Annotated in this window: 55 protein-coding genes and 1 pseudogene (1 of these 56 only partly in view); 25 read left to right on the top strand and 31 right to left on the bottom strand. The window is 71.1% G+C overall.

All coding sequences use genetic code 11. From position 1 onward, the window contains the following. Nucleotides 1–1,534: the 3' portion of an MFS transporter gene (locus tag D0D28_RS17805; protein WP_116111338.1), read on the top strand. The gene continues 206 nt to the left of window position 1, outside the view; only the last 1,534 of its 1,740 coding nucleotides appear in the window; its start codon lies off the left edge, out of view; it ends in the stop codon at nucleotides 1,532–1,534. Between the two features lie 22 nt (nucleotides 1,535–1,556). Next, nucleotides 1,557–2,057, top strand: a complete 501-nt coding sequence (locus D0D28_RS17800) for a DUF2771 family protein (protein ID WP_094009207.1) — start codon at nucleotides 1,557–1,559, stop codon at nucleotides 2,055–2,057. A gap of 278 nt (nucleotides 2,058–2,335) precedes the next feature. Here D0D28_RS17800 and D0D28_RS17795 read toward each other — a convergent pair whose 3' ends face one another. Next, entirely contained in the window at nucleotides 2,336–2,722 is a 387-nt protein-coding gene (locus tag D0D28_RS17795; protein WP_017985244.1) for a cold-shock protein, read from the bottom strand. Nucleotides 2,723–2,884: 162 nt separating this feature from the next. On the opposite strand from D0D28_RS17795, the gene D0D28_RS17790 reads away from it, so the two are divergent. Then, a complete protein-coding gene (locus tag D0D28_RS17790; protein WP_017985245.1) occupies nucleotides 2,885–3,115 on the top strand; it encodes a hypothetical protein in 231 nt (76 codons plus the stop codon). On the opposite strand, the gene D0D28_RS17785 is transcribed toward D0D28_RS17790, so the two are convergent. Further along, entirely contained in the window at nucleotides 3,072–3,704 is a 633-nt protein-coding gene (locus D0D28_RS17785) for an HAD family hydrolase (protein WP_116111337.1), read from the bottom strand. The genes D0D28_RS17790 and D0D28_RS17785 overlap by 44 nt on opposite strands. 118 nt (nucleotides 3,705–3,822) lie before the next feature. Between D0D28_RS17785 and D0D28_RS17780 the strand changes: the two genes are divergently transcribed. Then, nucleotides 3,823–4,440: a TetR/AcrR family transcriptional regulator gene (locus tag D0D28_RS17780; protein WP_116111336.1), complete on the top strand. Its 618-nt coding sequence runs from the start codon at nucleotides 3,823–3,825 to the stop codon at nucleotides 4,438–4,440. Continuing rightward, entirely contained in the window at nucleotides 4,437–5,399 is a 963-nt protein-coding gene (locus D0D28_RS17775) for a R2-like ligand-binding oxidase (protein ID WP_116111335.1), read from the top strand. Before D0D28_RS17780 ends, D0D28_RS17775 begins: the two co-directional genes overlap by 4 nt. Nucleotides 5,400–6,464: 1,065 nt before the next feature. Here D0D28_RS17775 and D0D28_RS17770 read toward each other — a convergent pair. Next, the gene (locus D0D28_RS17770; protein ID WP_116111334.1) at nucleotides 6,465–8,075 is read right to left on the bottom strand and encodes an AMP-binding protein; all 1,611 of its coding nucleotides are present in this window, start codon (nucleotides 8,073–8,075) and stop codon (nucleotides 6,465–6,467) included. Between the two features lie 85 nt (nucleotides 8,076–8,160). Here D0D28_RS17770 and D0D28_RS17765 point away from each other — a divergent pair, with 85 nt between their 5' ends. Next, nucleotides 8,161–8,922 carry a PhzF family phenazine biosynthesis protein gene (locus D0D28_RS17765; protein WP_094005802.1) on the top strand — a complete coding sequence of 254 codons (762 nt, stop codon included), beginning with the start codon at nucleotides 8,161–8,163 and terminating at the stop codon, nucleotides 8,920–8,922. Continuing rightward, nucleotides 8,922–9,323, top strand: coding sequence for a YccF domain-containing protein (locus D0D28_RS17760; RefSeq protein WP_116111333.1), 402 nt, complete (start codon nucleotides 8,922–8,924; stop codon nucleotides 9,321–9,323). Before D0D28_RS17765 ends, D0D28_RS17760 begins: the two co-directional genes overlap by 1 nt. Here D0D28_RS17760 and D0D28_RS17755 read toward each other — a convergent pair. Next, nucleotides 9,311–10,747, bottom strand: a complete 1,437-nt coding sequence (locus D0D28_RS17755) for an FAD-dependent monooxygenase (protein ID WP_116111332.1) — start codon at nucleotides 10,745–10,747, stop codon at nucleotides 9,311–9,313. The two genes, D0D28_RS17760 and D0D28_RS17755, sit on opposite strands and share 13 nt — an antisense overlap. Before the next feature lie 58 nt (nucleotides 10,748–10,805). Between D0D28_RS17755 and D0D28_RS17750 the strand changes: the two genes are divergently transcribed. Continuing rightward, nucleotides 10,806–11,453, top strand: coding sequence for a TetR/AcrR family transcriptional regulator C-terminal domain-containing protein (locus tag D0D28_RS17750; RefSeq protein ID WP_094005799.1), 648 nt, complete (start codon nucleotides 10,806–10,808; stop codon nucleotides 11,451–11,453). Here the strand turns inward: D0D28_RS17750 and D0D28_RS17745 are convergent, their stop codons facing one another. Beyond that, entirely contained in the window at nucleotides 11,454–11,864 is a 411-nt protein-coding gene (locus D0D28_RS17745) for a MarR family winged helix-turn-helix transcriptional regulator (protein ID WP_094005798.1), read from the bottom strand. Nucleotides 11,865–11,946: 82 nt separating this feature from the next. Between D0D28_RS17745 and D0D28_RS17740 the strand changes: the two genes are divergently transcribed. Then, nucleotides 11,947–13,122, top strand: a complete 1,176-nt coding sequence (locus D0D28_RS17740) for an MFS transporter (RefSeq protein WP_233157289.1) — start codon at nucleotides 11,947–11,949, stop codon at nucleotides 13,120–13,122. On the opposite strand, the gene D0D28_RS17735 is transcribed toward D0D28_RS17740, so the two are convergent. From D0D28_RS17735 to D0D28_RS17705, 7 genes are read right to left on the bottom strand one after another with little or no spacing between them, the layout of a single operon-like run. Then, entirely contained in the window at nucleotides 13,088–13,906 is an 819-nt protein-coding gene (locus D0D28_RS17735; protein ID WP_116111331.1) for a metallophosphoesterase family protein, read from the bottom strand. The two genes, D0D28_RS17740 and D0D28_RS17735, sit on opposite strands and share 35 nt — an antisense overlap. A 27-nt stretch (nucleotides 13,907–13,933) precedes the next feature. Further along, nucleotides 13,934–14,734, bottom strand: a complete 801-nt coding sequence (locus D0D28_RS17730) for an HAD-IIA family hydrolase (RefSeq protein WP_116111330.1) — start codon at nucleotides 14,732–14,734, stop codon at nucleotides 13,934–13,936. Further along, nucleotides 14,731–15,807 carry a sulfate/molybdate ABC transporter ATP-binding protein gene (locus D0D28_RS17725; protein WP_116111329.1) on the bottom strand — a complete coding sequence of 359 codons (1,077 nt, stop codon included), beginning with the start codon at nucleotides 15,805–15,807 and terminating at the stop codon, nucleotides 14,731–14,733. Before D0D28_RS17725 ends, D0D28_RS17730 begins: the two co-directional genes overlap by 4 nt. Next, nucleotides 15,804–16,580, bottom strand: coding sequence for an ABC transporter permease (locus D0D28_RS17720; protein WP_094005794.1), 777 nt, complete (start codon nucleotides 16,578–16,580; stop codon nucleotides 15,804–15,806). Before D0D28_RS17720 ends, D0D28_RS17725 begins: the two co-directional genes overlap by 4 nt. Before the next feature lie 10 nt (nucleotides 16,581–16,590). After that, nucleotides 16,591–17,337 carry a molybdate ABC transporter substrate-binding protein gene (modA, locus tag D0D28_RS17715; protein ID WP_116111328.1) on the bottom strand — a complete coding sequence of 249 codons (747 nt, stop codon included), beginning with the start codon at nucleotides 17,335–17,337 and terminating at the stop codon, nucleotides 16,591–16,593. Next, complete coding sequence (locus D0D28_RS17710; RefSeq protein ID WP_094005792.1) at nucleotides 17,334–17,738, bottom strand: TOBE domain-containing protein; 405 nt, start codon at nucleotides 17,736–17,738, stop codon at nucleotides 17,334–17,336. Before D0D28_RS17710 ends, modA begins: the two co-directional genes overlap by 4 nt. A 33-nt stretch (nucleotides 17,739–17,771) precedes the next feature. Next, entirely contained in the window at nucleotides 17,772–18,248 is a 477-nt protein-coding gene (locus tag D0D28_RS17705; protein WP_162830721.1) for a MarR family winged helix-turn-helix transcriptional regulator, read from the bottom strand. A gap of 102 nt (nucleotides 18,249–18,350) precedes the next feature. On the opposite strand from D0D28_RS17705, the gene moaA reads away from it, so the two are divergent. The 3 genes from moaA to D0D28_RS17690 all read left to right on the top strand — a co-directional run bounded on the left by moaA (nucleotide 18,351) and on the right by D0D28_RS17690 (nucleotide 20,774). Beyond that, entirely contained in the window at nucleotides 18,351–19,412 is a 1,062-nt protein-coding gene (gene moaA / locus D0D28_RS17700) for a GTP 3',8-cyclase MoaA (protein ID WP_116111327.1), read from the top strand. 3 nt (nucleotides 19,413–19,415) lie between these two features. Then, nucleotides 19,416–19,673, top strand: coding sequence for a MoaD/ThiS family protein (locus tag D0D28_RS17695; protein ID WP_094005789.1), 258 nt, complete (start codon nucleotides 19,416–19,418; stop codon nucleotides 19,671–19,673). A gap of 444 nt (nucleotides 19,674–20,117) precedes the next feature. Continuing rightward, nucleotides 20,118–20,774 carry a transglycosylase family protein gene (locus D0D28_RS17690; protein ID WP_094005788.1) on the top strand — a complete coding sequence of 219 codons (657 nt, stop codon included), beginning with the start codon at nucleotides 20,118–20,120 and terminating at the stop codon, nucleotides 20,772–20,774. Nucleotides 20,775–21,387: 613 nt separating this feature from the next. On the opposite strand, the gene D0D28_RS17685 is transcribed toward D0D28_RS17690, so the two are convergent. The 6 genes from D0D28_RS17685 to D0D28_RS17660 are packed head-to-tail and all read right to left on the bottom strand — an operon-like array spanning nucleotide 21,388 to nucleotide 25,525. Further along, nucleotides 21,388–22,572 (bottom strand): molybdenum cofactor biosynthesis protein MoaE, encoded by a 1,185-nt coding sequence (locus D0D28_RS17685; protein ID WP_094005778.1) that lies wholly within the window; start codon nucleotides 22,570–22,572, stop codon nucleotides 21,388–21,390. Next, a complete protein-coding gene (moaC, locus tag D0D28_RS17680; protein WP_116111326.1) occupies nucleotides 22,569–23,039 on the bottom strand; it encodes a cyclic pyranopterin monophosphate synthase MoaC in 471 nt (156 codons plus the stop codon). Before moaC ends, D0D28_RS17685 begins: the two co-directional genes overlap by 4 nt. A gap of 30 nt (nucleotides 23,040–23,069) precedes the next feature. After that, nucleotides 23,070–23,486: a VOC family protein gene (locus tag D0D28_RS17675; protein WP_094005776.1), complete on the bottom strand. Its 417-nt coding sequence runs from the start codon at nucleotides 23,484–23,486 to the stop codon at nucleotides 23,070–23,072. A 14-nt stretch (nucleotides 23,487–23,500) separates the two neighbouring features. Further along, nucleotides 23,501–23,923, bottom strand: a complete 423-nt coding sequence (locus D0D28_RS17670; protein ID WP_094005775.1) for a helix-turn-helix domain-containing protein — start codon at nucleotides 23,921–23,923, stop codon at nucleotides 23,501–23,503. Next, nucleotides 23,923–25,317 carry an NAD-dependent malic enzyme gene (locus D0D28_RS17665; RefSeq protein WP_094005774.1) on the bottom strand — a complete coding sequence of 465 codons (1,395 nt, stop codon included), beginning with the start codon at nucleotides 25,315–25,317 and terminating at the stop codon, nucleotides 23,923–23,925. Before D0D28_RS17665 ends, D0D28_RS17670 begins: the two co-directional genes overlap by 1 nt. 19 nt (nucleotides 25,318–25,336) lie before the next feature. Continuing rightward, nucleotides 25,337–25,525 (bottom strand): hypothetical protein, encoded by a 189-nt coding sequence (locus D0D28_RS17660; protein ID WP_094005773.1) that lies wholly within the window; start codon nucleotides 25,523–25,525, stop codon nucleotides 25,337–25,339. A gap of 88 nt (nucleotides 25,526–25,613) precedes the next feature. On the opposite strand from D0D28_RS17660, the gene D0D28_RS17655 reads away from it, so the two are divergent. Further along, complete coding sequence (locus D0D28_RS17655) at nucleotides 25,614–27,848, top strand: helicase-associated domain-containing protein (RefSeq protein ID WP_116111325.1); 2,235 nt, start codon at nucleotides 25,614–25,616, stop codon at nucleotides 27,846–27,848. 41 nt (nucleotides 27,849–27,889) lie between these two features. Here D0D28_RS17655 and D0D28_RS17650 read toward each other — a convergent pair whose 3' ends face one another. From D0D28_RS17650 to D0D28_RS17625, 6 genes are all read right to left on the bottom strand, one after another. Further along, entirely contained in the window at nucleotides 27,890–28,234 is a 345-nt protein-coding gene (locus D0D28_RS17650) for a DUF742 domain-containing protein (protein ID WP_233157288.1), read from the bottom strand. 536 nt (nucleotides 28,235–28,770) lie between these two features. Beyond that, on the bottom strand, nucleotides 28,771–29,196 hold the full coding sequence (locus D0D28_RS17645; protein WP_094005770.1) for a roadblock/LC7 domain-containing protein: 426 nt from the start codon (nucleotides 29,194–29,196) through the stop codon (nucleotides 28,771–28,773). A 128-nt stretch (nucleotides 29,197–29,324) separates the two neighbouring features. Beyond that, nucleotides 29,325–29,933 (bottom strand): GTP-binding protein, encoded by a 609-nt coding sequence (locus D0D28_RS17640; protein WP_116111324.1) that lies wholly within the window; start codon nucleotides 29,931–29,933, stop codon nucleotides 29,325–29,327. Continuing rightward, entirely contained in the window at nucleotides 29,914–30,630 is a 717-nt protein-coding gene (locus D0D28_RS17635; RefSeq protein WP_116111323.1) for a DUF742 domain-containing protein, read from the bottom strand. The genes D0D28_RS17640 and D0D28_RS17635 overlap by 20 nt, the downstream gene beginning before the upstream one ends. 26 nt (nucleotides 30,631–30,656) lie before the next feature. Then, entirely contained in the window at nucleotides 30,657–31,109 is a 453-nt protein-coding gene (locus D0D28_RS17630; RefSeq protein ID WP_116111322.1) for a roadblock/LC7 domain-containing protein, read from the bottom strand. Beyond that, nucleotides 31,106–34,012 carry a nitrate- and nitrite sensing domain-containing protein gene (locus tag D0D28_RS17625; RefSeq protein WP_116111321.1) on the bottom strand — a complete coding sequence of 969 codons (2,907 nt, stop codon included), beginning with the start codon at nucleotides 34,010–34,012 and terminating at the stop codon, nucleotides 31,106–31,108. The genes D0D28_RS17630 and D0D28_RS17625 overlap by 4 nt, the downstream gene beginning before the upstream one ends. Before the next feature lie 529 nt (nucleotides 34,013–34,541). Between D0D28_RS17625 and D0D28_RS17620 the strand changes: the two genes are divergently transcribed. The 3 genes from D0D28_RS17620 to D0D28_RS17610 all read left to right on the top strand — a co-directional run bounded on the left by D0D28_RS17620 (nucleotide 34,542) and on the right by D0D28_RS17610 (nucleotide 37,942). Then, nucleotides 34,542–35,471, top strand: a complete 930-nt coding sequence (locus D0D28_RS17620; protein WP_116111320.1) for a glutamate ABC transporter substrate-binding protein — start codon at nucleotides 34,542–34,544, stop codon at nucleotides 35,469–35,471. Continuing rightward, on the top strand, nucleotides 35,468–36,112 hold the full coding sequence (locus tag D0D28_RS17615) for an amino acid ABC transporter permease (protein WP_116111319.1): 645 nt from the start codon (nucleotides 35,468–35,470) through the stop codon (nucleotides 36,110–36,112). The genes D0D28_RS17620 and D0D28_RS17615 overlap by 4 nt, the downstream gene beginning before the upstream one ends. Before the next feature lie 927 nt (nucleotides 36,113–37,039). Then, on the top strand, nucleotides 37,040–37,942 hold the full coding sequence (locus D0D28_RS17610; protein WP_116111318.1) for an amino acid ABC transporter permease: 903 nt from the start codon (nucleotides 37,040–37,042) through the stop codon (nucleotides 37,940–37,942). On the opposite strand, the gene D0D28_RS17605 is transcribed toward D0D28_RS17610, so the two are convergent. Further along, nucleotides 37,845–40,385, bottom strand: a complete 2,541-nt coding sequence (locus D0D28_RS17605) for a sensor histidine kinase (RefSeq protein WP_116111317.1) — start codon at nucleotides 40,383–40,385, stop codon at nucleotides 37,845–37,847. The genes D0D28_RS17610 and D0D28_RS17605 overlap by 98 nt on opposite strands. A 232-nt stretch (nucleotides 40,386–40,617) precedes the next feature. Next, entirely contained in the window at nucleotides 40,618–41,256 is a 639-nt protein-coding gene (locus D0D28_RS17600; RefSeq protein WP_116111316.1) for a TetR/AcrR family transcriptional regulator, read from the bottom strand. Between the two features lie 72 nt (nucleotides 41,257–41,328). Between D0D28_RS17600 and D0D28_RS17595 the strand changes: the two genes are divergently transcribed. The 5 genes from D0D28_RS17595 (at nucleotide 41,329) to D0D28_RS17575 (ending at nucleotide 47,260) form a co-directional block, all read left to right on the top strand. After that, nucleotides 41,329–42,801: an FAD-dependent monooxygenase gene (locus tag D0D28_RS17595; protein ID WP_116111315.1), complete on the top strand. Its 1,473-nt coding sequence runs from the start codon at nucleotides 41,329–41,331 to the stop codon at nucleotides 42,799–42,801. An 8-nt stretch (nucleotides 42,802–42,809) separates the two neighbouring features. Continuing rightward, nucleotides 42,810–44,447, top strand: a complete 1,638-nt coding sequence (locus D0D28_RS17590; protein ID WP_116111314.1) for a DNA repair helicase XPB — start codon at nucleotides 42,810–42,812, stop codon at nucleotides 44,445–44,447. A 572-nt stretch (nucleotides 44,448–45,019) separates the two neighbouring features. Then, nucleotides 45,020–45,469: a hypothetical protein gene (locus tag D0D28_RS17585; RefSeq protein ID WP_116111350.1), complete on the top strand. Its 450-nt coding sequence runs from the start codon at nucleotides 45,020–45,022 to the stop codon at nucleotides 45,467–45,469. Between the two features lie 137 nt (nucleotides 45,470–45,606). Further along, nucleotides 45,607–46,383 (top strand): DUF4253 domain-containing protein, encoded by a 777-nt coding sequence (locus D0D28_RS17580; protein ID WP_116111313.1) that lies wholly within the window; start codon nucleotides 45,607–45,609, stop codon nucleotides 46,381–46,383. Nucleotides 46,384–46,420: 37 nt separating this feature from the next. Next, nucleotides 46,421–47,260, top strand: a complete 840-nt coding sequence (locus tag D0D28_RS17575; RefSeq protein WP_094005757.1) for a DUF72 domain-containing protein — start codon at nucleotides 46,421–46,423, stop codon at nucleotides 47,258–47,260. Between the two features lie 28 nt (nucleotides 47,261–47,288). On the opposite strand, the gene D0D28_RS17570 is transcribed toward D0D28_RS17575, so the two are convergent. Continuing rightward, entirely contained in the window at nucleotides 47,289–47,861 is a 573-nt protein-coding gene (locus D0D28_RS17570) for a type 1 glutamine amidotransferase domain-containing protein (RefSeq protein ID WP_198958240.1), read from the bottom strand. Between the two features lie 64 nt (nucleotides 47,862–47,925). On the opposite strand from D0D28_RS17570, the gene D0D28_RS17565 reads away from it, so the two are divergent. Continuing rightward, nucleotides 47,926–48,747, top strand: a complete 822-nt coding sequence (locus D0D28_RS17565; RefSeq protein WP_116111312.1) for an IclR family transcriptional regulator domain-containing protein — start codon at nucleotides 47,926–47,928, stop codon at nucleotides 48,745–48,747. A gap of 248 nt (nucleotides 48,748–48,995) precedes the next feature. On the opposite strand, the gene D0D28_RS17560 is transcribed toward D0D28_RS17565, so the two are convergent. Continuing rightward, nucleotides 48,996–49,961: a zinc-dependent alcohol dehydrogenase gene (locus D0D28_RS17560; RefSeq protein ID WP_116111311.1), complete on the bottom strand. Its 966-nt coding sequence runs from the start codon at nucleotides 49,959–49,961 to the stop codon at nucleotides 48,996–48,998. A 433-nt stretch (nucleotides 49,962–50,394) separates the two neighbouring features. On the opposite strand from D0D28_RS17560, the gene D0D28_RS17555 reads away from it, so the two are divergent. Continuing rightward, the gene (locus tag D0D28_RS17555; protein WP_162831106.1) at nucleotides 50,395–51,351 is read left to right on the top strand and encodes an o-succinylbenzoate synthase; all 957 of its coding nucleotides are present in this window, start codon (nucleotides 50,395–50,397) and stop codon (nucleotides 51,349–51,351) included. 120 nt (nucleotides 51,352–51,471) lie between these two features. After that, nucleotides 51,472–51,945 carry a nuclear transport factor 2 family protein gene (locus D0D28_RS17550; protein WP_116111310.1) on the top strand — a complete coding sequence of 158 codons (474 nt, stop codon included), beginning with the start codon at nucleotides 51,472–51,474 and terminating at the stop codon, nucleotides 51,943–51,945. Here D0D28_RS17550 and D0D28_RS17545 read toward each other — a convergent pair. Next, a complete protein-coding gene (locus D0D28_RS17545; RefSeq protein WP_116111309.1) occupies nucleotides 51,907–54,261 on the bottom strand; it encodes a xanthine dehydrogenase family protein molybdopterin-binding subunit in 2,355 nt (784 codons plus the stop codon). The two genes, D0D28_RS17550 and D0D28_RS17545, sit on opposite strands and share 39 nt — an antisense overlap. A 104-nt stretch (nucleotides 54,262–54,365) precedes the next feature. Here D0D28_RS17545 and D0D28_RS17540 point away from each other — a divergent pair, with 104 nt between their 5' ends. Continuing rightward, on the top strand, nucleotides 54,366–54,566 hold the full coding sequence (locus tag D0D28_RS17540; protein WP_094005751.1) for a PspC domain-containing protein: 201 nt from the start codon (nucleotides 54,366–54,368) through the stop codon (nucleotides 54,564–54,566). Between the two features lie 55 nt (nucleotides 54,567–54,621). Here D0D28_RS17540 and groL read toward each other — a convergent pair whose 3' ends face one another. Together groL and D0D28_RS17530 are read right to left on the bottom strand one after the other, a co-directional pair. Continuing rightward, a complete protein-coding gene (gene groL, locus D0D28_RS17535; RefSeq protein WP_094005750.1) occupies nucleotides 54,622–56,253 on the bottom strand; it encodes a chaperonin GroEL in 1,632 nt (543 codons plus the stop codon). 210 nt (nucleotides 56,254–56,463) lie between these two features. After that, nucleotides 56,464–56,766: pseudogene (locus tag D0D28_RS17530) on the bottom strand (serine/threonine protein kinase); the annotation flags it as partial.

The raw sequence follows: 56,766 nt of genomic DNA, 5'->3' as shown, positions 1-56,766 counted from the left end.
CCCGTGGCAGGGCGAACCGCCGCGCCGTGAACCGCCGCCCCGCCGCACCGAGCCGCTCTACGAGCACTACGACACCGACGGCTACGCGGGCTCCGCGCGCCCGGAACCGGAGCCGGCCGCGGAGCACCGCACCGAGGCGACCGCCGGGCCGCTGCCCCGGATGCCGAAGAAACTGACCGTCACGCGCGTCGCCGCGCTGCGCAGCCGCGAGCTGGGCGGCCGCGCGGTCGGCATGTTCCAGCGCGCGACGAAGGCCGACGGCGCCGACAAGTCCGGTCTCACCTCGCTGACGTACGCGGTGATGCTGAACTACGCCAGCGACGCGGCGATGGCCATCGCGCTGGCCAACACCCTGTTCTTCGCGGCCACCAGCGGCGAGGGCCGCGGCAAGGTCGCGCTGTACCTGCTGATCACCATCGCGCCGTTCGCGCTCGTCGCGCCGGTCATCGGCCCGCTGCTGGACCGGATCCAGCGCGGCCGACGCCTGGCGATGTGCCTCACCTCGGTCGGCCAGGTGCTGATGGCCGTGCTGATGGCGCTGCACTTCAACGACTGGGGCCTCTACCCCGCCGCGCTCGGGAAGATGGTGCTGTCCAAGTCGTTCACGGTCCTCAAGTCGGCGGTCACCCCGCGGGTGGTGCCGCCGGACATCACGTTGTCGAAGACCAACGCGCGGCTCACGGTGTTCGGGCTCGCCGCGGGTGGTGTGTTCGGTGCCATCGCCTCCGGGGTGAACTCGCTGTTCGGGTCGGCGGGCGCGCTGTGGTTCACAGCGGTGATCTGCGTGGCCGGTGCCGTGCAGGCCATGCGGATCCCGGCGTGGGTCGAGGTGACCGAGGGCGAGGTCCCGGCGACGCTCAAGGCCCACCCGGCGAAGAAGAAGAAACGGCAGCCGCTGGGCAGTGACGTGGTGCTCGCCCTGTGGGGCAACGGGACCATCCGCGTGCTGACCGGGTTCCTGATGATGTTCGCGGCGTTCGCCGTGAAGGCGCAGGCGGAGCAGACCGGGCAGAGCCCGTTCATGCAGCTGCTGCTGCTCGACCTGATCGGTGGCGCGGCCGGGCTCGGCGGGTTCGTCGGCAACGCGCTCGGATCGCGGCTGAGCTTCGGGCACCCCAGCCAGGTGATCTTGGGCTGCGCGGGCGCCGCGCTCGCCTCGACGATCCTCGCCGCCGTCATGTCCGGGATCGTCACGGCCGCGATCGTCGGTCTCGTCGGCGCCACGTCGAGCGCGCTGGCGAAGATCAGCCTCGACGCGGTGATCCAGCGCGACCTGCCGGAGGAGTCGCGGGCGTCGGCGTTCGGCCGGTCGGAGACGGTGCTGCAGCTGGCGTGGGTGTTCGGCGGCGCGATCGGCCTGCTGCTGCCGCCGACGTACTGGATCGGGTTCCTGGTGGTGTCGATCCTGCTCGCGCTCGGCCTGGCGCAGACGTTCCTGCTGCAGAGAGGCGCGTCACTCCTGCCCGGTCTGGGCGCGCGGCGGGACCGCAGGCCGGCGCGAACCGGCAACGGGGCCGCTCCCCGCGTGCAGTGACCCGACCCGTAGTGTTTCCGCCATGCGGCGAACTCTGCTGTTGCTGTCGGCCGGGGCGCTGGCGCTGACCGGCTGCTCCGCCCACGTCGGACCGCCCGAGGTCACCTTCTTCGGCGACGGGCGCACCGTCAACGCCGAACCGATCGTGAACTGCGACGCGCTCCTCAAGTCGTGCTCGGAGAACCCGGACGCCGCCGTGACGCTGAAGGTGCGCCCGGGCAAGCCGGTGCAGATCTCCGTGCCGTCCGAGATCGGCGACACGCCCTGGCTGGTGAACGTCCAGTACGCCAACGCCAAGGGCGAGCTGCAGCCGGTGAAGCAGCAGTTCTTCTCGCCCGGGGACAAGCTCGCCTACACCGCGACCGGCGCGGCGCCGGACGACCAGCTGGTGGTCGTCGAGGTGCAGCAGCTCGGCGCTGCTTACGCGGCCGATCAGGCGGGGAACCCCATTCTGGACGAGAACGGGAATCCGCAGCTGGTGGCTCGGGCTTTGTGGTCGCTGCAGGTTGAGCCTGGGGCCTGAGCCGCTACGCGGGTGTTGAGGGCACCGGCTTCGCTTCGCTACGCCCGGATCTGCCCCTCCCGAACCCGATCTTTCAGTGTTCGGTTGCCGAGAAGCGGCGTCAAGGCGGGAAAGCGTGCCTTGACCCCGCTGCTCGGCAACCGATTTGGCTGGGGATCGGGTTGCGGGAGAGGGGTGGCTCGGGCGGTGGGGCCGGTTGCGTTGCCGGGTGCGGCTTCGCTGGGTGGTCGCGGCCGGTCGTGCCCACGTCGCCCCCCTGCTCGGGGGTGTGAGCCGGCTTACGGGTCGAGGTCGCGGGCCACCGCGCGCATCACTTCGGCGATCCGCTTGGTGTTCTTGCGGTCCGGGTAGCGGCCGCGGCGCAGGTCCGGCTGCACCTTCATCTCGAGCAGCTTGATCATGTCCTCGATCAGGCCGTGCAGCTCCTCCGCCGGGCGGCGGCGCGCTTCGGCGACCGAGGGCAGGCTGTCGATCAGCCGAACGGACAGGGCCTGCGGACCACGGCGGCCGTCGGCGACGCCGAACTCCAGCCGCTGGCCGGCCTTGAGTGCCTCGACCCCTTGGGGGAGCGCGGTCTTGCGGATATAGACGTCCTGGCCGCCGTCCTGGGTGACGAAACCGAACCCCTTCTCCGCGTCGTACCACTTGACCTTGCCGGTCGGCACTGCCCTCACCGTTCCTTCGCTCTGAGTAAGTCATCTCGCGTACCGGCGGCACGTGACCGCCTGCACGACGAACGCGCCCTGGGCGTACCCAGGACGCGTATCCACCAGCCTATCCCGGTATGCGCCCTCCGGTGAAGAAGATATGGGTTCTAACCTTGTGCCATGGATACTCCGGCCAAGACTTCCCCGCGCAAGCCGTTCCTCATGCGGCTCGGGATCGGTGTGTTCGCCGTCGGCGTGCTGGCCGTGCTGGCCGTGTTCGTCCTGTTCGCGTTCGGCCTGCGGGACCTCCCGGTGTGGCTGAGCGCCGTCGCCGGGGTGGCCACGCCCCTGGGCATCGCACTGTCGCTCATCTCACTGGTTCGCGAGCACCGGAAAGCGGCTGCCGGCTGAGCCAGCCGGGGAACTCCTCCAGGCTGGAGAAGACCACCTCCGCCCCCGCCTCGAGCAACTCCTCGCGGCTGCAGGGGCCCGTCGTCACGCCCACCGTCGCCGCGTCGGCGGCCAGCGCGCCCCGCACGTCCCCCAGGTGGTCGCCGGCGTAGATCGACGCGCCGTGCTCGCGCAGGGCCACCGCCTTGCCGTCCGACCACAGCTCGCCCACGAGCACGTCGACGGCCAGGCCGAGCGCCTTCACGTGCAGCGCCGCGTTCGGCCCGTACTTGCCGGTGACGACCACCGTGCGGCCGCCCGCGTCGTGCACCGCGGCGAGCGCCTCGTGCGCGCCCGGCAGCGCGACCGTCTCCGGGATCACGATCTCCGGGTACAGCTGGCGGAACCGGTCGACGAGGCCGGTGATCCGCTCCTCGGGCGCGCCGAAGTCACGCAGCACCATGTCCAGCGGCGGGCCCAGGTTGGCGGCGAAGTGCTCACCGTCCAGCGGCAGGCCCGCCTCCGCACCGAGCGCGTTCATCACCGCGACCATGCCCGGCCGCGGGTCGATGAGCGTCATGTCCAGGTCGAATCCGACGACGATCCCCACGCCAACCACGGTAGCCGGACCCTCCGACAGTTCCGGACGCCGTCTCACCTCCGCTTTACAGTGAGCCCATTCGGGTCAACCTGCTTGACATTGCAGCCGCCTGTGTCAAGCTGATTTTGTGACTGAGATCACCGACTCGTTCGCGGAGCGCACCAGGACGTCGCTCCGGGAGATCCTGCTCGACGCGGCGGCCGACATCCTGGCGGCGCGGGGCTACGCGGCCCTGCGGATGGTGGACGTGGCGTCGGCGGCCGGGGTCAGCCGCCAGACGGTCTACAACGAGTTCGGCAACAAGAGCGCGCTCGTGCAGGCGGTCGTCCTGCGCACCACGGGCGAGTTCCTGGACGGCATCCACCACCGGTTCGCCACCGCGCCCGATCTGCTGACCGGCATCCGCGACGCGGTCACCTACACGATCGAGCACGGCCGGGAGAACCGACTGGTCGCTTCCGCGCTGGGCACACCGCAGGGTGAGGACCTGCTGCCGCTGCTCACCACCCGGGGTGAACCGGTCCTGTCCGCGGCGATGGAGGTCGCCGCGTCCCACTACCGGGAGTCCCTGCCCGCGCTGAGCGCCGAGGCCGCGAACCTCCTCGCCGAGACCGTGGTCCGGCTCTCGTTGAGCCACCTGGTGCTGCCGACCCACACCGCGACCGAGGCAGCCGACCTGATCTGCGCCGCGATCGCACCGGCCATCACCCGTTACGCGTCCACAATGGAGTGTGAGCAGCCATGACCGATACGCTTCCCGTGCACCGCACCGGGTTCACCTCGCTGCGCAGGGGCGGGCTGAACTGGGACTCCTTCCCGCTGCGGCTGTTCGTCAAGGGGAACCGCAAGTTCTGGAACCCGGCCGACATCGACTTCAGCCAGGACGCCGAGGACTGGCAGACCCTCACCGACGAGGAGCGCCGGTCGTCGACGTACCTGTGCGCGCAGTTCATCGCCGGCGAGGAGGCGGTGACGGAGGACATCCAGCCGTTCATGAAGGCGATGGCCGCCGAGGGCCGGTTCGGTGACGAGATGTACCTGACCCAGTTCTGCTTCGAGGAAGCCAAGCACACCGAGGTGTTCCGCCGCTGGATGGACGCGGTGGGGCTGACCGAGGACCTGACCTCGTACGTCAGCGAGAACCCGCACTACCGCAAGCTGTTCTACGAGGAGCTGCCCGAGTCGCTGGCCGTTCTGGAGCACGACCCCAGCCCGCTGAACCAGATCCGGGCGAGCGTCACCTACAACCACGTGATCGAAGGCAGCCTGGCCCTGACGGGCTACTACGCGTGGCAGAAGGTCTGCACGACGCGCGGCATCCTGCCCGGCATGCAACAGCTGGTGAAGCACATCGGCGACGACGAGCGCCGGCACATGGCATGGGGCACCTTCACCTGCCGAAGGCACATCGCCGCGGACGATTCCCTGTGGGACGCGGTGCAGCAACGCATGGGCGAGCTGTTGCCGCACGCGCTCGGCATGATCGAATGGGTGCAGAACCAGTTCGAGGAGCCGCGCCCGTTCGACAACGACCCGCAGGAGTTCATCGAATACGCGGCCGACCGAGCACAACGCCGCCTGGGCGCCATCGAATCGGCACGCGGAGTCCCAGTAGGACAGATCGACCTGGACTACTCACCGGAACAGCTGGAAGAAACCTTCGGCGAAGAAGACGCCAAAGCACTAGCGAACGCACTGAGCTGACGGCGCACCAGCGCCGCGCAGTGAACCCAAGGTAGCTGGGTGGTCATCCCGTCGCCTGACACGTGACGATCACCTTGAGCCAGGGCCGCAACCCAGGCCGCCAACCGGCGGCCGACCATGCCAACCTTGCGGGCCTGGCTCAAGGTGATATGCACAAACCGGAAGGCGACGGGATGACCACCCAGCGACCACCTCGCCAAGGCGAGGTTCCTGCATTCCCCGTCATCCCGGAGCCTGCCCGTCCGGCGAGGACATCTCTTGATCTTTAGAGGTGACGTTGGGCAGGCGGGGAGTCCGCCCTTCGGGCGGGAAGCGCCTACGGCGCCGAACGGTCACCTTACGACCACCCCCGCCCCCGATGCCTGATTGTGTTTCAGTCGCCGAGCAGGCGTGTCAAGGCGGGAAAGAGTACCTTGACACGCCTGCTCGGCGACCAAAAGCGGGCTGTGGATCGGGGGCGGGGGAGGTCTGGTTGGGGTAGTCGGTGCTGTTGCGTTGCCGGCCGCCGGTTGTGCAGGGCTGCCGCGCGGCCCCGGGGATGCTCGGTGCTGTCGCGTTGCCGGCCGCCGGTTGTGCAGGGCTGCCGCGCGGCCCCGTGGGGTGGTCGGTGCTGTCGCGTTGCCGGCCGCCGGTTGTGCAGGGCTGCCGCGCGGCCCCGTGGGGTGGTCGGTGCTGTTGCGTTGCCGGCCGCCGGTTGTGCAGGGCTGCCGCGCGGCCCCGGGGATGCTCGGTGCTGTCGCGTTGCCGGCCGCCGGTTGTGCAGGGCTGCCGCGCGGCCCCGGGGATGCTCGGTGCTGTCGCGTTGCCGGCCGCCGGTTGTGCAGGGCTGCCGCGCGGCCCCGGGGGTAGTCGGTGCTGTCGCGTTGCCGGCCGCCGGTTGTGCAGGGCTGCCGCGCGGCCCCGTGGGGTGGTCGGTGCTGTCGCGTTGCCGGCCGCCGGTTGTGCAGGGCTGCCGCGCGGCCCCGGGGGTAGTCGGTGCTGTTGCATTGCCGGGCGGCGGTTGTGCAGGGCTGCCGCGCAGTTGGTTGCCTGCCGGCCCAGCTCTCGTTGCCGGCTTGCGTCTTGTTATTCCAGGTCCAGGATCTTCAGCGCCTTTTCCCGCATCTCGACCTTCCGGATCTTCCCCGTCACCGTCATCGGGAACTCGTCGACGATGTGCACATACCGCGGAATCTTGTAGTGCGCCAGCTTCCCGGTACAGAACTCCCGCAGTGCCTCCGCCGTCAGCGGCTGCGCTCCTTCCCGCATCCGGATCCACGCCATCAGCTCCTCGCCGTAGCGCTGGTCCGGCACGCCGATCACCTGCGCGTCCAGGACATCCGGGTGCGTGTACAGGAATTCCTCGATCTCCCGCGGGTAGATGTTCTCGCCGCCGCGGATGACCATGTCCTTGATCCGCCCGGTGATCTGGATGTAGCCCTCTTCGTCCATCACGCCGAGGTCGCCGGTGTGCATCCACCGCGCCTTGTCGATCACCTCGGCCGTCTTGTCCGGCTGGTCCCAGTATCCGAGCATCACCGAATAGCCCCGCGTGCACAGCTCACCCGGCTCGCCGCGCGGCACCGTCAGCCCGGTCTCCGGGTCGACGATCTTGACCTCCAGGTGCGGCCCGACCCGGCCGACCGTCGACACCCGCCGCTCGATCGAGTCGTCCGACCTCGTCTGCGTGGACACCGGCGAGGTCTCGGTCATGCCGTAGCAATTGGACACCTCGGCCATGCCCATCCGCTCGATGACCTGCTTCATCACCTCGACCGGGCAGGGCGAACCAGCCATGATGCCGGTCCGGAGGCTGCTCAGGTCGTAGTCCTCGAAGCCCGGCTCGGCCAGCTCGGCGATGAACATCGTGGGCACCCCGTACAGCGACGTGCACCGTTCCGCTTCCACCGCCTTGAGCGTGGCCTTCGGCTCGAACGACGGCGCCGGGATCACCATGCAGGCCCCGTGCGTCGTCGCCGCGAGGTTGCCCATCACCATGCCGAAGCAGTGGTAGAACGGCACCGGGATGCAGATCCGGTCCGCCTCCGTGTAGTGGCACAGCTCGCCGACGAAGAAGCCGTTGTTGAGGATGTTGTGGTGCGACAGCGTCGCGCCCTTCGGGAATCCCGTCGTGCCCGAGGTGTACTGGATGTTGATCGGGTCGTCGGCGGACAGGCCCACCTCCGGCAACGCCTTGCCCCGCCCGGACTCCACCAACTCCGCCCACTCGGCCGAACCGAGCAGCACCACCTGCTCCAGCCCGGAGCACCGCGGCCGGACTTCGTCGATCATCGCCGCGTAGTCCGACGTCTTGAACGTGCGCGCCGCCACCAGCATCCGCACCCCGGCCTGGTTCAGCACGAACTCCAGCTCGTGCGAGCGGTAGGCGGGGTTGATGTTGACCAGGATCGCGCCGATCTTCGCCGTCGCGTACTGCAGGAACGTCCACTCGGCACAGTTCGGCGACCAGATCCCGACCCGGTCGCCCTTGACGATGCCGCGCCCGGCCAGCCCGGCGGCCAGGGCGTCGACCTCGGCGGCCAGCTCCCGGTAGGTCCACCGGCGGCCCGAGGCGTACTCCACCAGCGCGTCCCGGTCCCCGAACGCGGCCACGGTCCGGTCGAAGTTGTCACCGATCGTGTCACCCAGCAAGGGCACCTCGGAGATACCCGACGCATAACTCGGCACGGCTGGCATGACGCCTCCTCGGACGCGGTCGACACTGACTGTGACCGAGTCTAGAAATCCCGGCGCGCCCCGGACACCCCCTAGAGTGGGTGGCATGCGGCTTTCGATCGTCGACTCGTTCACCGGCACCCCGTTCGCGGGCAATCCGGCCGGGGTGGTGCTGCTCGACCAGCCGGCCGACCCCGCGTGGATGCAGTCCGTGGCCGCCGAGCTGCGGCACTCCGAGACGGCGTTCGTCGAGGTGTCCGGCGACGGCCCGAAGTCGCTGCGCTGGTTCACGCCGACGGTCGAGGTGGACCTGTGCGGGCACGCGACCCTCGCCGCCGGGCACGTCCTGGGCGGTGAGCAGGTGTTCACGACCCGCAGCGGCGAGCTGCGCACCCGCGCCGCCGACGGGTGGGTCAGCATGGACTTCCCGAGCGACCCGCCCCGCGCAGCCGAAGACGACGTCGTCGGCGCTCTGCCGGGCGTGACGGTCGCGAGCGTCGCACGCGGCAAGTGGGACATCCTGGTCGAGGCCACCGACGCGGCCCAGGTGCGCGAGCTGAAGCCGGACCTCGACGTCATCGCCGGCTGGGACGCGCGCTGCGTGATCGTCACCGCGCCCGCCGACCGGGACGACGCCGACTTCGTCAGCCGGGTCTTCGGGCCCGCCGTCGGCGTGCCCGAGGACCCGGTGACCGGCTCGGCGCACTGCCTGCTCGCGCCGTTCTGGGCGGCGCAGCTGGGCCGCGCCGAACTGGTCGGCGAGCAGGCATCGGAGCGCGGCGGGATCGTCCGGGTCGTGCTGAACGGGGACCGGGTGACGCTGTCCGGGCAGGCCGTCACCGTCGTCAGCGGGGAGCTGCACGCCTGATGCGACTCGTCCTGAACCTGATCTGGCTGGTGTTCGCCGGCTTCTGGATGGCCCTGGCGTACGTGGTCGCGGGGATCATCTGCTGCGTCCTGATCATCACGATCCCGTTCGGCATCGCGTCGTTCCGCATCGCGAACTACGCGCTGTGGCCGTTCGGCCGGACGATCGTCGACCGCCGCGACGCCGGGGCCGGGTCCCTGCTCGGCAACGTCATCTGGATCGTCTTCGCCGGGTTCTGGCTCGCGATCGGCCACATCGTCACCGGGATCGCCCTGTGCGTCACGATCATCGGGATCCCGCTCGGGCTGGCGAACTTCAAGCTCATCCCGGTCTCCCTGATGCCGCTGGGCAAGACGATCGTGCCGGTCGACCGCGGCACCGAGGCGTACTACCGCCCCTGACCGAGCCAGGTCGTGCACGCCGCCCGGAGCGCCTCGGCACCCTGCGGCGCCACCCACGCCACGTGACCGTCCGGGCGGATGAGGACGGCGTCCGGAACGGGCTGCGTGCACTTGGCGGCGACGAGATCGAGACGACCCGGCCAGCTCCGAGCGCCCGCGGCCAGTTCCGGATCGCCGGCGAGGTCGAGCAGCACCGCCCGGCCCGGGTGCAGCAGGGTGAACAGCCGGGTCGCACCGCGCTCGGTGACCAGGTCGAGGTCGGGAACCCGCCGTCCCAGCAACGGATCCGCGTCGCCGAGCGGGTAGCGGACGTCCAGCGCGGAGATCATGCCCGCGAGCGCGGAGTTCACGTCGTCGATCTCGATCAGCCCGGCGAACACCTCCCGCAGCGCCTCGGTCTGCGCGCCCGGGCGGCCCAGCGCGGTCTGGGCCCGCGTGTTGTGCAGGACCCGGTGCCCCACCGGGTGCCGCTCCGCGTGGTAGGTGTCCAGCAGGGACTCGGGCGCGTGGCCGCGGACGACCGCGGCGAGCTTCCAGCCCAGGTTGACCGCGTCCTGCACCCCCGTGTTCAGCCCCTGCCCGCCGGCCGGGTAGTGGATGTGCGCCGCGTCCCCGGCGAGCAGCACGCGGCCCCGCCGGTAGTCCGCGGCCTGCCGGGCGGCGTCACCGTACCGGGAGATCCAGCGGGGGCTGTGCATCCCGAAGTCGGTGCCCGCGATCTTGACCAGTGACTCCCGCAGCCGGTCGGCCGTGACCGGCTCGTCCCGGCCGGCCACCCGGTCGTACTCGGTCGTCATGACGCGGTACCAGCCCGGTTCGAACCCCAGCACCGAGAAGTCGCCGTGCTCGGTGCGCCGCATGAAGACCGGCTCGCCGGGCGGGTCGGTGAGTTCGACGTCGCCGAGCAGCGCGGTGAGGGTCGCCGGGGTGCCGGGGAACTCGATACCGGCGAGCCTGCGGACGGTGCTGCGCCCGCCATCGCACCCGGCCAGGTAGGCCGCGTCGAAGGTGGTGCCGTCCGCCACCGCGACCTCGACGCCGTCGGCGCCCTGCCGGACCCCGGTCACCTCCGACGACCAGCGCACCCGCACCCCGAGTTCGGCGGCCCACTGTTCGAGCAGCTGTTCCACCTGGGTCTGCAACAGGTTCAGCACGAACGGGTACCGTGTCGGCAGCCGGCTGAAGTCCAGCCACAGCCCGGAAAAGTGCCCCACGTTCCGGGGGCGGCCGGGCGTCAGGAACCGGTCGGCGACACCCCGCTGGTCCAGGACTTCCAGGGTGCGCGCGTGCAACCCGCCCGCGCGTGACTCGCCGCGGCGCCCGGGCAGCCGGTCCAGCACCGTCACGTCCACGCCGGCCCGGCGCAGCTCGCAGGCCAGCATCAGACCGGTCGGCCCGCCGCCGGCGATCACCACATCCGTCATCACGCTCTCCTCTCTAACATGATTAGAGAGTTCTCTACTTCTGTTAGAGTGTCAAGCCGTGGCGATCAACCCCGAGGTCATCGCGCGGACCGCGCTGCGACTGCTCACCGACGTCGGCCTCGACGGGCTCACCATGCGCGTGGTGGCGACGGAACTGGGCGTGCGGGCCCCGACCCTGTACTGGCACGTGAAGAACAAGCAGGAACTGCTCGACGCGATGGCGACAGCGATCCTCCTCGAAGCCCTGGACGGCCTGGAGGCCCCGGGCGCAGGCGTCACCTGGGAGGAGTGGCTGGCGGACAACGCCCGGCAGCTGCGGCGCACGATGCTGCGCTACCGCGACGGGGCGCGCGTGCTGGCGGGCACGAACACCGCGCACCCGGCGATGTTCCGGTTCGTCGAACTCACCCTGCGCACGCTGCGGGACGCCGGCTTCACGCTGGACGACGCCGCGGAGGCCTACCCGACCCTGCTGAACTACACGATCGGCTTCACCATCGAAGAACAGGCCCGCACCGGCGTCGCCTACGAAGGGGACAACCCGTACGAACCGGACCGGCTGGAGCGCATGGTGGACGGCGACCAGTTCCCGCTGAGCGCCCGTCTGGTGCGGCGCCTGTTCAGCCCGGACACCGACGCCGCCTTCGAGGCCGGGCTGGACATCGTCCTGACCGGCATCCGCACGAAGTACGGCATCGGCACCTGATCACTCGGACACGAGTGCCCGCAACAACTCGACCAACGATTCCTGCCTGTCCCGGTCCAGGGACACCAGCGGCGAAGTCCGGTTGAGGCGCTCCAGCACCCCGGAGCGCGCCTGGACTCCGGCGTCGGTCAGCACGATCTCCTTGGCGCGCCGGTCGGTGGGGTGCGGCCGCCGCCGCACCAGCCCCTGGTCCTCCAGGCGGTCGATCACGAACGTCGCGTTCGAGGCCTCGCACGACATCCGGCTCGCCAGTTCGCGCGCCGTGATCGGCTCGGACAGCTCGCGCAGGGCGACGACCTGCGCCGGCGTCAGGCCGACCTCCTCCCCGACCCGGCGGACCTGCACGTCGAGGCGGCGGGCGAACTCGTGCACCAGCTTGCACACGTCGCGATCGATCTCGACATCCGCCATGCCACGAGTCTAGCGAAGATGGTTCGAGCTATGGTAGTTCTAGCTCGTATTATTACAACTCGAACCTTCTTGGGGGTGGACAGTGCCGTTGTCCGTGTTCTCGCTGATGCTCGTGGTCTTCGGGCTCACGACCGGCGAGTTCGTGATCGCCGGGCTCGTCCCGGACGTGGCGGCCGGGCTGTCGGTGTCCGTGCCGGCGGCCGGGTTGCTCGTGAGCGCCTACGCGGTCGGCATGATCGTCGGTGGTCCGGTCGTCACCGTGCTGACCGCGCGCATCGGCCGGAAACCGCTGATCATCGGGCTCGTCGCGGTGTCCGTGCTGGGCAACCTGGGATCCGCCGTCGCGCCGGGGTACGCCGTCCTGCTGCTGTCGCGGTTCGTCGCGGGCCTGATCGTCGCGACGTTCTTCGCGGTCGCGATCACGACCACGGCGGCGATGGCGCCGGAGGGCAGGCAGTCGAGCATGATCGCCAAGGTCGCGCTGGGCATGAACCTCGGCATCATCCTGGGCACCCCGCTGGGCACGTTCGTCGGGCACCACGCCGGGTGGCGGGCCACGTTCGTCGCCGTCGCCGCGATCACGCTGCTCGCGCTGCTGCTGGTGCTGCGGTTCGTGCCGGCGTTCCCCGCGGCGGGCGGGTCGGCCGTGCGCGACCTCCGTGTGCTCGCGGATCGCGAGGTGCAGCTCGGGATCGTCCTGACGGCCGTCGGGAACCTCGGCGTCGTCACCGTCTTCACCTACATCGCCCCGCTGCTGACCGACGTCGCCGGGTTCGCCGCGGACGCGGTGCCGGTGCTGCTGCTGGTGTACGGCGCCGGCGCGGTGATCGGGAACCTGCTCGGCGGGCGGCTGGCGGACCGCGCGCTGATGCCGTCACTGGCCTGGATGCTGACCGCGCTGGCCGGCACCCTGGTGCTGTGGTGGCTCGCCGCGGACAACCGGGTGGCGGTGGCGGTCCTGACGTTCGTCCTCGGCGCGCTGGCGTTCGCGATCATCCCCGGGATGCAGACGCGGGTGCTCACGGCGGCGGGAGCGGCGCCCACGCTGGCGATCGCGGTGAACGCCTCCGGGTTCCAGCTCGCCGCGGCCTTCGGCGGATGGCTGGGCGGCGGGCTGATGGCGGGCGCCGGGCCACGCGCCCTCTACCCGGCGGCCGCCCTGACCACCCTCGCCGGCCTGGGTATCGCACTGGCGATGCTGCGCCGCGACCGGGCGAAGACGGTCAGTCCTCCGGCTGCCACGGCAGCGGAACGATGAGGCAGGGCCCGCCGACGAACAACCCGCCGTCGATGCCCAGCACCTTGCCCCCGGCGTACAGGTAGGGCGCCTCGATCTGGCTGGGGTGGATCCCGAGCTGGTCGGCGATCACGCTGTGCCCGTGCACGATCCGCTCGCCGCCGAGCTGCTCCAGCAGGTAGTCGGCGATGTCCGGGCCGTGCGGCCCGCGGAAGGCGTAGCGCGTCGTCATGCGGCGCCACACGTCCCACCACTCCACCAGGTCCTCACCGGCCAGGATCTCCCGCACGGTGGTGTTGATGTCCTCGGCGTCGTCGCCCCAGTCGAGGTATTCGACGGTGTCCGAGTGCATCAGCAGGTGGTTCGCGGCGTGCGCGACCAGCGGGCGGCTGGTCAGCCACTCGACGTGCTCGTCGGTCAGCGCGTCCTGATCGGACAGCTGCCCGCCGTTGATCTCCCAGCTGCGGGCGAAGCTGCGCGGCCCGAAATCGGACGGCACCTCGGTGTCGCCGAACCGGTGCATGCCCAGCAGCAGGATCTCGTGGTTGCCGAGCAGCGTCCGCGTCGACCCGCCCGCCTCGGCGGCCTGCCGGTGCAGCCGCATCACGAGGTCGATCACGCCGATCCCGTCCGGGCCGCGGTCGACGAAGTCGCCGAGGAACCACAGGTGCGCCTGCCCACCGGACCAGTCACCGGCCTCGTCGACCAGCCCGGCCCGGCGCAACGCGGCCGCCAGCTCGTCCCGGTGCCCGTGCACGTCGCCGACGACGTAGGTGCGGGCATCGGGGCGCTGGTGGTCGTCCATCCCTCGACGATAGGCGGTTGCCGCAGGTCAGGTGAGCACCGCCCCGTCCCCGAACGGGTCCTGGGTGCGGCCGACCAGATCCGCGATCGAGTCGAGCACCAGCGTCGGCCGGTACGGGTACCGCTCGGCCGACTCCTTCGTCGAGATGCCGGTGAGCACCAGGATCGTCTGCAGCCCGGCCTCGATCCCGGAGTGCACGTCGGTGTCCATCCGGTCGCCGATCATGACCGTGCCCTCGGAGTGCGCGCCGAGGGTGCGCAGCGCCGAGCGCATCATCAGCGGGTTCGGCTTGCCCACGAAGTACGGCTGCCGCCCGGTGGCCCGCTCGATGAGGGCGGCTATCGACCCGGTGGCCGGCAGGCTGCCCTCCAGGCTGGGCCCGGTGGCGTCCGGGTTGGTCGCGATGAACTTCGCCCCGGCCTCGATGAGCCGGATGGCACGGGTGATCGCGGTGAAGCTGTACGTGCGCGTCTCGCCGAGCACGACGTAGTCCGGGTCGCGGTCGGTGAGCACGTACCCGGCCTCGTGCAGCGCGGTGGTCAGCCCGGCCTCGCCGATGACGAACGCCGACCCGCCGGGCCGCTGGCTGTGCAGGAACTTCGCGGTGGCCAGCGCGGAGGTCCAGATGCGCTCCTCCGGCACGTCCAGCCCGGTGCGCAGCAGCCGCGCCCGCAGGTCCCGCGGGGTGTAGATGGAGTTGTTGGTCAGCACCAGGAACGGGGTGTCGTTGGCCCGCAGCTCGGCGAGGAACTCGTCGGCGCCGGGCACCAGGTGCTCCTCGTGCACCAGCACGCCGTCCATGTCGGTCAGATACGTCCAACGGCTCATGCCTGAAGACTAGCCGGGTGCACCGTCACCGCGGTGGCCTTGATCGCGAGCCGGACCGGCACGCCCGGCTCCAGACCCAGGTCGGCGACCGCGGCCGGGGTGAGGTCCGCGGACAGACCCGCCGCCCAGCCCGCACCCGCGGCCCGCACCCGGATCACCGGTCCGTGTGGTTCGAGCGCGCCGACGACCGCCGCGATCGTGTTGCGCGGGCTGCCGTGCGGGCCGTCGTCGGCGGGGTGGACCGACACCGCGCTGGGCTCGAAGACCGCCACGGCGGGCTCGTTCTCGACCGCGTCCGGCGCCAGGATCCCGGCCACCACCGCGCCGTCCGCGGTCCGCAGCCCGCCCTCGACCGCGGTGCCGGGGACCAGGTTGAGCCCGGCGATCCGCGCGGTGAACGCCGTCCGGGGCGCGGCCAGCACCTCGCGCGTCGGACCGCGTTCGACCACCCGGCCGGCGGACAGCACGACGACGTGGTCGGCCAGGGCCAGCGCGTCCAGCGGATCGTGGGTGACCAGCACGGTCGCCCGGTGCGGGTCGGCGGCCAGCACGCGGCGCAGCAGGCCGCGGATCGCCGGGGCGGCGTCGACGTCGAGCGCCGCCAGCGGCTCGTCGAGCAGCAGCAGGTCCGGGTTGCCGGCCAGGGCGCGGGCGACCGCGACGCGCTGCGCCTGGCCGCCGGAGAGCTGCCCGGGCTTGCGGTCGGCGAACTCGGCGGCGTCCACTTCGGCCAGCCAGTGCCGGGCGATCTCCCGCGACCGCGCGCGGCTCGCGCCCTTGGACCGCGGCGAGAACGCGACGTTGTCCACAACGGACAGATGCGGGAAGAGCAGCGCGTCCTGCGACAGCAGCCCGACCGCCCGGTCGTGCGCCGGGAGGTCGTGCAGGTCCCGGCCGCCGAGGGTGATCACGGCGTGGTCCGGGCGGAACAACCCGGCCAGGCAGCCGAGGATGCTGGACTTGCCGGAGCCGTTCGGGCCCAGGATCGCCAGCACGCTCCCGGCCGGCACGTCGAAGTCCACGGACAGGCCGAAGGTGCCGCGCGTCAGCTCGATCTCGGCGTGCAGGCTCACCGCGCGGTCCCCTCCAGCGCCCGCGGCCGGGCGACCGCGATGACCACGATCGCGACGACGATCAGCAGCAGCGCCAGCGCGACCGCGCTGTCCACGTCGACCTCGGCCTGCGTGTAGACCTCCAGCGGCAGCGTCCGGGTCACGCCCTCGAGGCTGCCGGCGAAGGTGATGGTGGCGCCGAACTCGCCCAGCGCGCGGGCGAAGCTGAGCACCGCGCCCGAGCCGAGCGCGGGCATCAGCAGCGGGATCGTGACGCGGCGGAACACCGTCCACGGCCGGGCGCCGAGCGTCGAGGCGATCTGCTCGTAGCGGTCCCCACCGCTGCGCAGCGCGCCCTCCAGGCTCACCACGAGGAACGGCATCGCGACGAACGTCTGCGCGATGATCACCGCGGTCGTGGTGAACGGGATCTGCACGCCACCGGTGACGCTCAGCAGGTAGCCGAGGAACCCCTTGCGGCCCAGCAGGTAGAGCAGCGCGAGCCCGCCGACGACGGGCGGCAGGACCAGCGGCAGCAGCACGATCGCCCGCAGGATCCGGATGCCGGGCACGGTCGAGCGGGCGAGCACGACCGCGAGCGGCACGCCGAGCACGATGCACGCGAGCGTCGACACGGCCGCCGTCTCCAGCGACAACCGCAGCGCGGCGAGCGAGGCGTCGGTGACGATCAGGCCGGGAACGCGGCGGAGGTCGGTCCGCACCAGCAGACCGACCACCGGCAGCACGACGAGCGCGAGGGCGAGCGCCGCGGGCACCCACAGCACCCACGGCACCCGCCGGGTCCTACGGAGCGCCAAAACCGGCCTTCCGCAGCTCGGTCCGGCCCTGCTCGCCCAGCACGAACGCGACCCACTGCTTCGCGAGTTCGCTCTGCGGCGCGTCCTCGACGACGGCGATCGGGTAGGAGTTGATCGCCGCGGCCGCCTCCGGGAAGTCGACCCGGTCGACCTTGCCCGCGGCGCTGGCGGCGTCGGTCACGTAGACCAGGCCGGCGTCCGCGTCCCCGGTCTGCACCTTGTTCAGCACCTGCTTTACGTCCTGCTCCTCGCTGGCCGGCTTCAGCGTGACACCGGTACTCCGCTCGACCTTCTCCGTCGCGGAGCCGCACGGCACCTGCGGCGCGCAGACCACGACGGTCAGGCCGTCCTTCGCGAGATCCGCGAAGCTCGTGATGCCCTTCGGGTTGCCCGGCGCGACCGCGATGGCCAGCCGGTTCGTCGCGAACACCGACGGCGAGCCGTCGATCACCCCGGCCTGCACGGCCTTGTCCATGTTGGTCTGGTCGGCCGAGGCGAACACGTCGGCCGAGGCGCCGTTGGACAGCTGCTGCACGAGCGCGGACGAGCCGGCGAAGTTGAACTTCACGTCGGTGCCCGGGTGGCTGCTCTCGAAGGCCGTCTCCAGCGCGGTGAACGACTCGGTGAGCGAGGCGGCGGCGAACACGGTCAGCGTCCCGCTCTCGCTCCCGCCCGACGAGCCGCAACCGGCGACCAGCAACGCGACCGCGACCAGGGCGCCTGCCTTCGTCAACTCTGTCCTCCCGGAGTCTCGACGACCACCGTGGTCGCCTTCACCACCGCGACCGCCAGCGCCCCCGGCTTGAGGCCGAGCTCGCGCACCGCTTCGGCGCTCATCAGCGACACCACGCGGAACGGGCCGCACTGCAACTCGACCTGGGCCATCACCTTGTCCACGACCACGTCGGTGACCAGGCCGACGAACCGGTTGCGGGCCGACCGGCCGACGCCGGAGGGGTCGTGGGGCCGCGCGGCCTGTTCCCGCGCGAACGCGGCCAGCTCCGCGCCGTCGACGACCTTGCGGCCGGCGCCGTCGGTGGTGGCGGTCAGCTGCCCGCCCCGCACCCAGCGCCGGACGGTGTCGTCGCTGACGCCGAGCAGTTCGGCGGCCTCGGATAACCGGAATTGCGGCATGCGGAGGACATTACTTCCGCATTTGCGGAAAAGCTACGGGTTGCCGCCGAGAACGTCCTCCCGCATCAAGGCGAGCAGTTCGTTCTGGTAGCGCTCGATGACCTCGCGTTCGGCCGGGCCGAACTTCTCCAGCACCTTCTCGGTGACCACGAGCGCCGACTCGAACAGCGGCGCCACCTTCTCCTCGTCCACCGGCAGCACCTCGACCAGGACCTTGCGGCGGTCCTTGGCGTCCCGCACCCGGCGGACGAATCCCGCGCGCTCCAGGCGATCGATCACCCCGGTGACCGCGCCGGTGGACAGACCGGTGAGCTTGGCGATCTCGCCCGCGGTCAGCGGCCCGTCGGCGCGGGCGGCCAGGTCGAGGGCCTTGTGGTCGGTGGCGGACAGGCCCATCTTCTCGGCGATCTGGGCGTGCCGGAGGACGGCGAGGGTGCTGCTTTCGCGGCCGATCTCGGCGAACCGCGCCAGCACGTCGCGCGGCACCGGGTACCTTTTTTCCTCCGGCATCCGGCGCGTCCCTTCCCAAGTCGTCTGCGCGGTTGAAACACTCTGCTTCCGAGACATTCTAGTGAGGATCGGCCGGACGGTCGGCGGGTTAGGCTGGTGTCAATGAGTGCGGTAGATCTCGGGCTCCCCCGCGTGCCGGGCACACGCGGAACCACGCAGCCCCGCCCCGACAACCCCGCCCTCGTCGACACGTTCGGCCGTGTGGCCACGGACCTGCGCGTGTCGCTGACCGACCGCTGCAACCTCCGCTGCACGTATTGCATGCCGGCCGAGGGCCTGCCCTGGATGCCGGGCGACGAGGTGCTCACCGACAGCGAACTGGTGCGGCTGCTGCGGATCGCGGTCGAACGGCTCGGGGTCACCGACATCCGGCTCACCGGCGGTGAACCGCTGCTGCGGCCCGGGCTCGAGCACCTGGTCGCCGAGATCACGGCGTTGCGCCCGCGGCCCCGGCTGTCCATGACCACCAACGGGATCGGGCTCGCCAAGCGCGCCCGCGCGTTCGCCGAGGCGGGTCTGGACCGGATCAACATCTCGCTCGACACCGTCGACCCCGAAACGTTCGCGAAGATCACCCGGCGCGACCGGCTGAGCCACGTGCTGGACGGCCTCGCCGCCGCGCGCGCCGCCGGGCTGGACCCGGTGAAGGTCAACGCGGTGCTGCTGCGCGGGATCAACGAGCACGAGGCCGCCCCGCTGCTGCGGTTCTGCCTCGAGCACGGCTACCACCTGCGATTCATCGAGCAGATGCCGCTGGACGCCCAGCACGGCTGGAACCGCGCCGACATGGTGACGGCCGAGGAGATCTTTTCCTTGCTCAGCAAGGAGTTCACGCTCTCGCCCAGCCCGGAGGCACGCGGCGGGGCGCCCGCGGAGCGCTGGCTCGTCGACGACGGGCCGGCCGACGTCGGGATCATCGCGTCGGTCACGCGGCCGTTCTGCGCGGCCTGCGAGCGCACCCGGCTGACCGCCGACGGCGCCGTGCGGTCGTGCCTGTTCAGCAACGACGAGACGGATCTGCGGGCGCTGTTGCGCGGCGGCGCCGGCGACGAGGAGATCGCCCAGGCCTGGCGGATGACGATGTGGGACAAGCTGGCCGGCCACGAGATCAACGACGCCGGCTTCGCCCAGCCGATCCGGCCGATGAGCGCGATCGGGGGATGAGTCTTGACCGTCAGCGTCCTGGTGCGCTATTTCGCGTCCGCGCGCGCGGCCGCGGGCGTGGAAGAAGAGGTACTCCAGTTGCCGGCGGGCGCCTCGGTCGCCGAGGCCGTCGTCGCTCTCCGTGATCGCCATCCGGAGACCCTGCCCCGGATCCTCCAGGCGGCCAGCTTCCTCGTCGACGGGGTGGCCGTCCGCGACCCCTCACGTCCCCTCCCGGAGGGGGCCGAACTCGACGTGCTGCCGCCCTTCGCGGGCGGTTGAACGAGGTTCACGAATGGTCCAACCGCGCCAAAACGACGTGACCCAGACCTCACGATCGGTGAAATATCTCGACTTGGAAACGGCCAGGTAACGGCGCGCTGACCAGGAGAAACGACGAGATCGGCACAGGTTGCTCGATGTTACTGTGATGTAGGTCACACGTCGAATAATTTCCGATCACGCTCGCCGTTACGTACCGTCGCTTTTCGGCTGGCCCCGACCGGCCACGGCAACACCGGGATTCCGAGCGCCAAGTCCTGTCCGGCGGAATCCCGGACCAAACCCCGAGCGAAAGAAGATCTTCCGGACAGGGACGAAGAGGGTCGGACCCGAGCGTTCCGCGAAGGCCCGATTGGCTCGCCCGGACCCCGCCGGGTGGAGCAGGACCCGTTCCCGGGTTCGCCTCGCAGCATGGCTCGTCGGCGCGAAGATCGAGTTGATGGAATGTCCTACCGAGGCAAGCACCGCAAGATGTCCCCCGCCGCTCGCAACATCGCCCGAGTCGCTGTCGCGGGTATCGCGGTCGGCACCCCGCTGGCGATCGCCGCGACCCCCGCGCAGGCCGCCAGCGTCAACTGGGACGCCATCGCGCAGTGCGAGAGCGGTGGCAACTGGAGCACCAACACCGGCAACGGCTACTACGGTGGTCTGCAGTTCTCCGCCAGCACCTGGAAGGCCTACGGCGGCACCGGCAACCCGGCGAACGCGTCGCGTGAGCAGCAGATTGCCGTCGCCGAGCGCGTCCTGCAGGGCCAGGGCATCGGCGCCTGGCCGGTGTGTGGCAAGAAGGCCGGCTCTTCGGCGAGCTACAAGGGCAGCAACACCCAGGGCTCGACCCAGAAGAAGGCCGCCACGCCGAAGAAGAAGACCACCACCACCGCTCCGAAGAGCACGCCCAAGAAGAGCACCCCGGCTCCGGCGGTGAGCGTTCCGACCTCCAACCCGAACGGTGACTACACCGTGGTGGCCGGCGACACGCTGTCCGAGATCGCCAAGAAGTTCAACGTCGAGGGCGGCTACCAGAAGCTCCAGGAGCTGAACTCGCAGTACATCTCGAACCCGAACCTGATCCTGGTCGGGCAGAAGATCGCCACGAAGTGACGCTGGGGGTGTCCGGCCGCCCCACCGCAATCCCCCGGGCGGTGGGGCGCCGGCACCCTGGCGGTTCGGGTTCTCGTGACCCGTACCCGCCCGCGTCCGGCCCTCAGGGCCGTTGGCCTGCTCCGTCCCGCCCCAGTCGGTTCGGGTAGGTCCCCGGGGGGCCACCACGGCCAGGGAGTCGACCGACGCGAGCCGCCCCAGCGGTTCCGGGCAGGGCGCCCCGATCCGCCGTGATCAGGGGGAAGTTGACCCACTCGTCTGCGCCCCAGCGCTTCGGGCAGGCTCCCAGGCCACCACGGTCAGGGAGTCCGCCCACTTGAGCCGCCCAGCGGTCCGCGCAGGTCCCCTCAGGCCACCACGGCCAGGGAGTCGACCGACGCGAGCCGCCCCAGCGGTTCCGGGCAGACCCCTAGGCCGCCCCGATCAGGGGAAGTTGGCCTGCTCGTCCCGCCCCAGCGGTGTGAGCAGGCTCCCGCGGTCCGCCGCGATCAGGGGGAGTTGACTCACTCGTCCGCGCCTCAGCGCTTCGGGCAGGCCCCTCATGCCACCACGGTCAGGGCGGTGACCCGCTTGAGCCGCCCAGCGGTTCCGGGCAGGCCCCCAGGCCGCCTGATCAGGGGGAGTTGACCCACTCGTCCGTGCCATCGGTGAAGTGCTGGTGCTTCCACACCGGCAACTGGGCCTTCACCTCGTCGACGAGCTCGGCGCAGGTCGCGAAGGCCTCGGCACGGTGGTCGGCGGAGACGGCGCAAGCCAGCGCCACGTCCCCGATCTCGAGCGCCCCAACCCGATGGCTGACAGCGACGGCCCGAACCCCCCTCGGGCGGCCGGCAACCTGAGCCACCACGCGGGCGAGAACGTCCCCCGCAGTCGGGTGCCCCTCGTAGAAGAGCGCCTTGACGCCCTTCCCCCCATCGTGGTCCCGGACGACACCACCGAAGGTGACAACCGCCCCGGCGGCCTGATCATCCACGAGGGCAGCATGCTCCTCGACGGACAAGGCCCGATCCGTCACCTCGGCCCGCACGATGCGCGTGGCCGCCGATTCCGCGCTCACCGCGCCCTGGAGGTCGGCAGCGTCCGATCCCGCCCCAGCCCCCTCCGGCGCCTCAGCACCAGCCTGAGGACCGTCCACGGCGCTCCCGGCGTCAGCCTGGGCACCCGGCGCAGCTGCGGCACCAGCCGCCTCAGAACCTCCAGCGGCCGCACCCCCCACTCCGGCACCCGGCTCAGCCGCCTCCAAGCCGTTCGCGGCCACCGGGCCGTCCGCGCTCGTCACCGTGGCCCCCGCAGCGGCCGCCTCCCCGGCCGGACGCGGGTGGTCGCCACCCGCGAGCTGGTCCACCGCGTGCATCAGCACCCCGTCGAGCACGCCGAGCCCGTCCGTCACCCCGCCGCGCGAGCCGGGCAGGTTCACCACCAGCGTCCGGCCCGCCACGCCGGCCAGGCCCCGCGACAGCACCGCCGTCGGCACCTTCGGCAGCCCCGCCGACCGGATCGCCTCCGCGAGCCCCGGCAGCTGGTGGTCCAGCAGCGGCGCCGTCACATCCGGCGTGCGGTCCGTCGGCGACACCCCGGTCCCGCCGGTCGTGATGACCACCTGCACGTCGTCACGCAGCGCCTCGCGCAGGGCCTGGGCCACCGGGTCACCGTCGGGCACCACCCGCGGCTCCGGCACGTCGAACCCGCGCTCCCGCAGCCACCCGACGATCACCGGCCCCGTGTGGTCCGCATACACCCCCGCCGACGCCCGGTTCGACGCGACGATCACCCGTGCCGTGCGCTTCTCGTTGCTCATGGCCGCTCCCAGACACCGGACTTGCCACCGAGCTTGCGCTCCAAACGGACCCCGTCCAACGTGGCTGCGGGATCGACGGCCTTGATCATGTCGTGCACGGTGAGCCCCGCGACGGCAACCGCCGTCAGCGCCTCCATCTCGACCCCCGTGCGATCGGTGGTCTTGACGGTCGCCGTGATGCGCACTTCCGCCGGCCCCAGGTCGAACTCGACCGTCACGCCGGACAGGGCGATCTGGTGGCACAACGGGATCAGCTCCGGGACCTTCTTGGCCCCCATGATCCCGGCGATCCGCGCGGTCGCTAGAGCGTCACCCTTGGGCAGGCCGTCGCGGGACAGCAGGTCGATCACCTCGGCCGTGGTGCGCACGACCCCGGTGGCCGCCGCGGTGCGCGCGGTGGCCTCCTTGCCGGAGACGTCGACCATCCGGGCAGCGCCCTTGTCGTCGACGTGGCTCAGTTCACTCACGCCGACAAGGCTAAACGCCCGGGGACCGGCTCAACCCACCCGCACCGGCTGGTTGATGCGAATCGCGTTGCCGAACGGGTCCCGCAGCCCGCAGTCGATGCCGTACGGGCGCTCCGTCGGCTCCTGCGTGAACTCCACGCCCTTCGCCAGCAACTCCTCGTACGTCTTGCGGCAGTCGTCCGTCGTCAGGCCGATCCAGCCGCCCGTCGCGCCCTTCGCCAGCAGCTCGCGCACCTGCGAAGCGGTCGCCTCGTCCATCGCGGGCGGGCCGGGCTTCTCCAGGAGGATCTCGCGCCCGGGCTCGCCGGGCACGCACACCGTCAGCCATCGCATGAAGCCGAGGTCCTGGTCGATCTTGACCTCCAGCCCGAGCTTGCCCACGTAGAAGTCGAGCGCCTCGTCCTGGTCGGTCACGAAGATCTGGGAGAGAGTGATCGCGTTGAACATGCCCGCAACGCTAATCAGCCGGCCCCGCCCCTGGCTTCTCCGAAACTGCTCGGTCGCGTCCAGGCCATCGCGAAGCACGTGGGCGCCGCCACCGCCCCTGCGCCGCCGGCGCGGTACTCCGACGGCGACTGCCCGACGATCTCGCGGAACGTGCGGCTGAACGTGCCCAGGCTGGTGAACCCCACGGCGAGGCAGATGTCGGTGATGCTGCGATCGCTCTCCCGCAGCATGAACATCGACCGCTCCACCCGCCGCCGCTGCAGGTACCGGTGCGGCGTCTCGCCGAAAGTGGCGCGGAACGTGCGGATGAAGTGCGCCTCCGAGACGTGCACCATCCGGGCCAGGGCCGCGACGTCGAGGGGCTGCGCGTAGGCGCGGTCCATCGCGTCGCGGGCCCGCAGCATCCGCCGGTTCGACTCCTCGACGGCGCGGCTCATCAGCTCGTGGCGCCGGACTTCCGCGCCGCCGCCTTGACCGCCTCCGCGACGGCCGGGGCCACCGCCGAGTCGAACACGCTCGGCACGATGTAGGAGGCGTTGAGCCGGTCGTCCACCACGTCGGCGATCGCGTTCGCGGCGGCGAGCAGCATGTCGTCGGTGATCTCGTGCGCCTGCGCGTCGAGCAGGCCCCGGAACACGCCGGGGAACGCGAGCACGTTGTTGATCTGGTTCGGGTAGTCGCTGCGCCCGGTGGCGACGACCGCCGCGTGCTTCTGCGCTTCGAGCGGGTCGATCTCCGGGTCCGGGTTGGCCAGCGCGAACACCACCGGGTTCGGCGCCATCGTCGCGACCTGCTCGGCCCCGAACAGGTTCGGCGCGGACACCCCGATGAACACGTCGGCACCGACGAGCGCGTCGTGCAGCGTGCCGGACACGTTGTCCTTGTTGGTGTTCTCGGCCAGCCACCGCAGGTTCTCGTCCAGATCGGACCGGCCCAGGTGGACGATGCCGTTGATGTCGGCGGCGATGATGTCGCCCGGCTTCTTGTGCATCAGCAGCCGCATGATCGCCGAGCCGGCCGCGCCCGCGCCGCTCACCACGATCTTGCAGTCCTCGATCTCCTTGCCCACCACGCGCAGCGCGTTGCGCAGGGCGGCGACCACGACGATGGCGGTGCCGTGCTGGTCGTCGTGGAACACCGGGATGTCGAGCTGCTCGCGCAGCCGCTTCTCGATCTCGAAGCAGCGCGGCGCGGCGATGTCCTCGAGGTTGATGCCGGCGTACACCGGCGCGAGCGCCTTGACGATCTTGATGATCTCCTCGGTGTCCTGGGTGTCCAGGCACACCGGCCAGGCGTCGACGTCGGCGAACTTCTTGAACAGCGCCGCCTTGCCCTCCATCACCGGCAGGGCCGCGGACGGGCCGATGTTGCCGAGGCCGAGGACGGCCGAACCGTCGGTGACGACCGCGACCGTGTTGCGCTTGATGGTCAGGCGCCGCGCGTCGGCCGGGTTGGCGGCGATCGCCTGGCACACCCGCGCCACGCCCGGCGTGTACGCGCGGGAGAGGTCGTCACGGTTGCGGAGCTGGACCTTCGGCGACACCGACAGCTTGCCGCCGAGGTGCATGAGGAAGGTGCGGTCGGAGACCTTGCGCACCCGGACGCCGGGCAGCGCGTCGAGCGCGTCGGTCACGACCTCGACGTGGTCGGCGTTGGAGACGTTCGCCGTGATGTCGACGACGATCGCGTCGGCGTGGGACTCGACCACGTCGAACGCGGTCAGCACGCCGCCGACCCGGCCCACCGCCGAGGTGAGGTCGCCCGCGGCGCTCGCGGACGGCGGCGCCTCGACACGAACGGTGATCGAATACCCGGGGCCGGGAACCGGCACGGCAGTAACCCCCTGCTGTCTACTTGTTGATCTCGGTCTCGGGGTGCACGTACGGCACGGTGTCGAGCGGGAACGTCACGTTCCCGAACGGCGACAGCGCGCCCTGGCGGTCCGCCGAGAGCTCGGTGACCGGGTGCTCGCCGTCCGGCAGATGCGGCCAGGTGGGGTCGATACGACCGCTCTTCTTGTCCTTGTCGCCCTTCGCCACTTCATCCTCCAGTGCTCGGCACCTACGGTTCCCAGTTTGCCTCACAGCCACCCGAACCCGATGGTCAGGGCAGGTATCCTCACCTGTGATGCCCGCGACCTCCCTGGCGGACTGGCTGCGGTCCGCGTCCGACGACGAGCTGGGCGTGCTCCTGCAGGCCAGGCGCGACCTGGCGACCCCGCCGCCGTCCGACAGCACCGTGCTGGCCACCCGCGCCGGCACCCCCGGATCGGTCGCCAGGGCGATGGAGGACCTGGACACCTTCACCCTTTCCGTGCTCGACGCGCTGCTGGTCGCCGACGCCGACACCGAAGCCGTCCCGCTCGCCCGAGTCGCCGAACTGGTCGGCACCGACGTCCGGTCCGCCGTGGACCGGCTGCGCTCGCGGGTGCTGGCCTGGGGCGACGACGACGCGGTCCGCGTGATCCCCGCCGCGCGCGAGCTGGCCGGGCCGTTCCCGGCCGGGCTCGGCGCGTCCGCGCCCGGCCTGGACGCCGAGTCCGCGCTCGCCGAGGTCGGCGACGACGAACGCGGGCTGCTCGGCGCCCTCGCCGCCGGTCCGCCCATCGGGCGCACCCGGGACGCGGCGGCCGAACCGTCGCTGGCCGCGGACGCGAAACCGGTGCAGAAGCTGCTCGCCCGCGGACTGCTGCTGCGCCGCGACGACGACACGGTCGAGCTTCCCCGCGAGGTGGCGATCGCGCTGCGCGGCGGCCGGATCTGCTCGCCCAAGGCGTTGCGGGAACCGGAGCTGCCCACCAAGCCGCACCAGCAGTCCACAGTGGACGCGGCGGCCGCGGGCGAGGCGATGGAGTTCCTGCGGCAGACCGAATCGCTGCTCACGCAGTGGTCGGAACAGCCGCCACCGGTGCTGAAGTCCGGTGGTCTCGGGGTGCGTGAGCTGCGGAAGCTGGCCCGCGAACTGGACACCGACGACAACCGCGCGACGCTGCTGGCCGAGCTGGCGGTGGCGGCCGGGCTGGTCGCGGACAGCCAGAGCACCAGCCCGGAGTGGGTGCCGACGACGCTGGCCGATTCGTGGCTGGCGTCCGAGCCGGCGCAGCGGTGGGTCATCCTCGCCGAGGCGTGGCTGGACCTGCCGCGGCTGCCCGCGCTAGTCGGTCAGCGCGACGCGAAGGACAAGCCGATCGTCCCGCTGTCCGACGACCTGCGGCGGCCGCTCGCGCCCGCGGTGCGGCGGCGGGTGCTGGGGACGCTGGCCGAGCTGCCGCGCGGCGCCGGTGTGCACGGCGCGGACGACCTGGTCGAGCTGCTCGCGTGGCGGGCGCCGCGCCGGGGCGGGCGGTTGCGGGACGAGATGGTGCGGTGGACGTTCGCCGAGGCGTCGGCGCTGGGCGTGATCGCGCTGGGTGCGCTGACCACGGCGGCCGGGGCGCTGGTGGACGGGGATCGCGCGGGCGCGCTGAACGCGGTGTACGACGCGATGCCCAAGCCCATCGGGCACGTGCTGGTGCAGGCCGATCTGACGGTGGTGGCGCCGGGGCCGCTGGAAATGGACCTGGCCGCGGAGATCGCCGCGGTGGCCGACGTCGAGTCCGCCGGGCACGCGACGGTCTACCGGATCACGGAGGCGTCGGTGCGGCGGGCGCTGGACACCGGCCGGACCGCCGACGAGCTGCACGAGCTGTTCCGGAAGCGGTCGGCGACCGAGGTGCCGCAGTCGCTGACGTACTTGATCGACGACGTCGCGCGGCGGCACGGCAGGCTGCGTGGCGGGGCGGCGGGCTCGTTCCTGCGGTGTGACGACGAGGTGCTGCTCGCGGAGGTGATGGGCAACTCGGTGTCCGGCGAGTACGAGCTGCGCAAGATCGCGCCGACGGTGCTGGTCAGCCCGTATCCGCTGGCCGAGGTGCTGGACGGGTTGCGGGCGGCCGGTTTCGCCCCGGCGGCGGAGGGGCCGGACGGGCGGGTGATGGACCTGCGCCCGGCGGGACGGCGGGTGCCCGCGCGGCCACGTGCGGCGCGGCGGGTGGTGCCCGAGCCGGCCGGGTTGACCGGCGAGCAGGCCGCGTCGGTGGTCGCGCACGTCCGGGCGGGCGACCGCGCGGCGGCGAGCCGCAAGGGGGCGGCCGTGCGCCTGCCGGGTGGCGGTGGGGGTTCGGACACGGCGGCCACGATGGCGCTGCTGGCACGAGCCCACCGCGAACGGCGCGAGGTGTGGATCGGCTACGTGGACGCCCACGGAACGGCCAGCCAGCGAATCGTCAGGCCGACCCAGGTGGGAGGCGGCGTACTGATCGGCAGCGACGACGAGCGGTACCCGCTGCACCGGATCACCTCAGCCGCCCTGGTGGACGACTGAGGGTTGGGTTTTCGGGCTCGCGGGCAGCACCCACGACGGAGTCAGAGCCGCCGCAGGCCTTGCAGCACCCGGTTCATGAACTCGCGCGACGAGCGGTCGCCGAAGGACAGCCCGGACTGGTGGATCAGCACCAGCCCGGCGTTGTCCAGGTCGCTGACCAGCACCTTCACCACGTTGAGCGGCAGATCCAGGTACGCGGCGATCTCCGCGATCGACCGCGGCTCGGCGCACAGGCAGCAGATCCGACGGTGCTGCACGCCGGTCACGGCCTGCGGCACGCGACCCCGGTCGGTGGTCGACACCAGCGCCTCGAGCGCCAGCTCGTAGTCCGGCCGGGTGCGGCCGCCGGTACGGGCGTAGGGGCGCATGATCATCCGCGTCCGCACGGACGCCTCCGAGCCCCTCGACTGCGAGGGCGGCACCCCCGGCAGCGCACCGTTGGCCGCGAAGCCGGCCCCAGTCCCACCGCGAGCGCGGGTCGCAGCAGCAGCCCCGGCACCAACGCCGACGGCCGCCCCGGCTTCCAAGCCCGAGCCGGTATCGAGACCGCCCCGCGCTCCAGCGCCTAGCCCAGCCCGCGCAGCGGCACCAGCACGAGCGTCGGCCGCAGGGGCGACCCCGGGGCCGGCCTCAAAACCAGCCCGCGAACCGGCACCCGCGCCGGCCTCAGCACCGCTCCGCGCACCAGCGCCACTCCGCGCGCCAACCCGCGAACCCGCGCCGGCCTCAACCCCGCTCCGCACCGAAGCCGTCCGCCCCACACCGGGCGTCGTCCGGACGGGGGTGCGTACCGGCAGCACCACCGGCTTCTTCGTCAGCACGAACCGCGCCGGCGAGTCGATCCCCTCGCGGTCGGTGCCCTGGTGCAGCCGGTCCCACGCGTCGGCCCCGGGGCGGCCCGCCCCCTGCGAAAGTCCCCGCATCAGCGCACGCCACCCTGGAGCTGGCTGCGCAGCTCCGGCGTCATCTGCATCCCGACCCGGTCCACCAGCAGCGTCATCTCGTACGCGACCGTCCCGATGTCCGAGTTCGGCGCCGCCAGCACGGCCAGGCTCGACCCGTCGCTGATCCCCATCAGGAACAGGTACCCGCGCTCCATCTCGACCACCGTCTGGTTCACGAAGCCCGCTTCGAAGCACCGCGCGGCACCGGAGGTGAGGCTCACCAGCCCGGACGCGACCGCGGCCAGCTGGTCGGCCCGGTCCTTGGGCAGCCCCTCCGACCCGGCCAGCAACAGACCGTCGGCGGAGACGACCACGGCGTGTGCCGCGCCGGGGACCCGTCGCACGAAGTCGGTGATCAGCCAGCCGAAGCCGAAGCCGCTCGACTGCTGTGCCGATGCCGTCATGTGCCTCCTCACCGGTCGAGCCTGTTTTGCGATTATTCCGACCAGGGTATTGCCGAACCCGGCCCTGGTGGCCTGCCGTGCGGGGTGATCTCACATCGATTCACCCTTCCGGCGGCACGGTTACCCGATCACCCCGGTTGTAACGCGCGGTCCCGGTTGATCGCGTGCTCCACGACCGTGATCAGCACCTGCTTGGCCGACTCCTTCTCCCGCGCGTCGCAGGCGATGATCGGCACCGACTCGGAGATCGTCAGCGCGTGGCGGACGTCCTCGATCTGGTGGTGCAGCAGCCGGTCGAAGCAGTTGATCGCCACGATGTAGGGCAGCTTCCGGTTCTCGAAGAAGTCGATCGAGGGGAAGGCGTCCGCCAGCCGCCGGGTGTCGACCAGCACGACCGCGCCGATCGCCCCCACCGCGAGGTCGTCCCACATGAACCAGAACCGGTGCTGCCCCGGGGTGCCGAAGACGTAGAGCACGAGGTCGTCGCCGAGCGAGAGCCGGCCGAAGTCCATCGCGACCGTCGTCGTCACCTTGTTCGGGGTGGCGGTCGTGTCGTCCACCGACACGCTGGCCTCGGTCATCACCGCCTCGGTGGTCAGCGGATCGATCTCCGAGACCGCGCCGACCAGGGTCGTCTTGCCCGCACCGAAGCCGCCGGCGACCACGATCTTGGCCGACTGCGTCGGTCCCGTCGCGGCCGACGTGTTCGCGTCGGAGTCAAATTCTCCGAAGCCCACTGAGCACCCTCTCCATGAACTCGATACTGGGACGATCGCCGACGACCGACGTCGTGGAATGGACCAGGACCAGGCCGAGATCGACGGCGTCGCCGATCAGCACCCGCGCGACCCCCAGCGGCATGCGCAGGTACGCCGCCACCTCGGCCACGGAGCGCGTGTCCAGGCACAGGCCGCAGATGGACCGGTGCTCGGGCACCCGCACCCGGTCGAGCATCCGTCCCCGCTCGCTGGTCGAGACGAGTGCTTCGATCGCCAGATCGTAGCTGGGACGTGTCCGCCCGCGCGTCCGGAAGTACGGCCGGACCAGACCGGAGGTCTCCTCCGCCGCCACCGGCGCCGGGACCGGCGGGAAGCTGGGGTGGCTCTCCGCGGCGGGTCCGGACGGCAGCTGACCGGCCGGGGCCAGCGGCCCGCCCGAGTCGCCGAACAGGTCCGCCGCGGGACCGGACATGAGCCGGTCGCCGGAGATCTCCGGGTATTCGGTCGCCCCGTAGCCCGGTGGCTCGGGGTCGCTCAGGGTACTGGACCGCTTCTCGCCCGCCGCCGCCCGGCGCAGGCGCCAGGCGCGGTCGACCTTGGCCCGGAACGTGGTCCAGTCCTCGGTCCGCGCCGCCTGCGCCTCGTCCGGCCAGGCGGTTTCGGCGTCGTCGTCCAGCCGTCCCGAGCCCACGCCCGTCGGCTGCCCACCGTCCACTGCAGTCCCTCTCGTGCCCGGCGCGCTCAACCGCGCGCGGCTCCTTGGAGCTGTGCCCGCATCTCGGGTGTCATCTGCTGACCGACCCGATCCACCAGAAGCGTCATCTCATACACCACGAGGCCGATGTCACTGTCGGGCGACCCCAGAACCGCCAGGCAGGAGCCGTCCGACACGGACATGAGGAACAGGAAGCCGTTGGCCATCTCGACCACCGTCTGCGCCACGGGCCCGCCCTCGAACACCTTCGACGCGCCCCGCGCCAGGCTGGTCAGCCCCGACGCCACCGCGGCCAGCTGGTCCGCGCGGTCCTTCGGCAGCCCCCGCGACGAGGCCAGCAGCAGCCCGTCCGCCGACACCACGACCGCGTGCGCCGCACCGGGTACCCGGTGCACGAAGTCCGTGATCAGCCACGCGAAGCCGTTCCTCGGCGCCTGCGGCGTGAAACCTCCCGGCTGCAGCGATCCCGCCCGTGTCACTCCTCACTCCTCACTGCCTCGTCCGGCGGGGTGGTTCCCCCGCCACTCACCGGGTCGCCCTGGTCAGAGGGGCCCGGCGTGTTCTCCTGCAGCGCGTGACGGCCACTGACGTAGCCGCGCTGGAAGCTCGCCATCCGTTCGCGCGCCGCCTCGGCGGAGCGGGCCAGTGCGCCCTGCCCCGGCCGCCCGACGGTGGTGTCGGTGAAGGCATCGGGCTCGCCCACCGGGATCGATCCGGGGACGAGGTGCGCGTTGGGCACCCGCTTCGGCAGTCCGGCCGGAGTGATCTCCTCCTCCCGCGACTCGAGCAGGGATTGCGCCGCGCGCCAGCCCTCATCGGACACACTGTGCCAAAGATCGGCGTTTTTGTCGTCGGCCTCCGGTGCTTCCTCGGCGGCGGGTGCGGGTTCCTCCTCCAGGTCGCCGCTCACCGAGGCGGGGTCCTCCCCCTCCGCACTGAACCACCTCGACACAACCGACTGGTAGATCGGCAGCCGCTTGGTGGGCACGTCGTCGTCGAAGATGCTCTCGGTGACCGGCGGCGGCTCCTCGGCCGGCTGCTCGGTGACCGGCACGTACTGCGGCTCGCGCTGGGGCAGGGCCAGTGAGCCGAAGTGGTTCGGCGGCTCCTCGTGGGGCGGGGCGGAGCCGTTCGACGACGGTTCCTCGGCCCGCGGCTTGCCCCGGCTGAGGTAGGCCGCGTCGGACGAGCCGGCGACCAGGTCGTCGAGGCTGATCGGCTGGTCCAGCGGTTGCAGCACACCGGTCGGAGCCTGGTCCTGGTCCGGCCGCCGGGCGGGCTCGCGGCGCGCCAGGTTCGACGGCGTGCGCTGCGCCGGCACCGGAGGCAGGTTCGGCGACGACGTCTCGGCCGGCCGCGGCAGCGGCTCCGGCGCGACCGGGCCGAGCAGGTCCGGCGGCACGACGACAAGGGCGATCACCCCGCCGTCGATGTCCTCGTTCTCCCGCAGCCGCACCTCGATGCCCTGCCGCTGGGCCAGTCGCGCGACCACGTACAGGCCCATCCGGCGGGTCACCGACACGTCCAGGTCCGGCGGGTCGGCGAGGCGCCTGTTGGCCTCGGCGATCTGCTCGGGCGACATGCCGACACCGCGGTCGGTGATCTGCACGGCGAGCGCCTTCTTGCGGGTCACCACGGCCCGGACGCTGACCTTGGTCTCCGGCTCGGAGAAGTAGGTGGCGTTGTCGAGCAGCTCGGCGAGCAGGTGCACCAGGTCGTGCACGGACGGGCCGCGGACGGCGACCTCGGGGATCGCGCCGACGTCGACCCGCGCGTACTGCTCGATCTCGGACACCGCCGCGCCGATCACGTCCGCGGCGGAGACCGGTTTGGGCATCGACTTGCTCAGGCCCGCGCCGGAGAGCACCAGCAGGCTCTCGCCGTTGCGGCGCAGCCGGGTCGCCAGGTGGTCCAGCTCGAACAGGCTGGCGAGATGGTCGGGGTCCTGCTCGTCGGCCTCCAGCACGTCGATCACCGCGAGCTGGCGCTCGACCAGGCGCTGCGACCGGCGCGAGAGGTTGACGAAGATGCCGTTGACGTTCTCGCGCAGCAGGGCCTGCTCGGCGGCGAGGCGCACGGCCTGGCCGTGCACCACGTCGAAGGAACGGGCGACCTGCCCGATCTCCTCGGTGGTGTGGACCGGCACCGGCTCGATCGCCTTGGCGGCGGCCGCGGCCGGGTCGGCCTCGCGCATGATCCGCTCGACCGCGTCCGGCAGGTGCACCTCGGCGACCTGCAGCGCGGTCGAGCGCAGCGTGCGCAGCGGCCGGATCAGGGAGCGGGCCACCACGTACATCAGCGTGAGCACGATCAGCAGCCCGGCGAGGATGATCGCGATCGTGATCAGCAGGTTCTGCTGCTGGACGCTGATCAGGCCGTCGGTGTAGGTGGCGGCGTCGGCGAGCAGCCGGTTCTGCACCTGGCTGATCAGGTTGAGCGTGTCCGACGAGGACTGCGCCACCGCGGCCGGGTCGATGGCCAGCGCGAGCGGCGGGTTCGCCTGGGCGCGCAGCAACGCCAGCTGCTGCAGGGTGAACCGCTGCGAGACCTGGGGGCCGGACAGCGTGGTCGAGTAGTCCAGCTGGGCCTGCGGGGTGGCGACGGCGTTGAACCGGTCGATCGCGGCGACCAGGTTCGACTGCGCGGTCGTGAGGTTCTTCAGCTCGGCCGGGTCGAACTTGCCGCGGATCGCGGCGCTGCGCAGGTAGGAGTTCTGCTGGGCGGAGTACTCCTTGGCGTCGGCGAGGAAGCCGAGCGCCTCGTGGCGGTCCTGCAGGCCCTGGTCGGTGACGTCGGCGTCGAACTCGTCGGCGATCAGCTGCAGCGCGTCGATGACGCCGGTGTAGCCGGCCTGGGCAGCCAGGCTCGGGAAGTCCGCGGCACCGGCCGAGGACCGCAGCTGGCTCAGGCCGTCGAGGCGCGCGAGGCCCTGCTGGTAGCGAGCGGACGTGGCCTGGTCGCTGATCGCGGAGACCTCGCTGACGGCGCCGCGCACGGTGTCGGCGGCGGTCTCGGCGGTTCGGATCGCGTTGTCCAGTTCGGTCCGGGCGGCCGGGCGGCCGGAGGCGATCCACGCCGACATCGCGTCCCGCTCGCGTTGCAGCGCGTCGACCTCGGCGGCGACCTTCTGGCTGAGGTCGATGCGTTGCTCGGCGTGCTGGTAGACGGTCATCGTCTCGAAGCTGTCGTACACGCGCAGGCCGGCCAGGGACAGCGCGGCGGCGGTCGGCACGGCGACCACCGCGGCGATCTTGGCGTTGACGCGCCAGTTCGCGAGACCACGGACCCGACGTCCGCGCTCACCACCGGTCGATGCTCCGATCGCGTTGTCCTGCGCACTGACGTCGTTACTCTGTGCGACAGGCGACTCCGCCGGGGACACTGCCTTGCGACCGCGCTCCCCGCTCGTGGGCTGGGGCACCGAGGACTTCCTTCCCGGTTCGAGCTGTCCAGTTTCCGCGTTTCCGCACTCGGGTCCCACGCCATGAGAACCAGGACGTGAATGGTTAACACGGGGCCACCCGATTGGGGGTAGAGGCTATCGGCTGCCGGAAGGAAAGGGAAGCCGGGCAGATGGCTCTCACCACGAACTTTGCCCCTCACTCCGGTGACGAATTCTCACCAACTGTCTCAGTGACACTGCGAATGCACATCACGCAGCGTGCACCGCCGGAGGCCGGGCGGGCTGTTATCTATCTCACTATCCGGAGGCTGGGACGAGGCTGTGACAGGCGGCCGGTGAATGTCCCACTAACCCCGGCGCGAGCTCACAAGGACTTGACGCGAGCGTTGGACCTGCACAATCCTGCGCCTTGACTCGTGATCTACTCCCACCCGTTCGGGTACCCCTTGCGTCACTGAGAGTAGATAGCGGCGACAGGCTCCACGTCCAGGAGGGATCCGGCCACACCATGACGGCTTCGATACGGCGACGGCGCCTCGCGGCCCTGCTCACAGCGGTCGCGCTCGGCGCGGTGACCGCGTGCACCTCGAGCGGGGGCGCGGTACCACCGACCAGCGGGACCGCGGACCAGGAGCAGAGCCTCCTCGATCGGGCGCCCGTCGCGTCCGACGCGGACCTCGCGACCAGCCCGACGGCGCAGGCGATCAAACAACGCGGGCAGATCCTCATCGGCAGCCAGCTGGACACCCCGCTGCTGTCCCAGCAGAACCCGACGACCGGGCAGACCGAGGGGTTCGACGCGATCCTCGGCCGGCTGCTGGCGAAGTACATCCTGGGCCAGCCGAACGTCAAGATCGTCAATTCCACGTCGCAGATCCGCGAGGCGTTGCTGCAGAACAACACCGTCGACGTGGTCCTGCACACCTATTCGATCACTCCGGTGCGGGCGGAAAAGGTGTCCTTCGCCGGGCCGTACTTCGTGTCGGGGCCGGCGATCATGGCGCGCAAGGGCGATTCCACCGTGACCAAGCCGCAGGACCTGAAGGGCAAGCGGGTGCTGGCGGTGACGAACTCGACCGGGGCGGCGCTGGTCGAGCAGTACGAGCCCGCGCAGGTGATCACGCTGAGCACGAACTCGGAGTGCGTGACGGCGCTGGAGCAGGGGCGCGGCGACGTGTACGTGAACGACCTGACGCAGCTGGCCGGGAACGCGCAGACGAACGACAAGGTGCAGATCAACAGCGGGACGTTGGGTCAGGACCCGTACGGCATCGGGATCCACCACGGCGACGAGACGTTCAAGCGGTTCATCAACGCGTGGCTGGAGAAGATCCAGGCGGCGGGGCTGTGGCAGGAGGCGTACAAGCAGACGCTGGGGACGGTCATCCCGGGGGACGCGCCGGTCCCGCCCAAGACGGGTTCCGTCCCGGGATCGTGACCGGCTGGGGCGGTTACCTCGGGGAATTCGCCGAGGGCGCGCTGAACACGGTGTTGCTGACCGTGTTCAGCGCGGCGGGCGCGATCGTGCTCGCGGTCGTCATCACGGCATTCCGGATTTGCCCGGTTCGCCCGTTGCGCGCGTTCGGGACCGGCTATGTCGAGCTGTTCCAGAACATTCCGCTCGCCGTGTGGCTGGTGCTGTTCGTATTCGGCCTGCCGACGGTGGGGATCAAGTTCGGCCTGTTCACGACCGCCCTGCTCGCGACGGCGCTGTACATGGCTTCGTATTACGCGGAAACGCTGCGGGCGGGCGTGAACGGCGTGGAGGCCGGCCAGGCGGAGGCGGCGCGGGCGCTGGGGCTCGGTTTCGGACAGTCACTGTGGGCGGTGGTGCTGCCGCAGGCGCTGCGCACGATCATCCAGCCGCTCGGAAACGTGACCATCCAGCTGCTGATGAACACGGCCCTCGCCGCGGCGGTCGGTGTGGTGGAGCTGACGGAGGCGACGAACCGGGTGAACCTCGCCCTGGCGGAGCCGCTGCCGCTGTACATCGGGGCGGGCGTCTGTTACGCCGTGCTGGCGCTGCTGATCTCCACGGGAGCCGCCGTACTGGACCGAAAGCTGGCGGTACCCCGATGAGGGCGGGATGCTTGAGCGGGACTGGGGGCATCGGTCGCCTTCTGGCGGCCATTGCTGCACGACCGGGCAACCATCACGGCGCGACTGGCACAACCGCTGGTGCACGAGCGGCCCAGCCGCAGGCGCACCACCGGGCCAACCGTCGCGGCACCACCGACCCAACCGTCACCATACGAGCGCCCCAACCACCGCTGCACCACTGGCCCAACCGCTGCGGCACCACCGACCCAACCGTCACCATACGAGCGCCCCAACCACCGCTGCACCACTGGCCCAACCGCTGCGGCACCACCGACCCAACCGTCGCCATACAAGCGGCCCCAACGGCGGCGCACCACTGGCCCAACCGTCGCTGCGCGAATGGCCCAGCCGCCGCCACACAGCCAGCCAGCCCTGGCGGTACCGCTGGCAAAGCCATCGCCCCACCACGTATTGCCGCACAACGGCCCCGGTTATCCCTGCACCACTGGCCCAACCACTGCTACACCGCTGCGCCAGTCGTCGCCACGCCACCTGCCCAGCCATCGCCGCACGAGTGGACCAATCATCGCCGCGCCAGTGGCCCAACCACTGCTGCACCACCGGCCGCTGTCACCGCACGGGCGGCTCAACCGTCACCACGCGAGCGCCCCAGCCATCGCGGCACCACTGGCCCAGCCACCACGGCACGACTGGCCCAGCCATCACCGCATGACTGGCCCACCGATCGCCTCACGACCGGCCCAGCCATCACCGCATGACTGGCCCACCGATCGCCTCACGACCGGCCCAGCCATCACCGCACGAGCGGCCCAACGATCGCCACACCACCAGCCCAACCACCATCGCACCACCAGACCAACCACCACCGGCCCAGCCGCCATCCCATGAGCCGTCCAACCGTCGCCCTGCGAGAGGGACTCTCGTGCTGACTCAGGCAGTTCGCGCATGACCTCCGTTCTCTTCGACAGCCCCGGTCCGCGCGCCCGGCGGCGGATCCGCATCGCCACCGTCGTCGCGACGGTGGCCGGCCTCGTGCTCCTCGCGTTGGCCGTGCGGCAGTTCGCGATCAACGGGGAGCTGTCCGCGGACCGCTGGGCGCCCTACGGCTCCTGGCCGATGTGGCGCTACCTGCTCGGCGGCCTCGGCGGCACGGCCCTCGCCGCGGTGCTGGCTGTCGTGATCGCGATGGTCGCCGGGCTCGTGCTCGCGTTCGGGCGGATCTCGCGGCACCCGGCCGTCAGCGCGCCGGCCCGGGCGTACGTCGAGGTCGTCCGGGTCGTCCCGTTGCTCCTGCTCATCTACTTCGCGATGTTCGCGCTGCCGCGGTACGGCGTGGACCTGCCACTGCTCTGGAAACTCGTCCTCCCGATCGCGGTGTCCCGCGCCGCCCAGTTCGCCGAGATCTTCCGCAGCGGCTTCCGCTCGCTCGAAGCCGGCCAAGGCGAGGCCGCCGCCGCGCTCGGGATGCGCCCCTACCAGTCGATGCGGTACGTGATCTTCCCGCAGGCCATCCGCCGCGTGGTGCCGGCGCTGATCAGCCAGACCGCGGGCGTCGTGAAGGACACCTCGCTCGGGATCGTCGTCAGCTACGCCGAACTCCTGCAGAGCGGCAAGGTCCTCGCCGGCTACAACCGGCTCCTGATCCAGACCTACCTGGTCATCGCGCTGCTCTACTTCTTGATCAACTACGCGCTGTCCCGCCTGGCCCGCGCGATCGACGCCCGCCAGCGGCTCGCCGGGATCGAACCGGTCAGCCCTCGGAACCCCGCGCGTCGCGGGCTCGGGCGAATCCGTTCTGCAGCCGCGACATCCGGTGGCGGACCTCGTGGGGATCGAGTGAGAGCGTAGGCGTGTCGAACGACTCCGGCCGTCGCCGCACCTGCTGCGGGAAGTTCGGCGGATTCCCGTCGACCGCCGCGTCGTCGTCCGCCGACGGCCACTCCGGCTCCGCCGGCCAGTCCGGCTCCTCCGCCGCCGAGCGGCGACTGACCGGCCAGTGCTCACCCGTCGTGAACCACCGCGACAGCACCGCCTGGTAGGCGGGCATCCGCTCGGTCGGCTCCTCGTCCTCCGGCGGGAAGGCGTCGTTGTCCGAGGTCGGCCAGTCGACCCGGCCCTCCTGTTCGACCGGCGTGCGGGCCGGTTCGTCCCGCACGACCGGGATCGAGACCGTGTCGTCCGGCTCGGGCTCCGGCGCGGGCGCCGGCTCCGCCAGCGGGATCGGCTTGAGCGACGGCAGCGCGACCGGCACCGGAGGCGGCTCCGGCGCGGGTGGCGTGACCGGGGCGGGAAGCGGTTCCGGCACCGGTGCGACGTTCTCGATCACCAGCCGGGCCGGGACGACGACCGTCGCGACCAGCCCGCCACCGTCCGCGGAGCGCAGCCGCACCTGGATGTCGTGGCGCTTCGCGAGCGTGGCGACCACGAACAGGCCCATCCGCCGCGACACCTCGACGTCCACCTCGGGCGGATTCGCCAACCGCTTGTTGGCGCGGTCGATCTCCGGCTGCGGCATCCCGGCGCCCTGGTCGGTGATGTGCACGTGCCAGGCACCGTCCTCGGCGAGCGAGCTGACCACGGTCACCGTCTTGTCCGACGGCGAGTAGAGCGTGGCGTTCTCCAGCAGCTCGGAAATGACGTGCACCAGGTCGTTGCACGCCTCGCCGCGGATCGCGATCTCCGGCATCGCGGTCAGCTCGATGCGCTGGTAGTGCTCGACCTCGGACAGCGCCGCGCCGATGATCTCCTCGGCGGCGACCGGTTCGGCCTTCTCGTCACCGAAGTCGTGCCCGGACAGCACGAGCAGGTTCTCGCTGTTGCGGCGCATCCGCGTGGCCAGGTGGTCGAGCTCGAACAGGCCGCCGAGGGTCTCCGGGTCCTGCTCGTCGGCCTCCATCCGGTCCAGCACGGACAGCTGGCGTTCGACCAGGTTCTGGCTGCGCTTGGACAGGTTGACGAACATCGCGTTGATGTTCTCCCGCAGCAGGGCCTGCTCACCGGCCAGCCGCACCGCTTGCCCGTGCACCGCGTCGAACGCGCGGGCCACCTGTCCGACCTCCTCGCGGGTGAACACCGGCACGGGCGCCACGCCGCGGTGCGCGGTCATGAAATCGGGATGCGGGTCGGCGAGGATCTCGTCCACCGCCGCGGGCAGGCGGTGCTCGGCGACGTCGAACGCGGTGTTGCGCAGGATCCGCAGCGGCCGCAGCAGCGAGCGGCCGATGACCACGGCGAGCACCGCGCACAGCAGCAGAGCGCCGAAGACCACCGCGGCGTTGACGATCGCGGAGCGGCGCGCGTCGGTGGCGAGCGCGTCGCACCGCTGCTGCGTCCGCACCTGCAGCGTCTGCTGGAACTGGTAGGTGAGGTCGATGGTCCCGGTGATCGCCTGGTCCCACTGGCGTGAGTCGAGGCCGGACAGGCTCTGCCCGTTCTCCGTCCTGGTGATCGCGAGTTCGAACACCGAATTCGCCGTCTGCACCGCCGGGCCCGCCACGGTCTGCTCGTGGGCGCGCTGCTCCGGCGGGGTGGCGAACTTCCGGTAGTCGTTCTGCGCGGCCGCGAGCTGGGCGTCCGCGCCGAGGAGCTTCCGCAGCCGGTCGTCGGACACCTCGCCCTCCGCGAACGCCTGGCCGAGCACCGCCCGTTTGACCGACATCTGGTCCTTCACGCGGGCGAGCGCGTTGGCGGCCAGCCGCAGCCGCGCGACCTCCGCGTCCGCGATCTCGGCGACGGCCTGGTCGGACAGGTCGAGAACCCCGGAGATGAGGTCGCTGTAGGAGGTCAGGATCGAATCGGCCGACGAGTTCGAGAACTCACCCGAATAGCGCAGTCCCGGCAGGGAGTCGAGCCGGGACTGGGCTTCCGTCAGCTCCTCGGCGCTCGCCGTGGACAGCAGCGACTGCTGGGCGGCGAGTTCCCGGGCGAACGCGCCGGCGGCCTGGTCCACCCGGGTGCGCTGGTCGCGCACCTCGTTCAGCCCGTTCCGGCGGTGCCCGGCGACGTACCGCACGGTCAGGTCCCGCTCGCGCTGCAGTTCGTTGACCACCGCGTTGACGCCCGCGTCGACGCGCGCGTGCGCGGCGAGCTCGGCCAGCTGTTCGGCGTGCCGCAGGTTGGCGCGCACGTGCAGGGTGATGAGCGCCAGCACGGTCAGCATCGGGATGAGCAGGACGGCGATCAGCTTCGTGCGCAGCCGCCAGTTCCTCAACCGCCACCGGCTGCCTGCACGGGTGTCCGGTCGCCGGTCCAGCGCCTCACCGCTCTCGGGACGCTTGTGCCGCCGGGCCACCTGACTTCCTTCTCTAGCCGTCTTGCCGGACTCGGATCGGCACCGGCTGGGTCACCAACCCCGGAGAGGGTAGCGACCGCGGACACGCGCCCCGCCCGCACTAACCGTGATGCGGTCCGTCGGCGATCGTATTGGCCCCGGACCGCGGCTTCTACCCGCTGGCCGAAATCTTTCGCTGGGCAAGACGCCCGGCACTCCGCGTGGCGTTCCGCGCTGTGGTGTTCGCCACGGCCTACGACGCGCCAAGCTCGCCGAAGCCGCCGTCCAGCAGCCCGAACGCCACTTCCGCCGCCGCCCTGGCCTGCTGAAACACCTCGTCCGCGGAGCGTCCGGCCGCGACCGACCGGTGGTTCTCGCGGGCGAGGGTCCACAGCACCGCGACGATCGCGGACGCGGCCACCTGCGCCTCCCCGCGCGCCACCGCGGCGGTCTCCGTGAGGGCCTCCGCCAGAGCCTCCTCGGCCGTCTGGTTGAACTCCAGCATCCGCGCGACCAGGGCCGGCGTGGCGAAGATCATCCGGTACAGCGCGAGGATCTCCGGGGCGTCGTTGAGGCCGGTGATGGGGTCCCGCCGGTCGAGTCCGTCGAGGAAGTGATCGCGGATCGCCACCAGCGGCGTCCGGCCGTCCGGCCGGTTCCGCACCACGCGGGCGCTCTCCGTCTCGTGGTCGGCGAAGCGGTGGACGACCAGGGACTCCTTCGTCGGGAAGTAGGCGAACAGCGTGCGCCGCGACACCTCGGCCACTTCGGCGACCTGCGCGACGGACACCTGGTCGAACCCGTGCGCGAGGAACAGGTCGATCGCGGCGTTCGAGATCGCCTCGCGCGTGCGCTGCTTCTTCCGTTCGCGGAGCCCGGCCGGTTCGGTCACGAATCCAGGCTAGCAATCTCCTTTCACTCGGTAGTACTCTGCACTCAGTCTACTTTTGCACTCGGAGGACTTGTGCACACCGATGTCATCATCGCCGGAGCCGGCCCCACCGGCCTCGCCCTCGCCCACGAACTCGCGCTGGCCGGAGTCCGGACCGTGGTCGTCGAACCGCTGACCGAACGCGTCGAGCAGACCAAGGGCGGGACGATCCAGCCACGCACCGCGGAGCTGCTCGAACAGCGCGGCCTGCTCGAGGCCATGCAGGACCGGGCGCACGAACGCGCACCGGTCGGCGGCCACTTCGCCACCCTGCCGGTCCCGCTCGACTACTCGTCCTGGCCGACCCGGCACCCCTACCCCCTCTCGATCCGTCAGGACCTCGTGGAAGAGGTCCTCGAACTAGCGGCCCTCGCCCGCGGCGCGGAACTACGCCGCGGACGTCCGGTCACCGGCGTCGCACAGGACGCCGATGGCGTCACCGTCACCGCGGCCGACGACACCCTCCGCGCCCGGTACCTGGTCGCCTGCGACGGCGCACACAGCACCGTGCGCAAGCTGCTCGGCCTGCCCTTTCCCGGCCGGCCGGGCACCTTCCAAGCCGTGCTGGCCGAAATCCGGCTCGCCTCGGTGTCCGCGCTCGTGCCCGAGCGAGCCGGACACATCAGCGGCCTGACCCGCCACGCCAACGGCTACTGGTCGATGCTCGTGCCGGTCGGCGGTGACCGGTACCGCCTCACGTTCAGCCTCGAAGAGCAGGACCAGCACCAGGACCAGGGCCCGGTGGCGGAGAGCGAGACCGCCGACGCGCTCACCGCGGTGTACGGCTCGGACACCCGGCTGGCCCACGTCCTCGCCGCGTCCCGGTGGAGCGACGCGACCCGGCAACTGGAGCGGTACCGGCACGGCCGGATCCTCTTCTCGGGGGACGCGGCGCACATCCACCCGCCGCTCGGCGGCCAGGGCCTGAACCTCGGCGTGCAGGACGCCGTCAACCTCGGCTGGAAGCTGGCGGCGGCCGTGCACGGCTGGGCTCCGGGTGACCTACTGGACACCTATCAGGAGGAACGGCATCCCGCGGCCGCCCGGGTGTTGCACCACACCTCGGCGCAACGCGTGCTCGCCGCGCCGAAACCGTCCGAAGACGTCGCCGCGCTGCGCGACATCTTCGTCGACCTCCTGCGTCTCCCCGACACCAACCACTACCTGGCCGGCATGATGTCCGGTTTGGACGCCTCCGGCCGCGTGCCCGACGCCGAACTGCTCACCGGCGACGGGACCACCCGCCTGTCGGCACTCCTGCGCTCCGGACGCGGCCTGCTGCTCGACCTCACCGGCGACCACCCACTGCCGCCGGGCTGGTCCGACCGCGTCGACCGCGTCCAGGCCAAACCGGACCACCAGCTCACCGAGTCCGCCCTGCTCATCCGGCCGGACGGGTACCGGTGCTGGTCCCCCGGCGGCGGGCCTCTGGGCGCCGCGCTGACCCGCTGGTTCGGCGCCCCCGCGGACGACCAGCACGGCTCGGCCGCCCGCAACGCCGTATAAAGGAGTACGTGACCGATGGCCCGTTGATCGTCCAATCCGACAAGACCGTGCTGCTCGAAGTCGACCACCCGATGGCCGACGACGCCCGGATCGCGATCGCCCCGTTCGCCGAACTGGAACGGGCCCCCGAGCACGTGCACACCTACCGCGTGACGCCGCTCGCGTTGTGGAACGCCCGCGCGGCGGGCCACGACGCCGAGCAGGTCGTCGACGCCCTGACCACCTACTCGCGCTTCCCGGTGCCGCAGCCGTTGCTGATCGACATCGTCGACACGATGGCGCGTTTCGGGCGGCTGCAGATCACCAACAACCCCGCGCACGGCCTGGTCATGACCACGACCGACCGGGCCGTGCTGGAAGAGGTGCTGCGCAACAAGAAGATCAGCCCGATGCTGGGCACCCGCATCGACGACGACACCGTCCTCGTGCACCCCTCCGAGCGGGGCCGGCTCAAGCAGGCCCTGCTCAAGGTGGGCTGGCCCGCGGAGGACCTGGCCGGCTACGTCGACGGCGAGGCGCACCCGATGCAGCTGGCCGAGACCGGCTGGGGACTGCGCGACTACCAGCGGCAGGCCGCCGAGGCGTTCTGGGCAGGCGGTTCCGGCGTGGTCGTGCTGCCCTGCGGAGCGGGCAAGACGCTCGTCGGCGCGGCGGCCATGGCGCGCGCGCAGGCCACCACCCTCATCCTGGTCACCAACACCGTCGCCGGGCGCCAGTGGAAGCGTGAACTGGTGGCGCGCACCTCCCTGACCGAGGACGAGATCGGTGAGTACTCCGGCGAGAAGAAGGAGATCAGGCCGGTCACCATCGCGACCTACCAGGTGATCACGCGCAAGTCCAAGGGCGAGTACAAGCACCTGGAGCTGTTCGACTCGCGCGACTGGGGCCTGATCGTCTACGACGAGGTGCACCTGCTGCCCGCGCCCGTGTTCCGGATGACGGCGGACCTGCAGTCCCGGCGCCGGCTCGGCCTGACCGCGACGCTGGTGCGCGAGGACGGCCGCGAGGGCGACGTCTTCTCGCTCATCGGACCCAAGCGGTACGACGCGCCGTGGCGCGACATCGAGGCGCAGGGCTGGATCGCACCCGCCGAGTGCATCGAGGTGCGGGTGACCCTCACCGACAACGAGCGCCTGCTGTACGCCACGGCCGAATCCGAGGACAAGTACAAGCTCGCGGCCACCGCCCGCACGAAGATCACGGTCGTCAAGTCCATTCTGGACAAACACCCGGGCGACCAGACGCTGGTGATCGGCGCGTACCTGGACCAGCTCGAGGAACTCGGCGCGGAGCTGGACGCGCCGGTGATCCAGGGCTCCACGCGGAACAAGGAACGCGAGGCGCTGTTCGACGCCTTCCGTCGCGGTGAGATCGACAAGCTCGTGGTGTCGAAGGTCGCGAACTTCTCGATCGACCTGCCGGAGGCGACCGTCGCCATCCAGGTGTCGGGCACGTTCGGCTCCCGGCAGGAGGAGGCGCAGCGCCTGGGCCGGCTGCTCCGGCCGAAGGCCGACGGCAGGCAGGCGCACTTCTACTCGGTGGTCTCGCGCGACACGCTGGACACCGAGTACGCCGCGCACCGGCAGCGGTTCCTCGCCGAACAGGGCTACGCGTACACGATCCACGACGCGGACGCCTACCTGTAGCGCGGCGTCGCGGAGCCTGCGCGGCAGCGTGGTGCGGAGTCGCCGCGTTGCGGCCGCGTGGTGGCCCGCCGCGCGCGACAGGCGAAGCCGGCGGAGGAACGTGGAACACCTGCTTGGTGACGTGGGGAGAAACGGCCTTCGCCCTGGCGTTCCTCGCCGCGGTCGTGTCGCCGCTTCGTCGCCCTCAGGTGCGACACCCGGACGCAGTCCGGCGGCCACCCACTGAGCCGTCGCGCGGACGACGCGTAGGCACAGCACGAGCGCGGGTTTCCCGGTACGTGCCTTGAGTAGGGGTCGTCGTCGTGGCGCGCCCACTGGGATGAGGTCGTCAACCGCGCGTTCGACCACCGCGTGGACAAGGCAAAGGCGACGCACGAAAGCAGCACGCCCGCACCTCAGCCTCCGCAGGCGTGAGCTTCCCACCGGCCTTTCTCGCCGCCGTGGCAATGCCCCGCCGTGACCGCCACCCGGGTGCGCGATGCGCGGTCCCGCAACCGCACGGTGGATCACCGCGCCGACGAGGCATAGTCGCCGCACTAGCGTGGAATCCCCGGTGCGTGGTGTGGGCAGGCGTGGTCTTCGTCGTCGTGGTGGTTCTCGCTGCGGCCATGGTGACACTGCGTCGTGCCCGTCGTTCAGGCGCGGCGGAGGCGCGCCGCCTGTCGCGGGCATGCTCGTGGACCGGCTTCGTGCTGGCAGCGGTACCCAGCACGACCTGGCTGGTCCTGTGGCTCTCCGGCGGTGAGCCGAAGGCGCTGATCGGTCTCGCCGGGCTGGTGTTGTCGGCGGCTCCGGTGCTCGCCGGATACCGGTGGCCGCGTCTGGTCGTGCCGTCATTGGTCCTGTGCCTCCTGGCTTCGATCGGGATGGCTCTCGCCTGGCAGCACCTGTACGTGTTGCTGCCGCTCGCGTTGACGTTGACGGGGGCCTGGCTGCTGGCCCTCGCCCTGCACGTGCGGTCCAGTACTCACGCAGGTGCGGGCGAAACCCCAGTTCAACGGCGGGATACGACCCGCTCATGACCGAAGCTACCACGAATCTCGAACACCCGTTCGACCGATCGGGTGAAGTGGCGAAAACTGATCCTCGGGCTCCGAAACTGTCGTACCCTCGAACTACTGTTCGACCTCATCGAAGCAGTCCATCCCGAGGAGGTCTCGTGACCACCGCCGCCACACCCGAGGAAAGCCTCGTCGCCGAGGCCCTCACCAGCATCGATCTGCCGCCCGGCCGCTGGATCGGGCAGATGTGGGTCTCCGACGACCCGTTGGCCGACCCCGGCCTGTACCGCGCCTGCGTCGCCGGGTTCGACCGGTCCGGGTTGTGGCCCGTGCTGATCCCGCACGACCCGCGCTTCGCCGCGAACGGCGAGGACTGGCTGACCGACCGCCGCCGCCTCGCGCCCGCCGTCCACCGCGTCGGCGACGTCCACGCCGGGGCGACGCTCGCCCGCTGGTGGGATCCCTTCTGCTGCCCGAACGGCACCGGCTGCCTGCGCCCGTACGGCGCCACCTTCCCCGGGCTCGCGAAGAAGTCCCAGCTGCGGGTGGATCCGCTCGCCGAGGCCGGCAACACCGGTTCCATCCTCGTCCGGCGCGCGCCCTACCGCCTGGGGCTGGTGCCGGTCGAGCGGCCCGCCGACGTCCCCGCCACGCTCGGCTGGACCGGGATGATCAAGTCGACGGACGAGGTCGCCGCGGTGTCCGCGGTCCTGCGCAGCTGGGAGGACCGGTTCGGGGCGACGCTCATCGTGCTCGGCTTCGACGAACTGGAACTCTCGGTTGCGGCGCCGCCCCGCAACCAGGGCCGGTCGCTCATCCTCGCCGCCGAGCACCGCGCGTTCAGCCTGCGCAGCTTCTCCGGACAGCCGGGCACCCTCCGCGAGTACGCCGCGGGCCTGGTGCACCGGCGGCACTGGAGGTTCTCCTGGGACTGACGGAACGGTTGAGGAGGTCACCATCGCCGAAATCCGGGTGGGCACCTCGGGCTGGCGGTACCCGCCGTGGCGGGGCACGTTCTACCCGAAGGGCCTGGCGCAGCGCCGCGAGCTGGAGTACATCTCGCGGCAGGTGAACTCCGTGGAGATCAACGGCTCGTTCTACTCGCTCCAGCGGCCGGAGCGGTACCGGGCCTGGGCGGAGCAGACGCCTGACGACTTCGTGTTCGCCGTGAAGGGCGGTCGCTTCATCACCCACATGAAGCGCCTGACCGACACGGAGACACCGCTGGCGAACTTCTTCGCCTCGGGGGTGCTGGCACTGGGCCACAAGCTCGGGCCGATCCTCTGGCAGCTGCCGGCGAACTTCGCGTTCGAACCCGACCGGTTCGCGGAGTTCTTCGCGACCCTGCCCGGCGACACCCGGGCGGCCGCGGAGCTGGCCCGCAAACACGACGACAAACTGAAGGGAGAGGCCCACACCGAAGCCGGCCCGAACCGGCGACTGCGCTACGCGCTCGAACCCAGGCACCCGAGTTTTCACTCGGACGAGTGCCAGAAGCTGTTGCGGGACAACAACATCGCCTTGGTGGCGGCCGATTCGGCCGGTACCTGGCCGAGTTTCGAGGAGGTGACCGCGGACTTCGTCTACGTCCGCCTGCACGGCGACGAGGAACTCTACGCGAGTGGCTACACCGACGAGGCCCTGGAGCGCTGGGCCGGCAAGATCCGCCGCTGGCGGCGCGCCGGCGGCAAGAAAACGCGTGACGTGTACGTCTACTTCGACAACGACATCAAGGTGAAGGCGCCCGGCGACGCCATCTCGCTCGCGACCCGGCTGGGGGTCACGAGCCGCCCGATCGACCTGCCGTCCTGACAAGTCGACCGGGCGTCCTGAAGACGGGTCAGGCGCTCTTCGCCTGGGCGCGGTGCTTGCCCTCCGCGAACTCCTCGACGAGCTTGCGGCAGAAGGCGGGCAGGTCGTCCGGCTTGCGGCTGGTGACGAAACCGGAGTCGGTCACGACCTCCTCGTCCACCCACTCGGCGCCGGCGTTGCGCAGGTCGGTCTGCAGGCTCGGCCAGGAGGTCATCCGGCGGCCGCGCACCACGTCGGCCTCGATCAAGGTCCACGGCGCGTGGCAGATCGCCGCGACGGGCTTCTGCTGCGAGAAGAACCCGCGGACGAAGCGGACGGCGTCGGGGACGGTGCGGAGGAAGTCCGGGTTCGCCACGCCGCCCGGCAGGACCAGCGCGTCGAAGTCGTCCGGGGAGACGTCGGTGACGACCTTGTCGACCGGGAACGTGTCGGCCTTGTCGAGGTGGTTGAACGCCTGGATGCGGCCCGGCGAAGTGGACACCAGCTCCGGCTGGCCGCCCGCGTCCTGGACCGCCTTCCACGGCTCGGTCAGTTCGACCTGCTCGGTGCCCTCGGGCGCGACGACGAAGGCCACTCGCTTACCGGAGAGTGTGTTCGCCACGATTGCACTCCTTCCGTTCAGGGGATTCAGCGCTGAACTACCCGTGTCCCGGCGGGCGCGAAACATGCGGACGTACGATGAGAACGAGCCGATCGGGTGGCAGCCGGAGGGTTCGATGACGAGCACGACGCCCGGCGAAAGCCCTGGCCACGGCCCTCATTTCGTGCAGGCCGTCGGCCGGGCGTTCGCGATCCTGCGGTGCTTCGGCGCGGACCGCCCGGCGCTGTCGGCGGGCGCGGCGGCGAAACTGACGGGCCTGGACCGGGCCACCGCGCGACGGTTGCTGCTCACGCTCGCGGACCTGGGGTACGTGCGCTACGACGGGCAGGTGTTCCGGCTCACGCCGCGGACCCTGGACCTGGGTTACGCGTACCTGTCCGGGCTCGCGCTGCCCGAGATCGCGCACCCGCACCTGCACGACCTGGCGCACAAGCTGAACGAGACGGCGTCGTTGACCGTGCTCGATCGGGGTGACGTGGTGTACCTGGCCGTGGTGCCCGGGCACCGGCACGCTCCGCCGACCCTCACCGTCGGTGCTCGCCGGCCCGCGCACACCACGTCGAGCGGGCAGGTCCTGCTCGCCGCGTTGCCGAAGGACGAGCTCACGCGACGGCTCGGCGCGCTCGAGGACGTCGCCGGACTGCCGAAGGAGATCGAGCAGGTCCGGGAGCGCGGGTGGGCGATGGCGGAACACGACCTCGAGGGCGACCTGCGGGCGATCGCGGCTCCGGTGCGGCACCGGCGTGGGCGGGTGATCGCCGCGGTGAACGCGTCGGTGCACCCGGACCGGCTCGGGCACGGGCTGGTCGAGCGGGACTACGTGCCCGAGTTGCTGCGCGCGGCGTGGTCGATCGAGGCGGAGCTGGCGAACCTGCCCGAGGAGTGAGCGGTCGCCGGGCGGAGGCTGTGCAGCCGCTGAAGCCCAGTCGCTGGCCGTGGCCGGACATCGGCCGAGGCTGTCCGGCCGACCGGAGCTGGACGCCGGCCCGAAGCGGATCGGCCGCCGCAACTCGCCGATGGCGGAAGCTGGCCGGCAGCCGTGCTGGAACGGGCCGGAGCCGGGCATCGGTCGCAGCTGACCGGCCGTCCCGGGCCGGATGGTGGCTGGAGCCGAACGGCCGTCCCGGGCCGGACTCAGTCGAAGCTGATCCAGGACTTGCCGGCCACCGACTGGACCGATGCGAACGCCTGCGCGGCCTCTTCCAGCGGGAACCGTGCCTGCAGCACCTTGCCCGGCCGGACCTCGTCGCGGTTGAGCAGGTTCACCGTCGTCTCGAAGTCGACCGGGTGGTCGTAGATGAGCGAGCCCTTGAGGGTGTGCTGGCGGTAGACCAGGTCAGCGGTGGTCAGCTCAAGCGGGCGCGAGTTGATGCCCACGAGCAGGGCAGTGCCGCCGCGGCGGAGGTGCTCCAGTCCGGCGCGCAGGGCCTGCGGGACGCCGGACGTCTCGAAGACGAGGTCGAACTCGCCGTCGACGGTGGTTTCGGCGCCGAACGAGTGGGCCAGCTCGGCGCGTCCCTCGTGCGGTTCCTGGACCGCGACCGTCGTGCCGAGCGCCCGCAGCGCGAGGCACAGCAGCAAGCCCTGCGAGCCCGCCCCGACCACGAGCACCCGCTGACCGGGCTCGACGCCGGAACGCCGGATCGCCGACCGCGCGACGGTCAGCGCCTCGGTGCAGACGAGGTCCTCCAGGCCGACCGTCTCCGCCGCCGGCCAGGCGAACTCGGCCGGGACCGCGACGTACTCGGCCAGCAGACCCGGGTGGTTCATGCCCACGATGACCCGCTCGGTGCAGGCGGAGGTGAACCCGCTGGTGCACGCCGCGCACCGGCCGCAGCAGTAGTTGGGCTCGATCGCGACCTGCTGGCCGACCGCGCGGTCCGCGACGTCCGCCCCGACGGCCACGATCTCGCCGACGCCTTCGTGACCCATCAGCCAGGGCCGCTCGGGCACCTCCCGCGCACCGCGGTAGACGCCGAGGTCCGACCCGCACAGCCCGAGCCCCCGCATACGCACGAGCACCTCGCGCGGCCCGATCTCGGGTTCCGGCAGGTCGACGAGCCGCATCACCTCGGGCTCGGCCAGCACTACGGCCTTCATTCGCTACCTCCACATGTCCGCACCTCGCATGCTAACCGCTAATTAACCGTTTAGTCCATTAGCGGTGAGGTGCTGGGCGGCCGGGAGGGGTCGCGCGACAGCGGGCCGAGGAGTGCCGCCGGGGGGAAGCCAGCAGATGGGACCGCGACCGGCAGCGGTGGGCGCACCGAGGGCGCAGCTACCAAGACGACTGTCACCGAGGCGAGAACCCTTGAGCAGCCGCCCGAAGTGGATGGGGTAGCGCAGCACGCACATGTGGCCCCAATGACACGGCCACCCGGGGTGAGCACCCAAGCGTGGCCACCCGGGCTGAGTGGAGTCGCCGGCCCTGCGAGACCGAGCGCGCAGCCATCAAGACGAAAGTCACCAGCGTAAGAACCCAGGCGTGACCGCCCGGCCTGGGTGGCGTGGCCGGTCGTGCGAGGATGGCTGCGTGGATGAGCCCCTGGTCTACGCGATCCCCCTGCGGAATCGGTTTCGCGGGGTCACCGTGCGTGAAGGGGTTCTGCTGCGCGGCCCCGCGGGGTGGGGTGAGTTCTGCCCGTTCGCCGATTACGACGATCGTGAGAGTGCGCCTTGGCTCGCGGCTGCCGTCGAGGCGAGTCATCGGGGGTGGCCGGCGCCCGTGCGTGCTCGGGTCGAGGTGAACACCACCGTACCCGTCGTGGGGGCCGATGCGGCTCACGACATGGTCGCCAGGTCGGGGTGCCGGACCGCGAAGGTGAAGGTCGCCGATCCGCGGACGTCCATTGTGGAAGACTGCGAACGGGTCGCGGCGGTGCGGGACGCACTCGGGCCGCGGGGGGCGATCCGCGTGGACGCCAACGCGGCCTGGGATGTCGACACCGCGACGAAAGCCATCCGCGAGCTGGATCGCGCCGCGGGCGGGCTCGAATACGTCGAGCAGCCGTGCCCCTCGATCGACGAGCTGGCGGCCGTGCGCCGCAAGACCGATGTGCGCATCGCGGCGGACGAGTCGATCCGGCGGGCCGAGGATCCGCTCCGGGTGGCCGTTGCGAACGCCGCCGACATCGCCGTGATCAAGGTGGCGCCCCTCGGCGGCGTGCGGCGGGCGCTGGAGGTCGCGGAGGCCGCCGGGTTGCCGTGCGTCGTCTCATCCGCGGTGGAGACCAGCGTCGGGCTCGCGGCGGGGCTCGCGGACGCCGTGGCGCTGCCGGAGCTGGACTTCGCGTGCGGGCTGGGCACGATGTCCCTGCTCACCAAGGACACAGCCAGCCACTCACTGACCCCTGTGGACGGTTACCTGCCCGTCCTGCGGCAAGCCCCCGAACCCGACCTCGCGCACGAAACCGCCGCCGACGAGGCCACCACGCAGGCCTGGCTCGACCGGCTCCGGCGAGTCGAGGGCTGCGGCGAAGCGAAGGCCTAATACCCGCGAGGCCAGTTTGGCAAGAAGGCACCGGATTCCCGATCTTGACGAAATCCGCGGTATCCATTGGATCACGCCACGCGGTACGCTCTGATTCCAGTTCACCTGGGGACGAGCACGATGACGGAATCGAGCGAACTGACGCACGCGGAGATCGTCGAAGAACTCAGCCGGGGAATCGATCGATACGACGTCGAACTCCGGAGCTGTTATCACCCCGACGCCGTTGACATCCACGACATCTACAACGGTGGCCTGGAAGGCTTCATCGAGCTGGCTCACCAATTCCGCAACCCGAACTCGGACTTCGGAATCATGCGGCACATCCTCACCAACTCCTTGATCGAGCGCACCGGGGATGTCGCGCACGTGGAGTCCTACTTGTACAACCCACTGGTGCCACGGGATCCACTGGGCGATAGCGCATCGCCGGCTGGTGTTCGACTATTCCAGGATGGAAGCGCCCACCACGAAATCGTGGAATGCCTGGCAGGTCGAGAAACCGCTGCTGGGTCAGCCGAACCAGGACGATCCTTCGTACGATCCGGCGCAGGACTAGGCCACCGCTTCATCGGCGTCCGCCGACGCCGATGAAGCTCGTACCGGCAAGGCGTCGAATGCCGCAGGTGGCTCACGCCAGGGATCCGCACCGCCGGCCCGCGCCGCGCGCCACACGCGCTGCGGCGTCAACGGCATGTCGATATGCCGGACGCCCAGGTGGGCCAGCGCGTCGATCACCGCGTTCTGCACCGCGGGGGTCGAACCGACCGTGGCCGACTCGCCGATTCCCTTGGCGCCCAACGGGTTCCGGTCGGTCAGCGTCTCCGTGTTGCTGACCTCCAGCGCCGGCACGTCGGCCGCCGACGGCAGGTGGTAGTCGGCGAACGTGGCGGTCACCGGGTTGCCGTCCTCGTCGTAGGACACCTGCTCCCACAGCGCCTGCGCGATCCCCTGCACCGCACCGCCGTGCTGCTGCCCACGCACGATCATCGGGTTCAGCACGCGCCCGCAGTCGTCCACCGCGATGTGCCGCAACGGTTTCACGAAGCCGGTTTCGACGTCCACCTCGACCACCGACACGTGTGCCCCGAAGGGGAACGTCGCCCCGTCCGGTTTGAAGTCCGTCGTCTCCAGCAGCGGGCGCCCGTCCGCCGAAGCCACCTCGGCCAGCTCCGCCCACCCGATCGTCGCCTGGGGAACGCCCGCCACGCCGAGCCCGCCGTCGGTCAGCACGATGTCATCCACGCCCGCCTCCAGCCGCGACGCGGCCAGCTCCCGAGCCCGCGACAGCACCAGATCCGCCGCCTGCCGCACCGCGCTGCCACCGACCTGCAGCGACCGCGAACCACCGGTCCCACCGCCACGGGGCACCGCGGCCGTGTCCGACTGCACGAACTCGACCGACTCCAGCGGAATCCCCAGCGCGTCGGCCACCAGCATCGAGAACGACGTCGCGTGGCCCTGGCCGTGCCCGGACGTGCCGACCTTGATCCCCGCCGTCCCGTCCGCCCGGATCTCCACCGACGCGAACTCCCCGCTGCCGCCACCGGTGATCTCGACGTACGCGCTCACGCCGATCCCCAGCAGCCGCGACTCGCCCGCCGCGATGCGCCGCTTCTGCTCGGCCCGCAGCTCGTCGTAACCAGCGACCTGCAGCGCCGTGCGCAACGGCAGGTCGTAGTCGCCGCTGTCGTAGCTCGCGCCGCTGAACGTCGTGTACGGGAACTCGTCCGGGCGCAGGAAGTTGCGCCGCCGGATCTCCGCCGGGTCCACGCCCAGCTCGGCGGCGGCCAGGTCCATCAGCCGCTCCAGCATCGCGGTCGCCTCCGGACGGCCGGCACCGCGGAACGCGCCCACCGGCGCGGTGTTGGTCAGCGCCGCGATCGCCGCGTAGCTGATCTCCGGGATCCGGTACACGCCCTGCGCCATCGTCCGCGTCGGACCGAGCGCGAGCCCACCGCCGAACCCGGCGTACGCCCCCGCGTCCCCGACGACCCGGCACCGCAGGCCGACGATCGTCCCGTCGCGGCGCAGCCCCAGCTCGCCGTACTGCACCTGCGCCCGGCCCTGCGGCGCGGCCTGCAGGTTCTCCGACCGGGTCTCCGTCCACTTCGCCGGACGCCCGAACCGCCGCGCGGCCTCGATCACCACCGCGTGCTCGGCCGTGACCCCGACCTTGCCGCCGAACGCGCCACCGACGTGCGGCGCCACCACGCGGATCCGGTCGGCGTCGTAGCCGAACAGCTTGGCGGCCGCGGCCCGGAAGCCGTGCGGCATCTGCGTCGACACGTAGACCGTCAGGTCGAATTCGTCGTCGGCGGGCAGCGCGACGATCGCGTTGCCCTCCATCGGCGCCACCGCCAGGCGCTGGTTCTCGATGCGCGCCCGCACCACGACGTCCGCGCCGTCGAGGACCTCCTCGCCCGGGGCGTCGCGTTCGCCGGCCGCGATGTTCGAGCCGAGCTCGGGGAACTGCAGCGGTGCGCCGTCGTCCAGCGCCCGCTCGGGATCCACCGCGGCGGGCAGCGGCTCGTAGTCCACGTCGACCAGTTCGAGCGCGTCCGCCGCGGCCGTCGCGCTTTCCGCGACCACCGCGGCCACCGGTTCCCCGGCGAAGCGCACCCGGTCGGACGCCAGCGCGTACCGCTTCGCCCGCGGGTTCAGGTCCAGGAACACCGGCAGCTCGGCCAGGTCCAGGTCCGCGGCGGTGAGCACCGCGATCACCCCCGGGGCCGCGGCCGCCGCGGCGGTGTCGATGCCGTTGATCAGCGCGTGCGCGAACGGCGACCGGACGAACGCGACATGACAGACGCCGTCGAACTTCAGGTTGTCGACGAAGGTTCCACGACCACGCACCAGATCCGGGTCTTCGACCCGCCGGACCTCGGTACCGAGCAACGATCCCGCCATGTGATCGACCTTATCCGCCCCCGGGCACCCCGGCCCAGGTTTTCCGGGTGCGCTCCGGGTTCGTCCCCGATGTGCGGCCGCGCGCCGCGGCCGACGATGGACACATGACGAACACAGTGACCACCAAGAAGCTCCGCCGCAGCTCCACCGACAAGATGATCGCCGGCGTGGCCGGTGGCTGGGCCGCGCTGCTCGGCGTCGACGCGGCGGTCATCCGCATCGTCCTCGTCGCCGCGACCCTGCTCGGGTTCGGCGCGCCGATCCTGCTCTACGCCATCTGCTGGATGCTCATGCCGCAGGAATAGACGGCAAAAAGCCCGGATGCGCGGTGCGCACCCGGGCTTTCGCCGGACTAGTGGATCAGAAGTCCATGCCGCCCATGCCACCGGTCGGGTCGCCCGCCGGAGCGGCGCCAGCCTTCTCCGGCTTGTCGGCCACGACGGCCTCGGTGGTCAGGAACAGACCCGCGATCGAAGCCGCGTTCTGCAGCGCCGAACGGGTGACCTTGGCGGGGTCGATGACGCCGGCCTTGACCAGGTCCTCGTAGTCGCCGGTCGCCGCGTTCAGGCCGTGGCCCTCCGGCAGACCCTTGACCTTCTCCGCCACGACGCCGCCCTCGAGACCGCTGTTGACCGCGATCTGCTTGAGCGGAGCCTCGACGGCGACCTTGACGATGTTCGCACCGGTCGCCTCGTCGCCCGAGAGGCGCAGGCCCTCGAAGGCAGCCTTGGACGCCTGGAGCAGGGCCACGCCACCACCGGCGACGATGCCCTCCTCGACGGCGGCCTTCGCGTTGCGAACGGCGTCCTCGATGCGGTGCTTGCGCTCCTTGAGCTCGACCTCGGTGGCGGCACCGGCCTTGATGACGGCCACGCCGCCGGCCAGCTTGGCCAGCCGCTCCTGCAGCTTCTCGCGGTCGTAGTCGGAGTCCGACTTCTCGATCTCGGCGCGGATCTGGTTCACGCGGCCCTGGATCTGGTCCGCGTCGCCGGCACCCTCGACGATGGTCGTCTCGTCCTTGGTGATGACGGCCTTGCGGGCCTTGCCCAGCAGGTTCAGGTCCGCGTTCTCCAGCTTGAGGCCCACGTCCTCGGAGATGACCTGGCCACCGGTCAGGATCGCGATGTCCTGCAGGATGGCCTTGCGGCGGTCACCGAAGCCCGGAGCCTTGACGGCGACGGACTTGAAGGTGCCGCGGATCTTGTTGACGACCAGGGTCGCCAGGGCCTCGCCCTCGACGTCCTCGGCGATGATCAGCAGCGGCTTGCCCGACTGCATGACCTTCTCCAGGACCGGCAGCAGGTCCTTGACGTTCGAGATCTTCGAGCCGAACAGGAGGATGTACGGGTCCTCCAGAACGGCTTCCTGACGCTCGGCGTCGGTGACGAAGTAACCCGAGATGTAGCCCTTGTCGAAGCGCATACCCTCGGTGAGCTCGAGCTCGAGCCCGAAGGTGTTCGACTCCTCGACGGTGACGACGCCTTCCTTGCCGACCTTGTCCAGCGCCTCGGCGATCAGCTCACCGATGGTGCGGTCCGCGGCCGAGATCGAGGCGGTGGCAGCGATCTGCTCCTTGGTCTCGACCTCCTTCGCGGCCTTGTGCAGCTGCTCGACGACGGCCTCGACCGCCTGCTCGATGCCACGCTTGAGGGCGATCGGGTCGGCACCGGCGGCCACGTTGCGCAGACCTTCGCGCACGAGCGCCTGGGCCAGCACGGTGGCGGTGGTGGTGCCGTCACCGGCTACGTCGTCGGTCTTCTTGGCGACTTCCTTGACGAGCTCGGCCCCGATCTTCTCCCACGGGTCCTCGAGCTCGATCTCCTTCGCGATGGAGACACCGTCGTTGGTGATCGTCGGCGCGCCCCACTTCTTTTCGAGCACGACGTTGCGGCCACGGGGGCCAAGCGTCACCTTGACGGCGTCGGCGAGGGTGTTCAGACCCCGCTCAAGCCCGCGGCGGGCGTCCTCGTCGAACGCGATCAGTTTGGCCATTGGGGTGTTGTCCTCCGGTAGTGGTCGCTGCCATGACCTGCTTTCGGACTGGCAGCAGGACACTTAGCTCGGCCAGGCTCGGTGCCCGCGACGGACGACCTGCTCGGTGTTCCGAGCCGGCCTCACCGTCCCGACCATGGTTGGCACTCGACGCTGCCGAGTGCCAACGTCTGTTTAGCACTCTCCGGGGGCGAGTGCAAGAACCGCACGTCAGGGGCTCGGTTTGATGGAGATCGTCGCGGGCGGCGGGTTGTTGGCGGTGGACTGGCCGGTCGCGCCGCCGGTGGGGCCGACGGGGATGTTGGGCGCGGTGGTCGGGGCGGGCGCGGAGCCGCCGTCGCGATTCACCAGAACGAGCGTCACGACGACCGCCGCCACCACGACGAGCCCGGCCAGGCTCGCCCACAGCCACTTCAGGCCGCGGCCCTTCTTCGCGGGTTGCTGGGCGTAGCCGTAGGGCTGTTGCTGGGGTGGCCAGCCGGGGGGCTGGTGCCAGGGCTGGCCCTGCGGGGG

This window comes from Amycolatopsis ruanii, assembly GCF_003385175.1.
Taxonomy (GTDB): domain Bacteria; phylum Actinomycetota; class Actinomycetes; order Mycobacteriales; family Pseudonocardiaceae; genus Amycolatopsis_E; species Amycolatopsis_E thermalba.
This window is presented reverse-complemented; position numbering and strand designations above follow the sequence as displayed.

Bases quoted from the DNA above. Each gene is read 5' to 3' on its own strand.
- D0D28_RS17800 (WP_094009207.1), top strand. From the start codon at position 1,557: ATGCGGCGAACTCTGCTGTTGCTGTCGGCCGGGGCGCTGGCGCTGACC.
- D0D28_RS17545 (WP_116111309.1), bottom strand. From the start codon at position 54,261: ATGGCGGGATCGTTGCTCGGTACCGAGGTCCGGCGGGTCGAAGACCCG.
- D0D28_RS17690 (WP_094005788.1), top strand. From the start codon at position 20,118: ATGTCCTACCGAGGCAAGCACCGCAAGATGTCCCCCGCCGCTCGCAAC.
- D0D28_RS17765 (WP_094005802.1), top strand. From the start codon at position 8,161: ATGCGGCTTTCGATCGTCGACTCGTTCACCGGCACCCCGTTCGCGGGC.
- D0D28_RS17735 (WP_116111331.1), bottom strand. From the start codon at position 13,906: ATGGACGACCACCAGCGCCCCGATGCCCGCACCTACGTCGTCGGCGAC.
- D0D28_RS17745 (WP_094005798.1), bottom strand. From the start codon at position 11,864: ATGGCGGATGTCGAGATCGATCGCGACGTGTGCAAGCTGGTGCACGAG.
- D0D28_RS17610 (WP_116111318.1), top strand. From the start codon at position 37,040: ATGACCTCCGTTCTCTTCGACAGCCCCGGTCCGCGCGCCCGGCGGCGG.
- D0D28_RS17620 (WP_116111320.1), top strand. From the start codon at position 34,542: ATGACGGCTTCGATACGGCGACGGCGCCTCGCGGCCCTGCTCACAGCG.
- D0D28_RS17565 (WP_116111312.1), top strand. From the start codon at position 47,926: ATGCGGACGTACGATGAGAACGAGCCGATCGGGTGGCAGCCGGAGGGT.
- D0D28_RS17670 (WP_094005775.1), bottom strand. From the start codon at position 23,923: ATGAGCCGCGCCGTCGAGGAGTCGAACCGGCGGATGCTGCGGGCCCGC.
- groL (WP_094005750.1), bottom strand. From the start codon at position 56,253: ATGGCCAAACTGATCGCGTTCGACGAGGACGCCCGCCGCGGGCTTGAG.
- D0D28_RS17775 (WP_116111335.1), top strand. From the start codon at position 4,437: ATGACCGATACGCTTCCCGTGCACCGCACCGGGTTCACCTCGCTGCGC.
- D0D28_RS17760 (WP_116111333.1), top strand. From the start codon at position 8,922: ATGCGACTCGTCCTGAACCTGATCTGGCTGGTGTTCGCCGGCTTCTGG.
- D0D28_RS17730 (WP_116111330.1), bottom strand. From the start codon at position 14,734: ATGAGCCGTTGGACGTATCTGACCGACATGGACGGCGTGCTGGTGCAC.
- D0D28_RS17550 (WP_116111310.1), top strand. From the start codon at position 51,472: ATGACGGAATCGAGCGAACTGACGCACGCGGAGATCGTCGAAGAACTC.
- D0D28_RS17645 (WP_094005770.1), bottom strand. From the start codon at position 29,196: ATGACGGCATCGGCACAGCAGTCGAGCGGCTTCGGCTTCGGCTGGCTG.
- D0D28_RS17675 (WP_094005776.1), bottom strand. From the start codon at position 23,486: ATGTTCAACGCGATCACTCTCTCCCAGATCTTCGTGACCGACCAGGAC.
- D0D28_RS17770 (WP_116111334.1), bottom strand. From the start codon at position 8,075: ATGCCAGCCGTGCCGAGTTATGCGTCGGGTATCTCCGAGGTGCCCTTG.
- D0D28_RS17755 (WP_116111332.1), bottom strand. From the start codon at position 10,747: ATGACGGATGTGGTGATCGCCGGCGGCGGGCCGACCGGTCTGATGCTG.
- D0D28_RS17655 (WP_116111325.1), top strand. From the start codon at position 25,614: ATGCCCGCGACCTCCCTGGCGGACTGGCTGCGGTCCGCGTCCGACGAC.
- D0D28_RS17790 (WP_017985245.1), top strand. From the start codon at position 2,885: ATGGATACTCCGGCCAAGACTTCCCCGCGCAAGCCGTTCCTCATGCGG.
- D0D28_RS17710 (WP_094005792.1), bottom strand. From the start codon at position 17,738: ATGCCGCAATTCCGGTTATCCGAGGCCGCCGAACTGCTCGGCGTCAGC.
- D0D28_RS17560 (WP_116111311.1), bottom strand. From the start codon at position 49,961: ATGAAGGCCGTAGTGCTGGCCGAGCCCGAGGTGATGCGGCTCGTCGAC.
- D0D28_RS17705 (WP_162830721.1), bottom strand. From the start codon at position 18,248: ATGCCGGAGGAAAAAAGGTACCCGGTGCCGCGCGACGTGCTGGCGCGG.
- moaA (WP_116111327.1), top strand. From the start codon at position 18,351: ATGAGTGCGGTAGATCTCGGGCTCCCCCGCGTGCCGGGCACACGCGGA.
- D0D28_RS17540 (WP_094005751.1), top strand. From the start codon at position 54,366: ATGACGAACACAGTGACCACCAAGAAGCTCCGCCGCAGCTCCACCGAC.
- D0D28_RS17685 (WP_094005778.1), bottom strand. From the start codon at position 22,572: ATGAGCAACGAGAAGCGCACGGCACGGGTGATCGTCGCGTCGAACCGG.